Raw genomic sequence first — 55,135 nt, forward strand, 5'->3', positions numbered from 1 at the left:
AACTTGCGGGGCCCCTGAGGCTTGCGCCCCTCCCGAATCTCGAAGTCCATCGCATCCCCTGAGCTGGGGTGTTGCGACGACCACTAGAACGGAAGGCAACTGCCGGGGGCCTCTCACCTGTGCGCGCTCACCGCAGTGTCAGCGCCGCCGCCATCTTGGTCAGCCGGTCGAAGGAGGCCGTACCGGCCACCACCGTCGTGGAGCCGGGGGTGTTCTCCAGGACCAGGGCGTCGTAGCGGCCGCCGGTGTAGCGGGTCCAGGTGCGGTCGCCGATCTTCTCGGTCCGCTTCGTCGCCGAGCCGCCCTGGCTGGCCTGGTCGATGAAGTCGGCACGCTTCTGAGTGGACTGCTCGACCTGCACGTACTGACCCTCGGGATCCTGGAAACCGAGGTGCCAGCGGTCGGAGTTCTCGCCCTGGTAACGCACCGAGGTCGCCTTCCAGGTCCCCGGCAGGCCCTCCGGGGCGGCCACCGGGTAGCTCGCCGCGCGGCGCGCCGTGAGCAGCTCGACCCGGTAGTCGACCCGCTTGATGTCGGGAGCGTGATCGTCGTGCGGGACCAGGAGATAGATGAACCCCGCCGCGAACCCGATGAGGCCCAGGGAGAGAATCATGTCCCGGACCGTCTTCTGCTTACCGTTCGAACCTGCCACGCCCTCTATCGTCGCAGGTGCCCGGGGCGCTCATCCGTGGGGTCCCCTGCTCATTTTGTCTGCCTAACGATAGAGTCGGGGGTACACCCTCATCCGGCCGTCGTCGTATCAGAAAGGTGCGCTCCGATGACCGAGCATCATCACCTCCCGTCCGAGCTGGACGTCCCCTCCGAGGCCCCCGACCGCAACCTCGCCCTGGAACTCGTCCGGGTGACCGAGGCCGCCGCCATGGCCGCCGGCCGCTGGGTCGGGCGCGGCGACAAGATCGGCGCCGACGGTGCCGCGGTGCGCGCCATGCGGACCCTCGTCTCCACCGTGTCGATGAACGGCGTCGTCGTCATCGGCGAGGGCGAGAAGGACGAGGCCCCGATGCTCTTCAACGGGGAGCGCGTGGGCGACGGCACCGGGCCCGAGGTGGACATCGCCGTCGACCCGATCGACGGCACCACCCTGACCGCCAAGGGCATGCCCAACGCCATCGCCGTCCTCGCGGCCACCGAGCGCGGCGCCATGTTCGACCCGTCCGCCGTGTTCTACATGGACAAGCTGGTCACCGGCCCCGAGGCCGCGGACTTCGTCGACATCGACGCACCCGTGGCCGTGAACATCCGGCGGATCGCCAAGGCCAAGCGGTCCGCGCCCGAGGACGTCACGGTCGTCATCCTGGACCGGCCGCGGCACGAGGGCATCATCAAGGAGGTCCGGGAGGCCGGCGCGCGCATCAAGCTGATCTCCGACGGCGATGTGGCCGGCTCGATCCTGGCGCTGCGCGAGGGCACGGGCATCGACCTGCTGCTCGGCATCGGCGGTACGCCTGAGGGCATCATCTCGGCCTGTGCCGTGAAGTGCCTGGGCGGCACCATCCAGGGCAAGCTGTGGCCCAAGGACGACGAGGAGCGTGCGCGGGCGATCGACGCCGGGCACGATCTGGACCGGGTGCTGACCACGGAGGACCTGGTGACCGGGGAGAACGTGTTCTTCGTCGCCACGGGTATCACCGACGGCGAGCTGATGCGCGGGGTCCGCTACCGGTCCGAGACCGCGACCACCGACTCCATCGTGATGCGGTCGAAGTCCGGGACGGTGCGGCGGATCGACTCCGAGCACCGGCTCAGCAAGCTGCGGGCCTACAGCGCGGTCGACTTCGACCGGGCCAAGTAGCACCGAAGAGCAGGGCAAAGGCGGTGGGCGCCCTCGGTGCGGAGAGGGCGCCCACAGTCGTGTCTAACCCGCCATGCGGTTCGTCGTCGCCCCCGCCGTCTTCTTCAGTTCCACCTCGCGCCTGCGGCGCCGCGCCAGGACCACTCGGCGTTCCGCCGCGGTCAGGCCGCCCCAGACGCCGTACGGCTCGGGCTGGAGGAGGGCGTGTTCGCGGCACTCGACCATGACGGGACAGCGCGCGCAGACGCGCTTGGCGGCCTCCTCACGAGACAGACGGGCCGCCGTGGGCTCTTTGGACGGGGCGAAGAAGAGGCCTGCCTCGTCGCGCCGGCACACGGCTTCGGTGTGCCAGGGGGCGTCTTGGTCCCTGTCGCGCGCTGGCACCCGCTGGGCCGGAACGGCGGCTACCTGCAGGGACGAATGCGGCGGTTGCAGCACGGGTCTACTCCTGACGACGGCTTCGCGAGTGAGCGACGATGCAGCAAGGCCTACCCGCTGTGCGCGCGCCTATGCACTGCGTTTCCAACCGCAGGCGCGCGGCGGCTTGTTCACGCCCCCGGCTACCCGCCGCGGCGGGACCGCACCCTTCCGATCACCGGCGGATTCGCGACCGTCAACGGTCCAGGTGTTTGCGCAGCTTCCTGTCGACCTTGTCCTGGACGCGGTCGAGGATGTCCGCCACGCGCCTGCCGCGCTTGGGCCTCGCCTCGACATTGCCGAGTACGGCCCAGCCGTCGACGTAGACCACGGGCGCATCGGAATCGACCGAGTCCAGCGGGCTCACCTCGAAGTTGCCCAGCACGCCGCCGCCCGTGCCGCGCAGCGAGACGTTCTCCGGGACGCGGATCTGTACGTCACCGAAGACCGAGACGGCCTTGATCACCACCTGCTGGTACTCGAAGATCGCCTCGCTCAGGTCGATCTCGACCGAGCCGAAGACCGCGTACGCGTGCAGCCGGCGTCCGGCCCGCCAGCGGCCACGGCGCATGGCGGTGCTGAAGACGGCGACCACGTTGGCGTCGGCCTCGGCCGGGATCGCGCCGGGCGCGGGGCGGGGCGGGGCGGGCGCGTAGGCGGAGGCCGCGGGCCGCTGATGGGCGGCCGGCAGGTCGCGGATGAAGACCTCCAGCTCACCGACCGTCTTGGCGTGCAGCACCCCCTCCACCCGCTCGGCGTGCTCGTCGGCGGTCAGCCGGCCCTCGGCCAGCGCCTCGCGGAGGATGTCGGCGACGCGGTCACGGTCGGCGTCCGAGGCGCGCAGATCGGTCACGCGCGGGGCGGCGTCCTGGGGCTGGGCGTGCTTCTGAAGGTCCACGGCAGCAGCGTACCGAAACGCGATAGATCGCGACTAGGGGGCGGGGGGACCCGGGTGTCCGGGAACTGAGCCTTACCTCACAGGATCCGTGTCGGCGGCAGGTTCTACGCTGGTGGGGCCCGCCAGCGTCGGCGGGCGGCCGTCCGCCAGAGTGAGGAATGGGCTGAGATGCCTGAGTTCGCGTACACCGATCTGCTCCCCCAGGGCGAGGACACCACCCCGTACCGGCTGGTGACCTCGGAGGGTGTGTCCGCCGTCGAGGGACCGGACGGGCGCACGTTCCTCAAGGTGGAGCCGGAGGCGCTGCGCAAGCTGGCCGAGGAGGCCATCCACGACATCCAGCACTATCTGCGCCCGGCCCACCTGGCGCAGCTGCGCCGCATCATCGACGACCCGGAGGCGTCGGGCAACGACAAGTTCGTGGCGCTCGACCTGCTGAAGAACGCGAACATCGCGGCGGCCGGCGTGCTGCCGATGTGCCAGGACACCGGCACGGCGATCGTCATGGGCAAGCGCGGGCAGAATGTCCTCACCGAAGGCGCCGACGAGAAGCACCTGTCGCACGGCATCTACGACGCCTACACCAAGCTCAACCTGCGCTACTCGCAGATGGCTCCGCTCACCATGTGGGAGGAGAAGAACACCGGCTCCAACCTCCCGGCGCAGATCGAGCTGTACGCGACCGACGGCGGCGCCTACAAGTTCCTGTTCATGGCGAAGGGCGGCGGCTCGGCCAACAAGTCCTTCCTGTACCAGGAGACGAAGGCCGTCCTGAACGAGGCCTCCATGATGAAGTTCCTGGAGCAGAAGATCCGTTCGCTCGGCACGGCCGCCTGTCCGCCGTACCACCTGGCGATCGTGGTCGGCGGTACGAGCGCCGAGTACGCGCTGAAGACCGCGAAGTACGCCTCCGCGCACTACCTGGACAACGCCCCCACCGAGGGTTCGCCGCTCGGCCACGGCTTCCGGGACAAGGAGCTGGAGGAGAAGGTCTTCGAGCTGACCCAGAAGATCGGCATCGGCGCGCAGTTCGGCGGCAAGTACTTCTGCCACGACGTCCGGGTGGTCCGCCTCCCCCGGCACGGCGCCTCCTGCCCGGTCGCGATCGCCGTCTCCTGCTCCGCGGACCGCCAGGCCGTCGCCAAGATCACCGCCGAGGGCGTGTTCCTCGAACAGCTGGAGAGGGACCCGGCACGCTTCCTGCCGGAGACGACGGACGAGCACCTGGACGAGTCCGCGGACGTCGTCAGGATCGACCTGAACCAGCCGATGGACACGATCCTCGCCGAGCTGACGAAGTACCCGGTCAAGACCCGGCTGTCCCTGACCGGCCCGCTGGTCGTGGCCCGCGACATCGCGCACGCCAAGATCAAGGAGCGGCTGGACGCGGGCGAGGAGATGCCGCAGTACCTGAAGGACCACCCGGTGTACTACGCGGGCCCGGCGAAGACCCCCGAGGGCTACGCGTCCGGTTCCTTCGGCCCGACGACGGCCGGCCGCATGGACTCCTACGTGGAGCAGTTCCAGGCGGCGGGCGGCTCGAAGGTGATGCTGGCCAAGGGCAACCGCAGCCAGCAGGTCACCGACGCGTGCGACGCCCACGGCGGCTTCTACCTGGGCTCCATCGGCGGCCCCGCCGCCCGTCTCGCCCAGGACTGCATCAAGAAGGTCGAGGTCCTCGAGTACGAGGAGCTGGGCATGGAGGCCGTCTGGAAGATCGAGGTCGAGGACTTCCCGGCGTTCATCGTGGTGGACGACAAGGGCAACGACTTCTTCCAGGATCCTGCCCCGGCGCCGACATTCACCTCGATCCCGGTGCGGGGCCCCGGCCTGGCGTAACGCCGTCGGTGCGACGGGAGCGGGATTTCGCCCCCGCCGCCCCTACCCGTCCCATCCCCAGGGGCTGCCGCCCTTTCGACCCCGCCCAGCGGGCTCTGAAGGGGCCTCGTCCTCAACGCCGGACGGGCTGAGAGGTGCCGTCGGACGAGCGCGTCCGCCGACGATTCATCCGTTCCGGTCGATGATCTGTTCCGCTTTCGCCACAATCCGGGCCCGCTGCGCGTTCTCTTTCTCCAGGGCCGCCCGGTGCTTCGCTATTTCCCGGTCCTGGATTCCGCTCTCGACCTTCTGCCACGTGGAGGTCAGCCGGGTGGATTCCTTGCAGGCATAGTCGGCGGCCGCCGTACGCAGTTCCTCGGCACTCGGCTTCGGCGGCCCCAGATCAGCCTTGGTGAGGGCCTGCAGAGGATCCGTGTAGGAATAACCCCGCTTGGCCATGCAGGCCGACCATTTCGCGGTGACCGCCTTCACCCCGGGATCCTTCATGGATTCCACGAAGCTCCGCCCGCTGATCTGCCGGGCGACCGGGGAGTCCAGCGTGATTTTCCCCATGAGCTTCCCCTGGGCCACCGCGAGACATCCCGCCGGTCCGTCCATGGCGGCTTCCTGCCGGTCCGATATCTTGGGAGCCGCGGCTTTCGTGGTGCCGCCGAGCCAGGCGGGCGAGAGGTGATAGCCGTAGGTCAGCATATCGGCCTTGACGATGGCCCCGTAGCGCCGCCCGACCTTATAGGGGTCGGGGTAACTCTGCCGATCCGCCCCGTTCGCGGGCTGCTCGATCGTCGGAATGTTCCGCTGCCGCAGGCATTCGTTGACCAGAATGATGGTCGCGGTCTTGATTCCCCGCATTTTGTTCGGCGCCATGAGATATTTCTGCACCGGCAGTGGGAGCGGATTGACGTCCTTGCCTGCGGACGACTGGGCGCCTTCGCCGTGCGACGGCCGCTGCGTCTGCTCGGTGGACGCCGCACCCCCGGAGGAATGGCCGGGGGGGTCCGCGGAGCCGGCACAGGCGGAGAGCGCCAGCAGGGCGGCTGCGGCGCAGGCCGTGGTGAGGGTGTTCCTGACGTGTCGCATGCTCCATCGATTCTTCGGTCGCCCTGCGATCCGTGGCGATCCGCGGGCTGCACTACAAAGCCTTACGGCCCCGACCGAGGAAATCGGTCGGGGCCGGCGCATGAATTACGGGCAGCCCGCCTGCAGCGAGGCGTTCTGGTTGTAGGTGTACCAGAGCTGGCCATAGCCGCTGCCGCCCAGGTAGTCGACGTTGCCGCCGTAGTTGCTGTTGTAGTAGATCCACATGGAGCACAGGTCGGCGTGGACCTCGGCCGAGGCGGCGTTGTTCTTCACCGACTGCCCCGCGCCATTGCCGGAGGAGTCGAAGTAGTGACCGGCGAGGTTCGGTATGGCCGCCGTCACATTGACGTTGTTGTCGTCGAAGTAGACGCTGAACTTGGCGCCGGACTCACCCGAGTTGTAGTAAAGGCACACGTGGCTGGAGGCGCACCGGCCGGTGTTCCCCTTGTGGTCCGTAATGTTGCGGCTATCGGCGGACGCGGTGCCCTGTGCCATTCCCACGAAAGTCGCCAGAATTGCGGCGCCAGCGACGATGGCTCTCTTAGACTTCACCGAATATCTCCGTTGTCTGCGCATATTCTCCGCTTGCGAAAGCGCACACTACCGGCCACAACGATCAAGGTCAACGGAATAGGTACGACCACCCACCGAGACCTGTACGACGGCGTTGGAATTCGCTTCAAAACAGGTTAATAGCACCCATTCCCTTTGCGGAATCACTTCCGCCGCTTAAGCTCGGGGCCGTAGCGGAACAGGTTCCTCCGGATTCCGGCCTGACCCGTTCGGGCCCATGACAGGAACATTGCCGCCTCCCCGGTCGCTGTACCCGGCATGAGCGACGAATACCGCATCGAGCACGACTCCATGGGCGAGGTCCGAGTCCCCGCCCACGCCAAGTGGCGGGCACAGACACAGCGTGCCGTCGAGAACTTCCCCGTCTCCGGGCAGCGCATCGAGCGAACTCACATCGAGGCCCTCGCCCGGATCAAGGCGGCCGCGGCGAAGGTGAACGCCGACCTGGGGGTGCTGGACGAGGACGTCGCGCAGGCGATCCAGGACGCGGCCGCCGAGGTCGCCGAGGGGAAGTGGGACGAGCAGTTCCCCGTCGACGTGTTCCAGACCGGGTCCGGGACCTCGTCCAACATGAACACCAACGAAGTCCTCGCCACACTGGCCGGTGAGCGGCTCGGCCGGGACGTGCACCCCAACGACCACGTCAACGCCTCGCAGTCGTCCAACGACGTGTTCCCGTCGTCCCTCCACATCGCCGCGACCGGCGCCGTCACCCACGACCTGATTCCGGCGCTGGAGCACCTCGCGGACTCCCTCACCCGCAAGTCCGAGGAGTTCGCGGACGTCGTGAAGTCCGGGCGGACGCATCTGATGGACGCGACACCGGTGACTTTGGGACAGGAGTTCGGCGGGTACGCGGCCCAAGTGCGGTACGGCGTCGAGCGGCTGCGCGCCTCGCTGCCCCGGCTGGCCGAACTGCCGCTGGGCGGGACGGCCGTCGGGACCGGGATCAACACACCGCCCGGGTTCTCCGCCGCGGTGATCAGGGAGGTCGCGCGGGTCACCGGGCTGCCGCTCACCGAGGCCCGGGACCACTTCGAGGCGCAGGGCGCCCGGGACGGGATCGTGGAGACCAGCGGGCAGCTGAGGACCATCGCCGTCGGGCTGACGAAGATCGCCAACGACCTGCGCTGGATGGCCTCCGGGCCGCGCACCGGACTCGCCGAGATCCGGCTGCCCGACCTGCAGCCCGGCTCGTCGATCATGCCGGGCAAGGTCAACCCGGTGATCCCCGAGGCCGTGCTCATGGTGGCGGCCCAGGTGATCGGCAACGACGCGGCCATCGCCACCGCCGGCGCCTCCGGGAACTTCGAGCTGAACGTGATGCTCCCGGTCATCGGCAAGAACGTGCTGGAGTCGATCCGCCTGCTCGCGGCCGTCTCCCGGCTGCTGGCCGACCGGACCGTCGACGGCATCACCGCCGACCGGGAACGGGCCCGGGAGTACGCCGAGTCGTCGCCCTCCGTGGTGACCCCCCTGAACAAGTACATCGGCTACGAGGAGGCCGCGAAGGTCGCCAAGAGGTCCCTGGCGGAACGGAAGACCATCCGGGAGGTCGTGCTGGAGGGCGGGTACGTGGAGCGCGGCGACCTCACCCTGGAGCAGCTGGACGAAGCGCTGGATGTCCTGCGGATGACGCATCCGTGACAAGTGGCGCCGCGCAGTTGAACCGTGACGCGCACCGCAGCGTCGTATGCCTGCGGCACCTAATATCTGTGCATGACGGACGACGGAGCGGTGAGACGAGTGGCGGCGGAACCTGCGACGCGCTGGACCCCCGGGACCCCGATCCTGTGGCGGTACCGGGAGAACGCCGGTGACGGCTTCCATATCGCCCGTCCCGTCACCGTCGTCCGGGACGACGAAGCGCTGCTCGCGGTATGGATGGCGCCGGGCACCGAGTGTGTGAAGCCGGTGCTGGCCGACGGCACCCCCGTGCACCTGGAACCACTTGAGTCCCGCTACACCAAGCCGCGCGCGGTGCAGCGGGACCGGTGGTTCGGCACGGGCGTGCTGAAGCTGGCCCGGCCCGGCGAGCCCTGGTCGGTGTGGCTGTTCTGGGACCCGGGCTGGCACTTCAAGAACTGGTACGTCAACCTGGAGCGGCCGCTGGCCCGTTGGGCGGGCGGTGTGGACTCCGAGGACTACTACCTGGACATCTCGGTGCACCCGGACCGCAGTTGGCACTGGCGGGACGAGGACGAGTTCGCTCAGGCCCAGCGGGACGGACTGATGGACGAGGCGACCGCGGGGCGGGTGCGGGAGGCCGGCAGGGCCGCGGTGGAGGTGATCGGCGCCTGGGGCCCTCCGTTCTCGGACAGCTGGCAGCACTGGCGCCCGGATCCCTCCTGGGCGGTACCGTCACTCCCCGAGGACTGGGACCGTACGCCCGCGCACGTGTCCTCATGAGACCCTTGATGCGCCCCCGGTCCACAACCGTAGGATCGTCCTCCGCAAGGGGGCGCTACAGCAACTACCGGAGCATGCGCCGGGCTTGACCATACGTCACCGAGGGGCGGCAGGACGTGAGCGAGGGGTACGAGGGCAACACCACGGCCGACCCGGAAGGGTTCGCCGGCGGCACAGGAACAACCTCTGACCACGCGGGAATTCCGTTCCTGGGGCACGTATTCCGGGTATCGGAATTTCGGCGGGACCATCTGCGCGCCCGCCGCGCAGCCCCGGACGGATGGATTCGACACGCGTGACGGAGCAGCCCACCTCCTCCTACGAGCGCCCCCAGCCGGGCGTCGACCCCGCGGAAGCCCGCGGGGCGCTGCTGCGTACCCCGAAGCCGCTCGGGAACCCGGCCTTACCGGCACAGGCCCGGGCGGACGGTCCGCCCTCCGGTCCGGGGACGACCGCGCCCTGCGGCAAGGGGAACAAGGGGAAGGAGCCCCCAGTCAACGGCCCGGAGCACTCCCAGCCCGCAACCGCCGAACCGGACACTCACCGCCCGCGTCCCGCGCCGGAGGTCATTCCGCCGCAGCCGGGCACCGAGCAGGAGAAGGTGCCGGGCGGCCAGGAGCGCCGTACCGGGCGGGGACTGCCGCCGGGGCGGCCGATGCCGATGCGGCGCGACGGGGACCGGCTCAGGTTCGTGGGCGCGGCGACCCGACGGATCGCCCGCGGCATCGATCTGGACGAGATCGTGATGGGGCTGTGCCGCGCCACCGTGCCCACGTTCTCGGACGCGATCCTGGTCTATCTCCGCGACCCGCTGCCGGTCGGTGACGAGCGCCCCACCGGCCCGGTGGTGCTGCGGCTGCGCCGAACCGACCGGATACCGGACGAACGGGACACCGAGGGCGGCCTGCCGCTCCCGCCGTTCCCCGAGCCCGAGCCGGAGCCGTCGGCGCTCTCGGAGCTGTCTTCGCTGACCACCGAGCTGTGCGAAGTGCGCCCCGGCGGTGCCCTGAACGAGGTGCTGCGCGGGGTCCGGCCGGTGTTCGCCGACGCGCCCGCCGCCCGGGCCGCGCTGCCCGAACTGCTCGGCGAGGGCGGCGAGGCGGTCGTACCGGGCGGCCAGCACGCGATCCTCGCGCCGCTGCGCGGCCGGCGCCGGGTGATCGGCGCGGCGCTGTTCCTGCGCCGCCCGGAGCGGCTCGCGTTCGAGGCGGACGACCTGCTGGTGGCCGCACAGCTGGCCACGCACAGCGCGCTCGGCATCGACAAGGCGGTGCTGTACGGCCGGGAGGCCTACATCGCCGACGAGTTGCAGCGCACCATGCTGCCCGAGACCCTGCCCCGTCCCACCGGTGTGCGGCTGGCCTCGCGCTATCTGCCGGCCGCGGAGACCGCGCGGGTGGGCGGCGACTGGTACGACGCGATCCCGCTGCCCGGCAGCAGGGTGGCGCTGGTGGTCGGTGACGTCATGGGGCACTCCATGACCTCGGCGGCGATCATGGGCCAGCTGCGTACGACGGCCCAGACCCTGGCCGGTCTCGACCTGCCCCCGCAGGAGGTGCTGCACCACCTGGACGAGCAGGCGCAGCGCCTGGGCACCGACCGCATGGCGACCTGTCTGTACGCCGTCTACGACCCGGTCACGCATCGCATCACCATCGCCAACGCGGGCCATCCGCCGCCGGTACTGCTGCATCTGGGCGGCCGCGCGGAGGTGCTGCGGGTGCCGCCGGGCGCGCCGATCGGCGTCGGCGGGGTGGACTTCGAGGCGGTCGAGCTGGACGCACCGGCCGGGGCCACGCTGCTGCTGTACACCGACGGCCTGGTGGAGTCCCGGCTGCGGGACGTGTGGACCGGCATAGAGCAACTGCGTGAACGGCTGGCCGCGACCGCCCAGTTGACCGGCCCCGACCATCCGCCGCCGCTGGAGGCGTTGTGTGACGAGGTGCTGGACATGCTCGGCCCGGGCGACCGGGACGACGACATCGCGCTGCTCGCGGCCCGCTTCGACGGGATCGCGCCCAGTGATGTGGCGTACTGGACCCTGGAGCCGGAGAACGCGGCCCCCGGCCAGGCCCGCCGGCTGGCCCGGCGCGCGCTGGCCCGCTGGGACCTGGAGGAGCTGACGGACCCGGTGGAGCTGCTGGTCAGCGAGGTCGTCACGAACGCCGTGCGCTACGCCACCCGCCCGGTCACGCTCCGGCTGCTGCGCACGGACGTGCTGCGCTGCGAGGTCGGCGACGACGTGCCCCAACTGCCGCGCCTGCGCCAGGCCCGGGCCACCGACGAGGGCGGCCGCGGGCTGTACCTGGTCAACAGGCTGGCCCGGCGATGGGGAGCGACCCGGCTGAGCACCGGCAAGGTCGTCTGGTTCGAGCTGAACCGGGCCTGAGCACGCCGAAGGGCGCCCGGGGAATCCCCCGGGCGCCCTCTTTCGTGCGCCGCCTACTGCCCGAAGTTCCCCTCCGGATCAAGCGGGTTGTCCGTGACACCGCCCGTCGGTTGCCCGGTGGTCGGGGTCTGGGTGGGCGGTGTCTGGGTGGGCGGTGTCTGCGTCGGCGTCTGGGAGGGCGTCTGCGAGGGCGTCCTGGACGGGGTCGAGGACGTCGGAGGCCGGCTGCTCGGGGTGTTCGACGGGGTCTGGGACGGCGACTGGCTGAACGTCGGGGTGTCCGTCGGCTCGACGGCCGCGCCCTGGGTGGTGTTCAGGTCGAACTTCGCCTTGTCCGTGACTCCGAAGGTGTACCCGGCCCAGATCTCCGCCGGGTAGGTGCCGCCGTTGACACGGCCGGGGGACGGGAGCAGGCCGGTGGCGCCCACCATCGTCACATGGGCCTTCTTCTTCATGTCCTCGCCGAACAGGCCGACGGAAGTGACCAGGTCGGGTGTGTAGCCGGTGAACCAGGCGGACTTGTTCTCGTCCGACGTACCGGTCTTTCCGGCCACCTGCTGGCCGTTGCGCAGCGGGTTGTTCGCCACGTTCTTCCTGGCCGTACCGTCGTCGACCACACCGGTCAGCACGGAGGTCACCGTGTCCGCGGCCGTGCGGCTGATCACCTGGCCGCCGATCGGGTCCCCCATGGTGACCTGGTGGTCCTTCTGATCGGCCGTCTTCACGATGGACGGCGTGACCTTGTAGCCGTGGTTGTCGAACGTGGCGTAGATCCCGGCCATCTCCAGCGGGCTGGCGCCCATCGAGCCGAGCGTCTGGGCGGGCACCGCCTGCATGCCCTCGGTGTCCATGCCCAGCTGCTTGGCCGTGTCCATGACCTTGGACATGCCGACGTCGACACCCATCTGGGCGAAGACCGAGTTGACGGACTGGTTCATCGCCTTCTGGACGGTGATGGGGCCGTAGTCGACGTGGTCCTCGTTCGGCGGCCCGAAGCCGACCTTGCTGCCGTGGTCGACGACCTGACGGCCGCTGGTGCCGTCGTAGACCGTGTTGGCGTTGACCGGCTTGCCCTCCTGCGTCGTGGCGTTCTGCTCCAGCGCGGCGGCGAGGATGACGGGCTTGAACGTCGAGGCGGGCTGGTAGTCGCGGCGCGTGGCGTTGTTGATGTAGTGCTTGAAGTAGTCCTGACCGCCGTACATGGCGACGATCTTGCCCGTCTTGGGGTCCACGGACACGGCGCCGGCCTGGATGTGGTCGTCGACCTTGCGCTTCTTCGGGTTCAGCTTGCTGGTCAGCTGCGTCTTGACCGCCTTCTCCAGGGCGGTCTGCTTCTTCTTGTCGATGTTCAGGGTGATGGTCCAGCCGCGGTCGACCACCTGGGCCTCCGCGTCGGACCGCTTGATGCCCTCCGTCGCCATCAGGCGCTCCACCAGCTGCTGGTTGGCGAGCTGGACGAGGTAGCCCTTCTGACCCTCTTCACCCGGGGTGCCCTTGGGGTCCTTGGGGTACGGGAACTTCATGGCCTGGCGCTCGGCGGGGTCGAGCCACTTCTGCTCGACCATGTTGTCCAGGACGTAGTTCCAGCGTTGCTGGACCAGCTTCTTGCCCACGGGGCCCGCGACCGCCCAGTCGTACTGGCTGGGCGCCTGGAGCAGCGCGGCGAGGTAGGCACCCTGCTCGACGTCGAGTTTGCTCGCGTCCTTGCCGTAGTAGGCCTGTGCGGCGGCCTGGATGCCGTAGGCGTTGCGGCCGTAGTAGCTGGTGTTGATGTAGCCCGCGAGGATGTCGTCCTTGGACAGCCGCCGGTCCACCTTCAGGGAGATGACCATCTCCTTGAGCTTGCGGGTGACGGTCTGGTCCTGGTTGAGGTAGTAGTTCTTGACGTACTGCTGGGTGATCGTCGACCCGCCCTGGGTCCCCCGGCCGCTGACCGTGTTGAACAGGCCTCGGCCCAGGCCCTTCACGTCGATTCCGGAGTCGTGGTAGAAGCTCTTGTTCTCCGCCGCGACGAAGGTGTGCTGGACGCCCTTGGGCACCTTGGCCAGGTCCACCATCTCGCGGTTGACCGTGCCGACGCGGGCGAGGACCGAGCCGTCGCTGTACTTGTAGACGTTGCTCTGCTTCGAGGCGAGCGGGTTGCCCTCAGGGACGTCGACGTACATGTACAGCGCGATGAAGCTGCCGATGCCCAGCAGACACACGCCGAGGAACGTGCCGAGCATCTTCTTCCAGGTGAAGAGCCGGCGTATTCGGCCCTTGGCGGGCTTGGCCGACCTGGCGGACCTGCCGCCGGTCGCCGTCGTGCCGCCGGTCGCCGTCGCAGCGCCGGTCGCCTGCGAGGCACCGGTCGATGCCACAGGGGTCTGTGAGCGGCGGCGCTTGGGCGCCGCGCGGCGGCCACCGCGCTGTCGCGCTCGTCTCTCTTCCGCTCGTCCCATGGCTCCCTACGCTCCGCTTCCTCTCGGGGTCAGCTCCGAAAACTAACACCCGTCTATATGACAAAGGGCGCCCGATCCGCTCTTTTACGGACGTGACAATGAGCACCCGCTCCAAGGGAACCGACGGATCTGGCTGGCGCAGGGTTGCCTTCAGGCTTAAAGTGATATCACTTAGCTAGAACGAAGATAGGCACCACCAGAACGGGGGACCCATCCATGTCCGCACACGACGCGACCGCGACCGCCGACGTACCCGAGATGCCCACGCCACGCGTGCGGGAGTTCCAGGCGCACAGCATCGGCGGCGGGCTGGCCCTGCTCCTCGGCCTGCTCGGGCTCGCCGCCGCCGTCGCCCTGTTCGCCGCCTCCTCGGCGGTCTCCGCCGCGGGCGCCAAGGCCGGGCTCATCGTCGGCGGTGTCGCCCTCTTCCTCGCCGCCGTCATCGCGATGCGCGGCCTGAACACGGTCGCGCCCGGCGAGGCGCGGGTCGTCCAGCTCTTCGGCCGGTACCGGGGCACGATCCGGCAGGACGGCCTGCGCTGGGTGAACCCCCTCACCTCGCGGACCCGGATCTCCACCCGGGTGCGCAACCACGAGACCGCCGTCCTGAAGGTCAACGACGCCTACGGCAACCCGATCGAACTGGCCTCGGTCGTGGTCTGGAAGGTCCGGGACACCGCCCAGGCGGTGTTCGAGGTGGACGACTACGCCGAGTTCGTCGCCACGCAGACCGAGACGGCCGTCCGGCACATCGCCATCGAGTACCCCTACGACGCCCACGAGGAGGACGGCCTCTCGCTGCGCGGCAACGCCGAGGAGATCACCGAGAAGCTGGCCGTCGAACTCCAGGCCCGCGTGGAGGCGGCCGGTGTGCAGATCATCGAGTCGCGCTTCACGCATCTCGCGTACGCTCCCGAGATCGCCTCGGCGATGCTCCAGCGCCAGCAGGCCGGCGCGGTCGTCGCGGCCCGGCGGCAGATCGTGGACGGCGCGGTCGGCATGGTGGAGGCGGCGCTCGCCCGCATCGCGGAGCGGGACATCGTGGAGCTGGACGAGGAACGGAAGGCGGCGATGGTGTCCAACCTGATGGTGGTGCTGTGCGGGGACCGCGCCCCGCAGCCCGTGCTCAACACCGGGACCCTCTACCAGTGACGGACTCTCCGGGAGAGACCCCGCGGCGCCGGCCGCAGCAGCGCAAGCAGGTGCTGCTGCGGCTGGACCCGTCGGTGTACGAGGCGCTGGCGCGGTGGGCCGGGGACGATCTGCGGTCGGCCAACGCGCAGATCGAGTTCCTGCTGCGCAAGGCGCTGGCCGATGCGGGGCGGCTGCCGAAGAACACCGGCCCGCTGCCGCGCCGGGGCAGGCCCCCTGTTTCGGAACCGTGACAATCGGCCCCCACCTGCGCCTCCCCACCCCCCGCCATGATCTACACACTCCGCGTATACATGGCGCGTATACACCGTGTGTAGAGTGCTCGCATGTCCATCGGTCACACTCTGCTAGGGCTCCTGGAGTCCGGCCCCCGACACGGCTACGACCTGAAGCGGGCCTTTGACGAGAAGTTCGGTCACGACCGGCCGCTGCACTACGGCCAGGTCTACTCGACGATGTCCCGGCTCCTGAAGAACGGGCTCGTGGAGGTCGACGGGATAGAGGCGGGCGGCGGGCCCGAGCGCAAGCGGTACGCCATCACCGACGCCGGCGTCACGGACGTCGAACACTGGCTCGCGTCCCCGGAGAAACCGGAGGAGTACCTCCAGTCGACCCTCTACACCAAGGTCGTCCTCGCGCTGCTGACCGGCCGGAACGCGGCCGACATCCTCGACACCCAGCGCGCCGAACACCTGCGCAGCATGCGGATCCTGACCGACCGCAAGCGCAAGGGCGACCTCGCGGACCAGCTGATCTGCGACCACGCCCTGTTCCACCTGGAGGCCGACCTGCGCTGGCTGGAGCTCACCGCCGCACGCCTCGACAAGCTCCGCGAGGCGGTGTCCCGATGAATCCTCCCCCCGGCTCCCTGCTCACCGCCGAGAATCTGCGCAAGGCCTACGGCCCGACGCTCGCGCTCGACGGCGCCGAGTTCTCCATCCACCCCGGCGAGGTCGTCGCCATCATGGGCCCCTCCGGGTCCGGCAAGTCCACGCTGCTGCACTGCCTCGCCGGTATCGTGCCGCCCGACTCGGGCTCGATCACCTACGCCGGACGCGAGCTGGGCACCATGAGCGACACCCAGCGCAGTGCGCTGCGCCGCAGCGAGTTCGGTTTCGTCTTCCAGTTCGGACAGCTCGTACCTGAGCTGACCTGCGTGGAGAACGTGGCGCTGCCGCTCAGGCTGAACGGCACCTCCCGCAAGGCGGCCGAACAGGCGGCGCTGAGCTGGATGGAGCGCCTGGAGGTCGACAACCTGAAGGGCAAGCGGCCCGGCGAGGTCTCCGGCGGCCAGGGCCAGCGGGTCGCGGTGGCGCGGGCACTGGTCACCGGGCCCCGGGTGCTGTTCGCGGACGAGCCGACCGGCGCGCTGGACTCCCTCAACGGCGAGCGCGTGATGGAGCTGCTCACCGACGCGGCCCGCTCGACCAACGCCGCCGTCGTCCTCGTCACGCACGAGGCGCGGGTGGCCGCCTACTCCGACCGCGAGATCGTCGTACGCGACGGCAAGTCCCGGGACATGGAGCGCGCCATATGAGCGTGCGGCAGTGGTCCAGGGATCTGGCCATGGGCGGCCGGTTCGCCTTCACCGGCGGGCGCGAGGGCTGGGTCAGGGTACTGCTGACGGCGGTCGGTGTCGGGCTCGGCGTGGCCCTGCTGCTGCTGACCACCGCGATCCCGAACGCGCTGGCGGTACGACACCAGCGCGACGAGGCCCGCCTCGACTACACGTACGACCAGAAGCACAGGCCGAAGGCGGCCGACACCCTGGTGATCTCGGACGCCAACACGAGCTATCACGGCTCCGACGTCCGCGGCCGCCTGGTGGAGCCCGAGGGGCCGCGTGCACCGCTCGCACCGGGCGTGTCCGCGTACCCGGCGCCGGGCGACATGGTGGTCTCCCCGGCGCTCAAGCGGCTGCTCGACTCGGGTGACGGAAAGCTGCTGCGCGAGCGGCTGCCGTACCGGGTGGTCGGCACCATCGGCGAGAGCGGGCTCATCGGCTCGCACGAACTCGCCTACTACGCCGGCGCGAAGCACCTGGCACCGCGCATCAACGGCTGGCAGACGGCCCGGATCAGCGAGTTCGGGAATCCGAACCCGACCTCGGACGAGCGGGCGGACCCCGTACTGATCCTGCTGGTGCTGGTCGTGTTCGTGGTCCTGCTGATGCCGGTCGCCGTGTTCATCGCCGCGGCCGTCCGGTTCGGCGGCGAGCGGCGCGACCGCAGGCTGGCCGCACTGCGGCTGGTCGGCTCCGACAGCCGGATGACCCGGCGGATCGCGGCGGGCGAGGCGCTCGCCGGGTCGCTGGTCGGGCTGGTCTTCGGCACGGTCTTCTTCCTGCTCGGCCGTCAGCTCGCGGGCTCGGTCGAGATCCTGGATGTCAGCGTGTTCCCCAGCTATCTCAACCCCACGCCCGCGCTGGCCGTGCTGGTCGCCGTGGCCGTCCCGGCGGCAGCGGTGCTGGTCACCCTGTTCGCGCTGCGCGGGGTGGTCATCGAGCCGCTGGGCGTGGTCCGCACGGCCAAGCCCGCGCGGCGCCGTCTGTGGTGGCGGCTGCTGCTGCCCCTGGGCGGCCTTGCGATGCTCGCCCCGATGATCGGCCAGGGCCGGTCGAACGGCGCCTTCAACGAGTACCTGGTGATCGGCGGCGTCCTGCTGCTGCTCGTCGGCGTGACCGCGCTGATGCCGTGGGCCGTCGAGGCGGTGGTTGCCCGGCTCGGAGCGGGTGGTCTCGCCTGGCAACTGGCGGTACGACGGCTGCAGTTGAGCAGTGGTACGGCAGCCCGCATGGTGAACGGCATCGCGGTCGCGGTGGCCGGTGCGATCGCCCTGCAGATGCTGTTCGCGGGCGTCGAGGGCGACTACACCAAGGTCACCGGCCAGGACGTCAACGAGACGCAGATGCAGGTCCAGCTGTCGCGGGGCAGCGGATTCGCCCCGGCCACCGAGAAGTTCTCCGCCACCAAGGGCGTACGGAGGGCCACCGCGCTGGGCGACCTGCAAGTGGGCGACAGGAGCTGGAACGGCAAGGGGCCCGACACCAGCACGAACGTCACCATCGGTGACTGCGCCGCACTGCGCCGGGTGGCGCGGCTGACCTCCTGCCGCGACGGGGACGTCTTCGTGGCGCGGGGCGGGGACAAGGACATGGACGCCGACACGGCGAAGCTCGCCGAACCGGGCCGCAAGCTCTACTTCGACACCGGCAACGGCTTCTACCAGGGCCGGGACTTCGTCTGGGCCGTGCCGGCCGGCCTGAAGCAGGTCCGCGCGATCAGCGGCCCGAGCGGGAACACGAGCAGCGACCTGCTCATGACGCCTTCCGCCGTGCCCGACCGGATGGCCCCGCTGGTCAGCGGTCAGGTGTATCTGTCGCTCGACGAGTCGGTGCCGGACGTGCACGAGTACGTCCGCAACACGGCAGCCCGGATCGACCCGATGGCGGACACGATCGTGTGGGCGTCCACCGAGCAGTCCACGAAGTTCACCTCCATCCGGACCGGCCTGCTCGCCGGTGCCACCTGCGTCCTGGCACTGATCGGCGCGAGCCTGCTGGTCTCCCAGCTGGAGCAGCTGCGCGAGCGCAAGAAGCTGCTCTCGGCGCTGGTCGCCTTCGGCACCCGGCGGCGCACCCTGAGCCTGTCGGTGCTGTGGCAGACGGCGATCCCGATCGCGCTCGGCCTGCTGCTCGCCTCGCTCGTGGGGCTGACACTGGGCGCCGTGCTGCTGAAGATGGTCGGCGCGACGGTGAGCATCGACTGGCCGGGCGTGCTGACGATGACCGGCATCGGCGCGGGGGTCGTCCTCGCGGTCACCTTGCTCAGCCTGCCCCCGCTGCTGCGGCTGATGCGGCCGGAGGGGTTGCGCACGGAGTAGCCGGCACGGAGCGGCCGGGCCTGCCCGACGCCACGGTCCCGGCAGAACCGGAGGACCGGGGCGGCCGGATCCGGGCTGCACCATGGCGAGGCCCGGCTCCACCAGGATGAGATCCGGCTCCACCAGCACGAGGAGCGGCCGGCCGGAAGCCGCCGCCCGGATCCGGCCCGCACGCCCGGGCCCCGTGCCGCCGATTCACCGGCGGCACGGGGCCGTTCCGTCAGCGGTCCCCGTCGAGCACCCGCGCCGGCAATGACCGCATGGCCTCGCGCAGGGCGGCCGCCAGCTCCTCGTACTCCGCGCCGCGCGCCGCGCCCGCCCGCATCGCCAGGGCGATACGACGGCTCGGTGCGGGGTCCGCGAAGTAGCCGGTGAGGAGCTGGTTGCTGCGGGTCGTCTCCAGCTTGAGGGCGGTGCGCGGGAGCAGCGTGCAGCCGAGGCCGCCCGCGACGAGCTGGACCAGGGTGGAGAGTCCGGCGGCCGTGGTGGAGACCGGCGCGTCCTCGCGCCCGGCCTCCCGGCAGATGTCCAGGGCCTGGTCGCGCAGGCAGTGACCCTCGTCCAGGAGCAGCAGCTTGAGTTCCTTGAGGGCCTCGCGCGGGATGCCCTCGCGGCCGCCGAGCCAGTGGTCCAGCGGAGTGACGAGCACGAAGTCCTCGTCGAAGAGCGGGAGTTCCACGACTCCGGGCACCCCGAGCGGGACGGCAAGCAACAGCAGGTCCAGGCGGCCGGAGTGCAGGCCGTCGATGAGGTTCGCGGTCTGCTCCTCGTGCACCTGCAGGTCGAGGTGCGGGTACCGCTCGTGCACCAGCCGCAGCACGGTGGGCAGCAGATACGGTGCGACGGTCGGGATGACCCCGAGCCGCAGCACCCCGGTGAACGGCGCCCGGACCGCGTCCGCCTCCTCCAGCAGCGCCCCGACCTCGGCCAGCACCGCCTTCGCCCGTACGGCCAGGCGCTCGCCGGCGGGCGAGAGCAGCACCTTGCGGGTCGTACGCTCGAGGAGGGTCACGCCCAGGGTCTCCTCCAGCGCCGAGACCGCGCCGGACAGTGCGGGCTGGCTCATCCCGATGGCGGCCGCCGCGTCACGGAAGTGCAGATACTCGGCGACGGCGGCGAAGGCACGCAGCTGGGCGAGGCTCGGCTGCCTTCGCTTGCCGTTACTGATGGTCACTGATAACTGCCTCCGATCAACAGATCCAAGTGTAGCTATTTCCCTAATCAATGCACCCTGTGCCAACATCAAGTACGTCCAACCCCATGAGAAACACCCTCAAAAGGGGTGTTTCTTCGCTGCAAGGAGAGCGTGTGCTCACTGTCGGTGACAAGTTCCCCGAGTTCGAACTGGCCGCCTGCGTCTCGCTGGAGAAGGGCTCGGAGTTCGAGACGATCAACCACAAGACCTACGAGGGCAAGTGGAAGATCGTTTTCGCCTGGCCCAAGGACTTCACCTTCGTGTGCCCGACCGAGATCGCGGCCTTCGGCAAGCTGAACGACGAGTTCGCCGACCGTGACGCCCAGGTCCTCGGCTTCTCCGGTGACTCCGAGTTCGTGCACCACGCCTGGCGCAAGGACCACGACGACCTGCGCGACCTGCCGTTCCCGATGATGGCCGACTCGAAGCACGAGCTGATGCGCGACCTCGGCATCGAGGGCGAGGACGGCTTCGCCAAGCGCGCCGTCTTCATCGTCGACCAGAACAACGAGATCCAGTTCTCCATGGTGACCGCCGGCTCCGTCGGCCGTAACCCCAAGGAGGTCCTGCGGGTCCTGGACGCCCTGCAGACGGACGAGCTCTGCCCGTGCAACTGGAGCAAGGGCGACGAGACACTGGACCCGGTCGCGCTGCTGGCCGGTGAGTGACTTGTCGCTCGACTCCCTCAAGTCCCGCGTCCCGGACTACGCCAAGGACCTGAAGCTCAACCTGGGCTCGGTCATCGGCAACTCCGACCTGCCGGCGCAGCAGCTGTGGGGCACGGTGCTGGCGACCGCCATCGCCTCCCGTTCCCCGATCGTGCTGCGCGAGCTGGAGCCGGAGGCGAAGGCGAACCTGTCGCCGGAGGCGTACACCGCGGCGAAGTCCGCGGCCGCGATCATGGCGATGAACAACGTCTTCTACCGCACCCGGCACCTGCTGTCCGACCACGAGTACGGCACGCTGCGCGCGGGTCTGCGGATGAACGTCATCGGCAACCCCGGTGTCGACAAGGTCGACTTCGAGCTGTGGTCGTTCGCGGTCTCCGCGATCAACGGCTGCGGCCTGTGCCTGGACTCGCACGAGCAGGTGCTGCGCAAGGCCGGCGTCGACCGTGAGGTGGTCCAGGAGGCGTTCAAGATCGCCTCCGTGGTCCAGGCCGTCGGCGTCACCCTCGACGCCGAGGCCGTTCTCTCCGAGTAGTCCGGCCGCGGCCGTACGGGACCCCGCTCACCCTTCGTGGGCGGGGTCCGCCGCGTTCGCACGGGCTTCCCCGCGGGCCGCGCCCACGGACCCGCCCCCGACCGCGACGACCCCGTCCTCGAGCGCCGGATGAGCAGGACGGGGCACGGCGTTCTCCAGCGAGTACTGGCGCAGATAACCCACCACCGTGTTGGTCACCGCCACCAGCGGTACGGCCACCACGGCGCCGCCGATGCCCGCCACCATGCCGCCGGCCGCCACCGTGAGGACCACCGCGAGCGGGTGGACGCGGACCGCGCGGCCCAGGATGAACGGCTGCAGGACGTGGCCCTCGATCTGCTGGACGGCGAGCACCACGAGCAGGGTCATGACGGCCGTGAAGACGCCCTGCGTCACCAGCGCCACGATCACCGCCAGCGCACCCGAGGCGACCGCACCGACCAGCGGGATGAAGGAGAACAGGAAGATGAAGACGGCCAGCGGGACGGCCATCGGCACGTCCAGGAAGTAGATGCCGATGCCGATGAAGATGGCGTCGATGAGGGCGACCAGGACCGTGCCCCGGACGTAGGCGGTCAGGGTGCGCCAGGCGCGCGGGCCGGCGCCGGCCACGCCCGGGCGGGCGGCGGCGGGCACCAGCTTCAGGAACCACTGCCAGATGCGCTTGCCGTCGTAGAGCAGGAACAGCGTCGAGAAGAACACCAACAGGATGCTGGTCAGGGCCTCGACGATGACCTGAACGCCCTCCAGGCCCGCGGAGGTGATCTGGTCGGCGTTGGCGCCGATCGCCTCGCGGAGGTTCTTGGCGATCTGGTTGATCTGCTTGTCGGTGACGTGGAAGGGGCTCTTCAGCAGCCAGTTGCGCAGATCGTCGATGCCGCTCTGGATCTGGTTGGAGAGGGTGTCGATGTTCTCCATGACCTGCCAGGTCACGAACCAGCCCATCAGGCCCATGACGACGAAGCCGAGGATGGCGGTCATCGCGGTGGCCAGGCCGCGCGGCACCCCGCGGCGCTGCAGCCGGGCGACCGTCGGCTGCAGCAGCGCGGTGATCAGCAGGGCGATGACGAAGGCGAAGACCACCAGCTGTACGGCGCTGATGACCCGCATGAGGACCCAGACGGTGCCGGCGAGGACCAGCAGGCGCCAGCCGGCCTCGGCCGCGACCCGCACGCCCCAGGGCACGGCCTGGGCGGGGTCGGGACGAGGACCTGACGGAACCGCCGCAACGGCCGGACGGGGAGCGGCGGGCGGCTCCACGGGCTCCACGGGCCGGTCCGCGATGGCAGGTTCGGGCGCGGTGTCCTTCTCCACCTCCGCACGGCGCTCGTCCAGGCGCTCGCTCATCTCGGTCAGTCCGGCACCGAGCCGGCCGAGCCACCCTGGCACTCGCGCCATCATCAGTCCTCTTCCCCCGCGTCCCCGGGTGCTCGCCACCACTCCCCCCTGGAGTCGTTCGGGTACGACCGTACAGGGCGAAAGCCCCTCCCCCTAGGACGGGGAGGGGCTGCGCAAGGTTGAGCTGAGGCCGGGGGACCTAGTACCAGTGGTTGGCCTGCCAGAACGACCAGGCCTCACAGGGGCTGCCGTACCGGCTGTTCATGTAGTTGAGGCCCCACTTGATCTGGGTGGCCGGGTTCGTCTGCCAGTCGGCGCCGACGGACGACATCTTGGAGCCCGGCAGGGCCTGGAAGAGACCGTAGGCACCGGAGGAGGCGTTGACCGCCCGGTAGTTCCAGCTGGACTCGTGGTCCACGATGTTGCTGAAACACTGGTACTGGCCGCTCGCCACCATCTGACGCGCCATCGCCTGGATCTGCGCCACGGAGTAGCTGCTCTGCACGGGGAAGCTGGAGGAGTCGCGGGCGCTGTCGCGGCTGGCCGCGGCCTTCGCCTCGACGCGCTCCTTGGCTTCCTTGGCGGCCTGCTCGGCGGCGGCCTTCTTCGCGACCGCGGTCTCGGCGGCGGCCTTGCGGGCCGCTTCCTCGGCGCCCTTCTTGGCGCTCGCGTCCGCGGCGATGGCCTGTGCGTCGGCCTGCTGCGTCAGGGACGCGGTCTGCACCTGGGCCTGCTGACCCGCGGGTATGTCCGCGAGGAGCGTGGTGTCGGCTGCCGTCGCCTCGGCGTCGTTGTTCTGCGCAGTGCTGCCCGAGGCAACACCGACGACGCTTCCGACGGCGGTGACCGCGGTGGCCGAGGCCACTGCGAATCCCCGGACCGAAATCCGGCTCACACGGTTTCCTTCCAGCATCGCCCGCTTCGGTGACCCTGGCGGACGCAATCTTGCCCCTGGCACTGGCCTCCCAACTGCGGGGTCACGGGAGGCACGGGCCCGATGGGCAACTCCCGCGAGGGGAGTGCCGTGTGGTGCTCGGGCGGCATACGACGGCTCTGTGGAGTTGAAGTGGTGCTTCTGTGGTGCCGTACCGCTGGGGGTACAGGTGTGTCGTATGCGGGGCCTGACAGGAGTGAGACTCTGCCGTACCCCGACGCCGGGTGGCAATTCCGAGTTACGTGTGAAAGCTCACACCTTGTTTGCCCCAGGGGATTTCTGGAAACCGCCACACGCGAAGGCGCCGCCCGGCTAGGCTCTCGGCCTTTACCGGACGGCGCCAAGGGGCGTCAGGAGTACGTCAGATGTGCCCGTCCTCCAGCATTTCGGTCACAAGCGCCGCAATCTGGGACCTCTCGGAACGCGTCAGCGTGACGTGCGCGAAGAGCGGATGTCCCTTCAGCTTCTCCACGACGGCGACGACACCGTCGTAGCGCCCTACGCGCAGATTGTCCCGCTGTGCCACGTCATGGGTCAGAACGACCCGCGAATTCGCGCCGATTCGGGACAGAACGGTCAGCAGGACATTCCGTTCCAGCGACTGCGCCTCGTCGACGATCACGAACGCGTCGTGCAGGGAGCGGCCCCGGATGTGGGTCAGGGGCAGGACCTCCAGCATGCCGCGCGCGGTGACCTCCTCGATGACCTCGCGGCTGGTGACCGCGGAGAGCGTGTCGAAGACGGCCTGCGCCCAGGGGCTCATCTTCTCGGCCTCGCTGCCCGGAAGATAGCCCAGCTCCTGCCCGCCCACCGCGTACAGCGGCCGGAAGACCATCACCTTCTGATGCTGGCGGCGCTCCAGGACCGCCTCCAGACCCGCGCAGAGCGCGAGCGCCGACTTGCCGGTGCCGGCCCGGCCGCCCATCGAGACGATCCCGACGTCCGGATCGAGCAGCAGGTCGAGCGCGATGCGCTGCTCGGCGCTGCGGCCCTTGATGCCGAACGCCTCCCGGTCGCCGCGTACCAGCCGGACGTTGCCCTCGGCGCTGATGCGGCCGAGCGCCTTGCCGCGTTCGGACTGGATGGTCAGGCCGGTGTGCACGGGGAGGTCGGAGGCCTCCGGCACGTACACGTGCCCTTCCTCGAAGAGGATGTCCACCTGCTCGCCGGAGAGCGTCAGTTCGGACATTCCGGTCCAGCCGGAGTTCCCCGTGATGGCGAGTTCGGCGCGGTACTCCTCGGCCAGCAGGCCGACGGAGGAGGCCTTGATCCTGAGCGGCAGGTCCTTCGACACGACGGTGACGTCGAACCCCTCGGCCTGCAGATTGCGGGCCACCGCGAGGATGCGGGAGTCGTTGTCCCCCAGGCGGTAGCCGGTGGGCAGCACGCTGGGGTCCGAGTGGTTGAGCTCGACACGGACGGTTCCGCCCAGCTCTCCGATCGGGATGGGGGCGTCGAGGCGGCCATGCTTCACCCGGTAGTCGTCCAGCAGGCGCAGCGCCTGGCGGGCGAAATAGCCGAGTTCGGGATGGTGCCGTTTGGCCTCCAGCTCCGTGACCACCACGATGGGGAGCACCACCTCGTGCTCGTCGAAGCGGGTCAGAGCGTTCGGATCGGCCAGCAGAACGCTGGTGTCGAGAACATACGTGCGCCGATCTGGCTTGTGGCGCTTTGTGCTGGTCACCACGGAAGGACGTACCCCCTCGGATGAGGTCGGGGAGCGACGAAGTGGAGCTGGACCGGTCGTTGGCCCCCGCGTACGGCGGGCCGGAGACCGGACCTCCGCGGCTGCTGCCGTGCAGTGAAGGCACGGTCGGGCTGGTGCAAAGGGCCTCCCGGGCGGACGGCCCCGTGCCGCCCGCTGAGATCCGACGCCCGTGGTTCGGGTGTCGACCTGCTTGGCTTATGCCCTCGAACATGCACCGCCATGCAAAAGCAGCCAATAGCGCGCTGGTGAACTCCTTGTTACTTCCACCCCAACCGGCGTATACGGAACACCCCGCCACACTCGTGGAGCGGCGGGGTGTTCGCAGGTGTCTCAGCCGCCGTAACGGCGGTGGCGCGCCGCGTAGTCGCGCAGCGCACGCAGGAAGTCGACCTTGCGGAAGGCCGGCCAGAAGACCTCACAGAAGTAGTACTCCGAGTGGGCCGTCTGCCAGAGCATGAATCCGGACAACCGCTGCTCGCCGCTGGTGCGGATCACCAGGTCCGGGTCGGGCTGGGCACCGGTGTAGAGGTGACGGCCGACCATGTCGATGTCGACGGACTCGGCGAGGTCCTCCATCGACACACCCTTGTCCTGGGCGTCGAGGAGCATGGAGCGCACGGCGTCGGCGATCTCCTGTCGGCCGCCGTAGCCGATGGCCACGTTGACGACTATCCCGTCGACGTGGGCGGTGGCCTCCTCGGCGTCCTTGAGGGTGCGCTGCATGCCGGCCGGCAGCAGGTCGAGGGTGCCGACGTGATGCACCCGCCAGCGGCCGTCGGCGGCGAGGGTGCGGACGACGTCCTCGATGATGCCGAGGAGGGGGCCCAGCTCATCCTGCGGGCGGTCGAAGTTGTCCGTGGACAGCAGCCACAGGGTGACGACCTCGACATCGGTCTCGGTGCACCAGCCGAGGAACTCCTCGATCTTTTCGGCACCGACCCGGTGGCCGTGGACCGCGGACGAGCCGGCGGCCTTCGCCCAGCGACGGTTGCCGTCCATGATGACGCCGATGTGCTTCGGCACCTGAGCGTGGTCCAGGTGACCTTCCACCCGGCGTGCGTAGAGCCTGACGAGCAGGCTGCGCAGCTTGTCGCGCAGGTTCACGAGAGAGCCCCTCCAATGGCGCGGTTGCGGTCCCCGCGGGGCTTGAGGTTACTCCGACGAGGCTTCGGTGCGTGGTTCGGGTGCGTTGCGGGACGAAAAAACGGGCCGGTCCGTGGGGGGGAGACGGACCGGCCCGAGGGGGGGTTTCCACCATAACCCTTCGTAAGGGATGGTGTGTGCATCGGCGTGGCACAACTACTCTCCGAAATCATCCGGCGACGCCCCGGTGTGCGCGGAACGCTGGATTCAGGGGTGCTTCATGGCTGATTCACAGCTGATTCCCAGGGATTCCGGCCGCATACGGCACGATCAAGAGGGTTTGGGCCATCTCGGGGATCCTTCGGCGAGTTGCCCCGGGGTCCCCCCGATGGGCTACCCCGTCAGCGAACGGTGACTTGACGGTTCCGCTACGTGCCCCCTCGGCATCGCAGCACCGCGCAGCCCCCTCCACTGCGCGGTGCCGCCCGCACAGCTTTGCTGGCGCGAATTACCTTGGTCTGAACTTACGTGAAGGGTGGGGCGGATGTGAACCGTCGTCGATAACGATGTGGAAACCGTGGAGGGAATCTGCTTGAGCCGAGCAGCGGGACATCCCTGCCGCCCGAGGCGTCAGCGGGTCGGTTTCCGGACGTCGAAGAGGTGCCGGGCGCTGTGCGCGACGAAGGGCCCCTGCGTCCGGATCCGCTCGTGCAGGGCACGCAGCCGGGGCTCGTACGCCTCCACGGTGAAGCCGGGAACCATCCAGACCACCTTCCGCAGGAAGTGCACCACGGCCGCGATGTCATGGAACTCCATCCGCAGCCGCTCCGCCCTCAGGTCCACGACCTCCAGACCCGCCCTCTCCGCGTCCTTGTGCTCCCCCTCGGGGTCCCGGCCGCTGCGCACGGCGTCCGGCTGGGGCCCCAGGAAGTACTCGACCAGCTCGAACGCACTGGCGGGCCCGACATGCTGGGCGAAGTACGTACCGCCGGGCAGCAGCACCCGTGCGACCTCGCCCCAGTGCGGACGTACCGGATGGCGGCTGAGCACCAGGTCGAAGGCCTCGTCGGCGAACGGCAGCGGCGCGCCGTCCGGCGCGGCGACCACCAGCGCACCGCGCGGCCGGAGCAGGCCGGTGGCCTTGGCCACGTTCGGCGGCCAGCCCTCCATGGCCGCGACCAGGAGCGGGCGGTCCGGCTCGGCCCGGCCCAGGGCGAAGTCGAGCACCTCGCCGCCCCCGGTCTGGATGTCGAGTGCGGCCTCGGCCCGGGCCAGCCGCTCCCCCGCCGACCGGGCGTACCCCCAGGAGGGCCGCGCCTCGGTGGCCCGCCCCTCGAACCAGGAGAAGTCCCATCCTTCGGTGGGGACGCCTGCACCCTCGGCCACCAGGTCCTCGAAGGAGCGGTTGTCTGCCATGAACCCCATGGTCGCAGGGCGTTGTCGGCGGGGCCTGCTAATTTCCGCGTACATGACGACCACTGCCGCCGGCTACACCGCCGGAGAGAAGGACATCCTGCACGCGAGCCTGAACCGGCACCGGGACGCCGTGCTCTGGAAGCTGGACGGACTGGACGACGAGCAACTGCGCCGGCCCATGACACCGACCGGGACGACCCTGCTCGGCCTGGTCAAGCATCTGGCCTCGGTCGAGTACGGCTGGTTCGTGGAGACGTTCGGACGCGAGCCGGAACCCTTCTGGTTCGACCCGTACAAGAACGAGGACATGCACGTGTCCGCCGACGAGACGACACAGCAGATCATCGCCTTCTACGGCCGCGCCCGCGCCGCCGCCGACCGCACGATCACCGAGCTGCCCCTGGACGCCCCGGGCCGCCCCGTCTGGCGGGACCACTCCGTCTCACTGCGCTGGACCCTCGTCCACATGATCGAGGAGACCGCCCGGCACGCCGGTCATATGGACATCCTGCGGGAGCTGATCGACGGGGGGACGGGGGACCATCGCCCTGCCACGGACACCGGCACGGACTGAGGACCGGGGAACCAAGGAGGCCCCCGGAACAGACGAGCCCGGAACAAGGGTCAAGGACTCACCAGGCCGTACGCCGCCTGGACGTTCGGCGCGTCGAGCAGACCGGCGTCCAGCAGGCGCCGGGCGTCCCGGGCGGCGGGTTCGTCCGGCACCCCGTCGGGCGCTGGGTGCCGGACCGCCCACACGGCCATGAGCAGCTCGCTGAAGCGGGCGAGGGGTCTGAGGGGACCGTCCAGGGGTCCCTCGCGGCGGGCCCAGCGCGCGGCGATGGTGCCGCCGACCCTGGGGACGTGTTCGACTCCGCGCCACAGGTCGTCGGCGGCGGCGTAGACGACGAGCGGGACGTGGGCGTGGATGAGGGCGCTGCTGCACAGGAGGCAGGGTTCGAGGGTGGTGTAGAGACGGTGCCCGGTGTAGCGGCGGCCGGCCCGAAGCCGGGCCAGGGCATTGATCTCGGCGTGCGCGATGGCCGTACCGACCAGCTGCCCGGGTGGTCCGGCGGTCTCCTGGCTGCGGTTGCGCCCGGTGGCGGCGATCCGCCCGTCCTGATCGAGGAGTACGGCGCCGATGGGGCGGCTGCCGGCCCGCAGGGCCTCCCAGGCCAGCTCGAAGGGGAGCCGCCAGGGCTCGGGCAGGGCGGCGCCCTCACCGGTGGCCGGTGCGGTGGCCGTCATGGGTGTTCGCCCGGAGGCTGCCGGAGTGCGAGCACGACGAACTCGTCCTCCCCGTCCCGGTCCGTGCCGACTTGCTCGAAGCCGTGCTTCTCCAGCAGGCGCACGGAGGCGGTGTTGCCCGAGAAGGGGTCCGCGTACAGCGGCCGTACCCGCTCCAGCTGCAGGAAGAGGCCGAGGGCCCGGGTCCCGACGCCACGGGCCCAGTAGGCACGCCCGAGCCAGTAGCCGACGAAGCGCCGACCGTCCTCCGCGGTCCAGGAGACGACGCTCCCGGCCACCTCGCCGTCGACGGCAACAGTCCGCACGAAGGAGTCGGGATCGCCGAGCACACGCTCCCGCCAGTGTCTGAGGAAGGCGTCCCGCGGCCGGGGGGTGAACCTCGACCGCCGGACGGCTTCCGGGTCCTGCTCATAGGCGTGCAGGACGTAGAGGTCGTCGTCCGTGACTTCCCGCAGACTCACATCGCTGTGTTCGTCGGTCATGCCTCGCAGTGTGGCAGCCCCCACTGACAACGCCCCCGGCCTCCCTACGACACCAGGGGCCGGACCTCCTCAGCGGTGAAGCGCACGAACCCCTCCGGGTCGGGCTCGTCGCCCGTCGGCTGCAGGACCACCGTGTCGGCGCCGGCCTCGGCCAGCCGCTGCACCGCCTTGGCCACGGCGCCCGCGTCGCCCGCGACACCTAGATCCGGGGCCGACTCCAGCCCCTCGGCGACGAGTTCGGCGCGCAGCCGGGCGGCGGCGTCCGCACCCGTGGCGGCGAGAAGATAGACGACGATCCTGTGCGGTTCGCCGCGCCCCGCCTCCCGCCGCGCCTCGTCGATGATCCGCCGGGCCTGGCGTACGCCGTCCGGCGAGGTGGAGGCGGTGAGCAGGGTGCCGTCCGCCCTGGCTCCGGAGAGGCGGAGCGAACGGGGTCCGGTCGCCCCGGCCAGCACGTCGACCGGACTCGCCGGCGGCCAGTCGAGGCCGACGCCGTCCAGCTGGACGTACCGTCCGCTCACGGTCAGCCGCTCCCCGCGCAACAGGGCACGCAGGGCGTCGAGATGCTCGCCGAGCAGGGTGAGCGGCGAGGCGGCCCGGGCGCCGACCTGCCCCATCCAGTCCTGCACCCCGTGCCCCACGGTCAGGATGGCCCGGCCGGGGAACATGCGCTCCAGTGCGGCGGCCTCCATCGCGGTGACGGCCACGTTCCTGAGCGGTACGGGGAGCAGCCCGATGCCCACCCGCACCCGCTCGGTCCAGGCGAGAGCGGCGGCGGCCGTGGAAACGCCACCCTCCCGGAAACAGTCCTCCCACAACCACAGCTCCTCCAGCCCGGCCTCGTCCGCGAGCCGGGCCACTGCGCGCAGACGCTCGGGGGGAAGCTGGGGTCGGAATACCGCGCCTAGTCCAGTCATGGGGTCTTCCTAGTGGCTGGTGCCGAGCGAGACAACTCTTTTGCCTCCCAGGGCCTTTCAGGGCTCACCGCCCCCGCCGACGAGACATACGCAGCCCACCCAAGGGGCCGACAAGGTCAAGCCGCCCACTGCACCTCCGGCCGCCCGCTCGCTTCTTCCCCATGCTGGAGCAAGACGTGTCCAGAGGCGGCCGCCAGGCCGATCGGCGTCAGCCGGCGCGGAGTGCAGTGAAGCGGAACGCAACGCCCTTGACTCGTCTCGCGGAAGCACACACTGCGCAGGAATCGAGCGGCCAAACGGCCAGCTCGCCAGCAGGCGTTCACCACATTCTCGTGGCTACGGTCACTGCAGAGCTGGCCTGAGGATGGGAGGTTGACGGGACAGGCAAGAGACATTGTGATCAGAAGGGGCGAACGTGACTCCCCCAAAGGCATTGCTTCGTCACCGGCATGGAGGAAGGATGAGCCCCTCCACGCGTGTTTCCTACTGACCCAGACGCCCTGAAACAGCCCAGTCCGTGTGCTCCTAGCCCGCTTCAGCCGCGGTGTCGGACTTGCTTTGGAAACAATCGGACACGACCGTGGCTTCGATCATGGAAGATCGCCCGCTCTCGGAGGGCTCGATCCACAGCCGGAGGTCGGCGGACATGTGGCCGTCGGGCGAGTTGGCCACGATCTGTGGAAGTTTCGCCCGACTTTTGTCGGGACCGTCCTTGACAATTTTCCACCCCTTGGCGGGAAGTTCTTTTCGTAGACGGTCCATGGCCTTCTTGAGGTCTTCGCCAGGCACACCGTAAATGCTCCACGGATGACGCATGCGATGCACCTTGTCCTCGGAGGCGTAGGACGAACATGGAGCGGCAAAAGCGCCCGACTGGGTCACCTTCCCCTTTGTCGCGATGATGTCGAGAATCTCGCTGGACGCGTGCTCGACGTTTTCCTTGACGACTTGCTCGTCGCGGATTTCAATCTTTTTCTCGTCGCTCACCCGAGAGCACCCTCCCACGAGGACGGCCGCCAGTGTCGCACTTACAGCGATAGCACATGTCTTATTCAAGGGTCACCTTGTCGTATTGTCCAGCGATCACGAGACCTTGATTGCGTAAGCTAGTCGAACCCTCGTCCCAGAAAGCTCCGTGATCTTCCGCATCCGATTCCATGATGTTCGCACCAAAATCGGGATCGGTTGGAATCGTCCAGTCGTCCCCCAAGCCAGCAAGGTACTTCCCACCGACTCGCACCAATTCGTCGTCTCCACCTCCCTTCATGGCCCACACGTGATCGCTTCTGATACCGAGGTCTGCGGCGTGTTTTACCTGCATGCCCGGGCTTCCGGCGGCAATGACGTCGTCCACCGGAAGCGGACCCTCGGGCCAACCACGCGTCTTCGCCGCATCCCCGATGAGTGTGGTGCCGTAACTGTGCCCGATCAGGGTGGTGTGGCCCGGGTTGTTCCCAGACCCTGCCCGATGGGCTGCGAGATTTCCGTCAAGGAAGTGCTGCAGGCCCGGCGTACCTTTCGCTGCCCATTCATCGGACATTGCTTCCGGAAGCAGGCCGCCGCCCTTGTCGAAGGGCTTCGCCTGCAGCGGCGCATCGTAGTCGAACCAAGTCACCGTGGAGACTTTTTGCCCCTGCGCATACCTGCCCGCTTCACGCCACAAGGCTTCTCCGCGTTTCGTGTCCTTCTCGATGTCCTGCAGAAGCGTCCCTGTACCAGGGACGTAAATAGCCGTATGGTCCGCCGTATCTGGATTCCCGTTGGCCAAGATGATTTTACCGTCATGCCCCTTTCCCTCGGGGTCGAATCCGAGTAAATACGCCTCAGGCAGTCCGTCGGTTCCAGTCAGGCCGAAACGCCTCTGAATGGCATCCATTCCCCTGATACGACCCTCCATATCCTGCTTCTCCTTGTTCCACTCCTTCCATTCCTCGGTCTCGACCCGGACACCCTTCACTTCCATCCCAGTGACAGGGCTGATGTAGGGGCGATAGCGTTCGGGTTCCTTCTTCATCCAGGCGTCCAGATTGTCCTGATACTCCCCCCTGCTCTCGGCCAGCACGACACGGTTCGCATCGTCGCGCACAATGGCGGGGAGCCCGTCCATTGCGCCGATGGAGGCAGGGCGCACCGAGATGTAGGCGGCCTTCTCCTCGTCCGTCAGGCTCTTCCACCACTCCGCGTTCGCCTCGGGATCGCCGTCCGTGGGCGGCTTCTTAATCGAGCCGAGGTACTTGTCGGCCCCCTCCAGAACTCCACCGGTATCGTGCTTGACATCAGTCCAGTCCCGGTTGGAGACCACCAAGTCGTCGTCGGCCTTCAGCGCGCGCAGCTTCGGTGCCCACTTCGTGTCTGCGTCCGTGGCTTCCTTCAAGGCGTCGCCGATGTGGTTGGCGAAGTCCTGTGCCTTGCCGAAGTTCGGGTTCGGGTGGATGTTGGCCGCCGTACGCTCCAGCGACGCCGACGTCGGATCCGTCGGACTCGTCCCCGGCGGCATGGTGCCGCCCTCCGGAACCTTTCCGTCGGCTTCTTTACCGCCCGCCGGATAGGTGACCGATCCGTCTGCCCCCGTGGTGCAACCGGCCGCCTTCGCGTCCTCCAGCACCGCCTCCAGCTTCCGCCTCGCCGCCGCCATGTCGAATGCGAAACCGTTGAGCGCGGTACCGGCCAGGGCACACTCGGTTTGGATGTAGTGGAAGTTCTTCGCCAGTTCCCGAAGTTCCCGCAGAGCGGCGTTCGCCGTCTAGCCCTCGAGTTGGTTGCGAATCCCCGCGGCGATCTGGTTCTCGATCGTGTCCTTGACCGAACTGGCCATGCCGCCCATGGCTCTGTAGCCGTCGGCGGCTTCCTCGTATTCGGACGGCTTGAATGCCTTCAGCGTCGCCAGATCCATGACTGTCGATCACCTGTCCTTGACCTGGCCGCCGACCGGCTCGGTGTCCCGGTGCTTGAGCTTGATCTTGTCCAGCTCCGCCGTCGCGTCCGAGTCGAGCATGTGCAGATCGTGCCCCGAACGCTCCAGCAACCCGCCTAACTCACCACAGCGGCCACTCACATCACCGACGTACTTCTTCCAGGAGTCGAATAACTCATACTGCGCGACCGCCGACTGGCAGCCGGCCGTGTCCCCCAGCCCCGTCTGCCCGTCCACCAGCTTCGTCAGCGCCTTGCTGACGTCGTCCTTCAGGCCCTTGATGTCTTCACCGGCCTTCGCCCAGACCTTCTTCTCCGACTTCAACCGGTCCGAGACCGCACCGCCTGAAGCGCCCGAAGCACCGCCCAGATCAGCTGGAAGCTGGTTCAGCCGCATCTGAGTCGAGCCGCGTGCCACCGCATTCGCCTTGAGCTGCTCCCACTCGTCCCAAGCCATCAGTGAGCCTTCCCCCCCTGTGCGTCTCAACGGCCCTTCCTGAGCGTGCCGTTGAGGAGTTACTTACTGGTCGCAACGGACTGTAGCCGTGCGATTCACCGCGGCGACTGAGTACGCCTACTCATGTCCGGGGCGTGACCGGCCGCAACAGCGGCCGCAACAAGGTGAAACCGCGGCATGACGCTGTGGGGGTGACAGCAGAACCACCGTCGCGCACTGGCCAGTCGCAGCGCGATCCCCGTGTCCGGCGGCATAGCACTCTCGCCCGCCGGCCGCTCTGCATTCACGACCGCCTCGCGGGTACGGTCACTGCGGAGGTGGTCCGGGGATGGCGCGCTGGCGGAACGGGTGGGGGACGTTGGTCGTTCATGGGGACGGAGACGGGGCTCCGGTCGGGGTGCCCCTGGAGATCGCGACGTCCTATCGTGCCCGCACGAAGGGCTTGTTGGGCCGTGATGGGATCGACGGGGCCATCCTGCTCTCTCCTGCCAGCAGCGTGCACACCTTCCGTATGCGCTTCGCCATCGACGTCGCCTACCTGGACCGCCGTCTTACCGTCATAGACATACGCACCATGAGGCCGGGCCGGCTGGGCCTGCCCCGGCTCCGTTCCCGGCATGTTGTCGAGGCGGAGGCCGGAGCCATGGTCCGCTGGGGACTGGAGGTGGGGATGAGGGTCGACGTCGAGACACGTTAGCTGCCGATGCCCCTCAGCCCCTGCTTCTTGAGATCAAGGCGGGGAACGCCGAGAACTTGCTGTAGCTGTCGCAAGGCCGGACGGCGATTTCAGCTCCGGGTCGGCGAAGGCCTGAGCCACTCGCGGTATGGCACGGGTCGGCCTGTGGGCGCGTCCAGGAGAATACGGTCGCCGACAGGCCGGCTCAACGACACCGTCACCTTCATACCGAGCATCTCATCCGTGCAGTTGCCGCTCTTGCGGGTCACCGTTGAGCCGGAGCGACAGACGACTGCGCGCTGCAGCCTCAGGCTGTCGGTGACCGGCGTTGTCAGTGGGGCCGCATAGCATCCGGGCATGCGAGCATCTGGGACGTTCACGGTTGCGGAGTTCACCCCGGCGGAGGTTGCGGGGCCGGTGGTCGAGACGGCAGTGCCCGTCGGGGTGGCCACGATGCGGAAGCGGTACGAGGGGGAGATCAGCGGGGTGTCGGCGACCCTGTTCACGGCGGCGTACGACCAGGGCAGCGGGACCGGTACCTATGTCGCCATGGAGTCCTTCGAGGGGGCTCTCCAGGACCGGAGCGGTTCCTTCAACTTCGCCCACTCGGCCACAACCCTGGGGGAAGGCCGCGAGTCCGAGTTCTTCGTGATCGTGCCGGGGAGCGGGACGGGGGCGCTGGCCGGGATCCGAGGGGCCGGTGGCATGGCGATCGACGCGGACGGCACCCATCGGATCTGGTTCGACTACGAGGTGGGTGAGTAGAGGACTCCCTGCTCCCTGCTCCTTTCACTGCTTCTCTGATCACTGCTCCGTGCGCGGGAACGACACCTCGACCCGCCGGTTCTTCTTCCTGCCCGCCTCCGTCGAGTTGTCGGAGATCGGGTACTGCTCGCCGTAGCCGCGTACGTCGAAGGTGACGTTCGGGTCGTTCAAGTCCTGGTCCAGGACCGCCTGTACGGCGTTGGCGCGCTGCTTGGACAGGATGTCGCCGTGGGCGGACGAGCCGAGGTTGTCGGTGAAGCCGAAGACGCGGATCCGGGTCGCGTTCTGCTTCTTGATCTCCTCGGCGATCGTCTCGATGCGGGCCTTGGCCTCCCCGCTGAGCTTGGCGCTGTCCTTGCTGAACAGGACTTCGGCCTGCAGAGCGAAGGTGACGTCGGCGTTCGTGTCCTCCCGGCGCTCGTCCCCGCTCTGATCCTCCACGACCGACTTGATGTCCAGCACCTTGGGCTGCGCGAGGGTGGCGCCTTCGGGGAGCTTGAGGTCCGGGTCGGCGGGGTCGATCTTCACCGGGGCGGTGGCGGAGGGTTCCGTGCCCGGGGGATTGCTGGGGGCTGTGTCGTCGGCGTGGGCGAGGGTGAGGTTGGTGGCGGCGAGGAGGGTTGCGGTGGTGAGGGTGAGGGTGAGAGTCCGGCGGGGTGTGGTGGTCACTTTGGCCTCACCCTGAGATTTTGATGGCGGCGGCCGAGAAGGTCGGCAGTTGGAAATCCACCTCGGAGACGTTCGCCGGAGGTGCCGGGAACTGCATGAAGACCGCCAGGTTCTCTCCGGCCTTGAGCGTCGAGAAGCCGGTGGTGGTCAATGGGCGCCCCTCCGTGTCACGCAGGACGTAGTACCGCTTCTTTCCCTGGGGATCGACCAGCGTGGCACCTCCGAGGGACCTGCCGTTCCTGATGATCTCGGTTTCGTTACCGCTCAGGGCAGAGGGGATGACAGTGCTGTTGGCACCGTCGTTCTTCAAATTGCCATTCACGGTGACGAATCCACCGGAATCACGCTGAGCGGAGGTGATCTGAAGGAGTAGACCGTCCGAGCCCTTCAGTTCGGCCAACGGAGTGTCCGACTGCCCCTCTTGGGCACTCGGGTTCGATCCGCCGGACGCGGAGGCGGACGCCGTATGGTCCGGCTTCTTGGCGTCATCGCCACCGCCACCATCGCAGCTGGCCACGCCGAGGGCCAGACCAGCCACAACAGTCAGCGCGACCATCCCCCTGGTGGCCTTCTCAGTGACCCGAATGCTCATGCCTCTGCTTCCTTCTTTACGTCAGTCAGCCAGGTGGACGTCGAAAAGATCCTCGGGCCTCGGGAGGTCGGCGAGGTCGTCCGGATTCAGGTCCCAGTCCCGGTCCTTGCAGGTAAGTCGCGGCAGCACGTCGTTCCCCGCGTTCTCCCCAGGGAGTTCGAACGTGCAGAGGGGGTCGATCACAGCCCTGGCGGACGCCGTCGAGTGGAAATTCTCGGTCCCGGGAACGACGGACTTGCCGACGGACTTCTGGGTCCTGGCCGTGACCGTGAACGTGAGTGGCTCCGGCGAGTCACACTGTGCGTGGGCGTCGTTCTGCGCTGCGAGTTGATCTGCACGCCAGCACGACGGTCCGAGCGGTACCTTGCCGTCGAAATCGTCCTGCCACTTGGTCGGGTCGAGGACATCCTCCACCCATTTCGCCGAGAGTTGGTCGCGCCTGTTCTGTGCGGCGGCGACCGCGGCAGCATCAGCCGCGGTCTGGGCGCCGCCCCGATTGACCGCGGCCTGGCCGACGGCGAGGTAGGCCAACGCAAGAAAGAGCAGACCCGCCACCACCGTGATGTAGATGGGGAAGGCCTGCCCTGCGTCGCGATACCGGTCGGGGCGGATCAGCCGCCGGTGACTTCGGCGATCTTCGTCGTGATCGCGTCGTAGATGGACTGACCGATGCTCGTGCCCGTGATCGCCAACACGATCGCCACAACCACCGCGATGATGCCGAGGTACTCCACCGCAGTCTGTCCCTTGTCGCTGCGGGCAACTCGGGCCTGCAAATGTGCGACGGTGGTGTTGAACCAGTTGCTCATGGTGGTCCCCTTCGGGCTCGCCTCCGATCGGGGAAACGTATGCCGGGTCACCGCCCCCACGAGAGGGCCCCAGGACCCAACCCCGGACCCAATCCATCTCACGCCACCCCCAACCACTTCGCAGCCGCCTGAGACCTGCTCGTGCTGTGGAGCTTGGCGAAGATGCGGTTGATGTGGTTCTTGACCGTCTTCTCGCTGATGAAGCAGGTCGCGGCGATCTGCTGGTTGGTCATGCCGGATGCGATGAGGTCCATGATCTCCGCCTCCCTGCTGCTCAGTTGGAACCGTGACCGGAACGACTGTCCCACACATGATTGCAGTTGCGAAAGGTTTTGTGGTGGAATTTTCCCTAAGGGAGCGGGAAGTTCCGGTACCATGTGTGCAGGTGCACTTGCCTGAAGGTGTGACAGCAATGCCTTCGCCGCCCCCGGCGTCACATGCGGCCGCCCCTCCCGGACATCTCGTACCGCCCTCACCAGCTGCTCGGTCGTGAACTCCCCGTGCACCAGATATCCCCCCGCCCCCAGCCGCAACGCCTCCTGCACCGTCTCCGTCTCGTGGCTGTAGGTGAGCATCATGACGGGGGCCAGCCGGACCAGGTGGGGCAACGCCGAGATTCCGTCGACGCCGGGCATGCGGACGTCGAGGAGGATGACATCGGGCCGGTGGAGCAGTGCCGCCTCGTACGCCTCGCGGCCGTCCGCCGCCTCGGCCACCACCGTGGTGTCCGCACGGTCGCAGAGGAGGGCTGTGAGGCCCGCCCTGATCACGGGGTTGTCGTCGGCCACCACGAGGCGTAGGGGCGCCGTGGTCGTGGGCGTCGGGAAGTCCTGGCCGGAGTTGGAGTTCCGGTACTGCATCGGGTGCCTCCTCTCAGATTTCCTGGGACGTGACGTCGCTTGCCAAGGCCCGCAGCGGCAGCTCCACCCGGACCTCCGTACCCCGCTCGTGCTCTCCCCGCCCGATCCGGATGCGGGCCCCGGTCGAGGCCGCCCGTTCGACCATGCCCAGCAGGCCGAAGTGCCCGGAGTGACGGAGGTGTTCGAGGGTGGTGCCGGGTGGCAGGCCCCGGCCGTCGTCGTGGATCGTCAGGCGGAGCAGGTCGCCGTCGATGCCCGCGGTCACTTCCACCCGGGTCGCCGACGCGTGGCGATGGGCGTTCTCCAGCGCCTCCGTGGCGATGGCGAGAAGGTCTCGGGCGAGGGGCGGGGGGACGGGTGGGAGGGTGCCGTCACCCATCGGCCGGCACACCGTCCGTAGACCCGTGCGAACAGTGAAGTCCGCTGTGCGTGCTGTCAGTTCGATCCAGAGGTCCCTCGGCACGGCCGAGGCCTCCTCCTGGCGCAGGTCCTCCAGCAGTTCCCGGGACTCCGCCGCCGCCCTGCGGGCCGAGCGGGACACCAGTTCCGCCTGCCGGCGGACGCGGGCCGCGTCGGGGGCGGCTGCGGACGCCGTCGTCGCCAGGCCGTCGGCGGCCAGGGCGACGCCGTACAGGGTCTTGGCCACCGAGTCGTGCATCTCGCGGGCCAGCCGGGCCCGTTCCGCGTGCACCGCCTCCGTCGCCGCGAGGCGGGCCTGCACCGCGGTCAGGGCCTGGGTGGCCGCGCCGAAGCGGAGCATCAGGTTGCGCAGGGTCGAGCCCATCGCGCCGGCGATCACGCACAGACCGGGCAGGAGCAGCGACTCGGCCATGCCCGTCCGGCCGTCGGACTTCAAGGTCGCGTGGACGAGGAGCAGGATCAGGGACTGCAGGGAGGCGAAGCAGGCCGCGCCCCGCCAGCTGTAGACCAGGCCGGCCAGCAGTGGGGTGCAGACGCTGACGTAGGCGAGGGTGGTGTCCGGGCCCGCCGAGACGAGGAGGAGGGAGCCGAAGAGGGTGTCGGCCGCGAGGAGGCTGGGGTGGCGCAGGAGGAGGGGGCCGAAGCGTTCCCAGTCGCGGAAGAGGACGTAGGACACCATGAAGGTGACGACGACCGCGGCGCCGACGAGACGTACGCCCAGCCCCGGGGCCGCGTTGAGCAGGGCGGCCGGGGCGGCCACGACGATCATCGCCAGCCGGAACCCGAAGACCTGCCGGCACATCGCCTGGAGGGCCCGTATCTGAATCTTCTCGGAAGGTTCGGGGAGGGGAGCGCCCACGGCCGCCCCGGACGTCCGGGGGGCACCTGCGGTCGTCCCCGGCATCGCCGCGGTCGTATCCGGCGTCACCGCGGCACTCGCCGGCTGCGCCGAAGCCGTCCCCGGCGTCCCCGGCGTCCCCGGCGTCCCCGGCGTCCCCGGCGTCCCAGCGACGGTCCCCGGCGTCACCGCGGCCGCCCCCGGCTTGGCCGCAGTCCCCTCGTGTTTCCTACCGCCCGTGGTCGACCGTTTCGGGCCCAGGTACGCAAAGAATCCGAGCCATCCCCTCGCCGCCCCCCGCAGGGACAGGTGTCGGCCCAGGTACGCAAAGAACCCGAGCCACCCGCGCGCCGCCCCCCGAAGGGACAAGCGCCTTCCCGGCCCCGCCGCTCCCGTCGCTCCCGTCGCTCCCATCGTCGTCACCCGCCGCTCACTCCCCCGTGAGCGAGCCGAAGTCCACGCCGGAGCCCAGCAGCAGGCCCGCGCCCAGCAGGAGCATCGTCGCCGGGACCATGAACGTGGTGATCATCAACGTGGCCTTGGGGACGGCGCGGGCGGCCTTGCGGCGGGCGTTCTGGGCGTCCGTGCGCCGCATGTCCTTGGCGAGAGCCACCAGCGTGTCCACGATGGGCGCCCCCAGTTCCTCCCCCTGCTGCAGCGCCGTCACGAACATCGCCACCTGCTCGGAGTCGTTCCTGCGCCGGAGTTCCGCGAAGGCCTGGCGGCGGCTCATGCCGAGGTCCATCTGGCGCAGGGTGATCCGGAGTTCGTCCGCCCAGGGGCCCTCGTACTTGGAGGCCACCCGGTCCAGCGCCTGGCGGAAGCCCAGTCCCGCGCTCACCACCACCGCAAGCACGTCCAGGAAGTCGGGCAGCGTCCGCTCGATCACGTCCTTGCGGACACGGATCGCCGACCAGATGCCGACCTCCGTCCAGAACGCCCCGAAGAGCAGCAGGAGGAGGGCCACGAACCACTGCCCCCGCAACAGGAACACCAGGAAGCCCACGCCGCCGAGGGCGCCGTAGACCGCGCGGCGGGCCGCGTAGCGGTCGATGGTCAGGCCGCCGGGGTTGCCCGCGAGGTCGATCCTGCGGCGGTACTTAGCGACCAGCCGGGGGCCCATCAGGCGCAGCACCGCGGGGGCGTAGCGCATACCCATGCGGTCGATCACCGAGTCCACCGCGCCGGTGCGGGTGGCGCCGACCTCCAGGGCGACCGCCAGGTCACCGGGGAGTTTCGCCTCGGCGCGGTACATCCGGATGCCGGCGAAGACGCCCCAGATGCCGAGGCCCATCAGCAGTGCGAGCAGGAATCCCGTCATCAGGCCGCCCCCCTCACACGTCGATCCGGCTCATCCGGCGGATGAGCACGAAGCCGACTGCGTACATGGCGAACGCGATGACCACGCAGGCCTGGCCGACCGTCGAGCCGGTCATCCGTTCCAGGGCGCCGTCCTTGACCCCGTTCATGAGGAACAGGGCGCCGATACCGAGGACGGGTACGGCGTACGACGTCATCGTCACCTGGGAGAGCTGGGTGCGGATCTCGCGCCGGGTCTCCTTGCGTTCCTCCAGGGTCTCGGTGAGGTTCCGCAGGGCCGAGACCACCTGGCCGCCGGCCCGGTTGGAGAGGACCAGGGTGGTGACGAGCACGACCAGTTCGCGGGAGGGGAGCCGGTCGGCGAGTTCTCCGAGCGCGTCGTCCAGGGAGTGGCCGATCGCCAGCTGGTCGGCGACCTTGGCGAGTTCCTCGCCGGCCGGGGCTTCGAGTTCCTCGGCCGCCATGCCGATGGCGGTGCGCAGGGCGAGTCCGGCCTGGGTGGCGTTGGCCAGGATGCGGGCCAGTTCGGGGAGTTGGTTGATGAAGCGCTCGATGCGTTTCTGACGCTGCCAGTTGAGGAACTGGACCGCCGCCCAGATGCCGAGCAGACCGGCGAGCGGGCCGAAGAAGGGGGCCAGGGTGGCCTGGCCGATCAGCCAGAGCGCGGCGACCGCGGCGAGCAGGCAGGCGAAGAACTCGCCCGGGGTGACGTCCAGGCCGGTGGCCGCCAGCTTCAGTTCCAGTTTCCGGCCCAGCGCCGTACGGCGCAGGCGGCGGTCCAGGTCCCGGAAGCGGCGCCGGCGCCCGGAGGCCGCGACGGTGCCCGTGTGGGAGAGGCGGTCGATCAGCGCGGCGCGCTGGGCCCGCCCCGAGGCGTAGGTGTGCACACCGACGACGGCCAGGACGCAGGTCAGCAGGGCGACACCGGTGGTGAGCTGGACGAGCGTGTGGAGTTCCATGGTCCTACCTGGCTTCTCGGGTGGCGAGCTGGTCGGCGGAGTGGGCGACGCCGAAGGCCTGCGGGAGGGGCTGGCCCGCCATGTAGAGGCGGTCGGCGGCACGGCGCGGGAGCGGGAAGTACTCGAAGGCGCCGTGGACGCGACCGTCGGGGGTCATGGGCCGGGCGCTGAAGCGGGCCACGGAAGCCAGCCGGTACGGCTCGCCGCCGTGGCTGTCGAGCAGCGCGATCTCAGTGATGCGGCGGGCGCCGTCGGCGAACCTGGTGAGCTGGACGAGGACGTCGACGGCGCTGTTGATCTGGTCGTGCAGGGCGACGAAGGGCACCTCGACGTCGGACATGGAGGCGAGGGTCTGCAGACGGGTGAGCGCGTCCTCCGCGCTGTTGGCGTGGACCGTGGCGAGGGAGCCGTCGTGGCCCGTGGACATGGCCTGGAGCATGTCGAGGGACTCGCCGCCGCGGACCTCGCCGACCACGATCCGGTCGGGCCGCATGCGCAGCGAGTTGCGGACCAGGTCGCGGATGGTGACCTGGCCCTTGCCCTCGACGTTCGGCGGCCGCGACTCCAGCCGGACCACATGGGTCTGCTGGAGCTGGAGTTCGGCCGAGTCCTCGATGGTGATGATGCGTTCATGGGCCGGGATCAGGCCGGAGAGCGCGTTCAGCAGGGTCGTCTTCCCCGTGCCCGTCGCCCCCGAGACGATGATGTTGAACTTGGCCTGCACCAGTCCGGCCAGCAGGAACACCATGTGCTCGTCGAGCGAGCCGAAGCCGATCAGCTCCTGGAGGGTGAAGGAGCGCGGGAAGCGGCGGATGGTGAGGATGGGGCCGGTCAGCGACAGCGGCGGGATGATGACGTTGACGCGCTCGCCGGAGGGGAGACGGGCGTCCACCATCGGGTTCGACTCGTCCACCCGGCGGTTGACCGTCGACACGATCCGCTCGATGGTCTGCATGAGCTGGTCCGCCGACACGAAGCGGAGCGGCAACTGCTCGACCCGGCCGCCGCGTTCCACAAAGATCGAGTCCGGTCCGTTCACCATGATCTCGGTGATCGACGCGTCTTCCAGGAGCGGCTCCAGGATGCCGAGGCCGAGCGCCTCGTCCACCACGCGGCGGATCAGCTGGGAGCGTTCGACGGTCGACAGCACCGGGCCCTCGCGGCTGATGATGTGCCCGAGCACGCGTTCCAGCCGGGCCCGGCGCTCGGCGGCGGCCAGCGAACTCATCTCCGCGAGGTCGATCTCCTCCAGCAGCTTGGCCCGGTAGGACGCGACCAGATGCCCGTCCTCGCCCCGGCTGCCGTGCTCCTCGGGAGTGTTGATCCGTGCCCGCAGGCTCATGGGGTCGCTTCTCCTCGGTCAGTGGTCGAGGGGCATGGTGGCGGACTTGGTGGCGTCACCGAGATTCCAGACGATCTTGGGGATGCGTACGGTCGCGGTGATGGTGACCGAGTCCTCCCCACCGCCCCCGCCCGGGCCGCATGTCACCTTGAGCCCTCCGCTGACCGCCTGTGCGCACGCCGACTGCGGGTCCTGCCCCAGGGACGCCGCCCGCGCCCCCGCCCGAGCCGCCGTACCGGCCTGCTCGGCGGCATAGGCGACCGCGCCGACCTGGAATCCGGCCAGCCCGACGATCAGCAGGACCGGGATGAACCCGAGGTACTCGATGGCGACCTGGCCCCGGTCGCGTCCACGACGGCAGTACGGCATCTCAGTCCTTCACCTCCTCCACGGCGCCGGCGTGCCCGTGCACCGTGACGGGGAAGTCGATCGAGCCTGGAAAGAGGACGGGGACCTTCAGCGACACATCCGCGGTCACATAGCCGGTCCCGCCGCACTGATCCACCCTGGCACCCCCTCGCCACGCCCCCGACAGGTGCTTCAGCGCGGCCCGCTCGCACGCGCCGAAGCGCTCCCCGCGAGGCGCCGCCGTCCCCGCCCGCACTCCCTCGTCCGCAGCATTCCCCGCAAGCGTGTAGGCGTACCCCACGAGCACGCACTGCCACATGAGCACCAGAGTCAGGACGATCAGCGGGGTCATCCCGAGGAATTCGATGCTGACCTGCCCCCGGTCGTTGCCTCGCAGGCGTCTCATCGGCCGCTCACTCCTTCCGCCGCCGAAGGTTCACGGACCCGCGGTCGCCGCGCAGGCGGCCACCTCCGCGGTGGGACCCCTCGGGTGTCTTCGCCAGCCCCAGCTCCCCGGCCAGCGCCCACAGGGCCTGCTTCACGGTGCTCCTGCTGTCCAGCTCGTGCAGCCGCCCGGCGTCCACAACCCCCTGCAGTTCCTTGAAGTTGGCGGGGACGGTCGTACGCGCCAGTGCCGTTCCGGTGATGCGCTGGACGAGCGCGGGCTGGATCTCGGTGCTGCGGGTGTGCCGGTTGACGACGACGGTCGTCTCCTCGGCCTTGCGGATCTGCAGCCGGTCCCACATGCGCACGGTCCGTTTGGCGGCGCGTACGGCGACCACGTCCGGGGTGGCGACCAGCAGGGCCGTGTCGGCCATCTCCACCGCGGCCGCGTTCGCCGCGCCGAGCTGGGCACCGCAGTCCACCAAGACCACCTCGTACCGGGAGCGCAGGGCGCTGACGATCTGGCGGGCGGCACGGTCGGTGATCTCCTCCCCGCGTTCGCCGTCGGCGGGGGCGAGGAGCAGGGCGAGGCCGGTGTCGTGGCGGAAGACGGCGTCGGCGAGGACACGCGGGGAGATGTCGGTGATGGCGGCGAGGTCCACGACCGAGCGGCGGAACTGGACGTCCAGGTAGGAGGCGATGTCGCCGGTCTGGAGGTCGAGGTCGACGAGGGCGGTGGCGCGGCCGGAGGCCTGGGCGGCGAGCGCGAGCTGGATCGCCGCCAGGGTCGCGCCGACGCCGCCCTTGGCGCCGCTGACCGTGACGACGGTACCGCCGACGCCACCGAGGACGTCGGAGGCGCCGTGGCCCAGATGCCGTCGTACGCCGGTGGACCACTGGGCGACCGCCTGGACCCGGCTGGCGAGTTCCTCGTACGACAGCGGGAGCGCGACCAGGCCGCGGGCACCGGAGTCCATGGCGGCGGCGAACAGGCCGGGGCTCGCGTCGGTGGTGACCAGTATGACCCCGACGGCCGGGAAGCGCAGGGCCACCTCGCGGACCAGCTCCAGGGCCGGAACCGGGCCGATCCGCTCGTGTACGACGACGACCTCGGGCAGTTCGTCCACCGACTCGGCGGCGAGGCGGGCGAGGGCGTCGACCAGCTGGGTGGAGTCAGGGACGGGCGGCTGTGGTTCGGCGTCGGGGAGCTGGCTGAGCAGCGTGGTGAGGGAGCGGACGGCGTCCGGGTCCGCACCGGCCGGGAGGATCCTGGTGGGCATGCGGGCCGCCTCTCACTTGTCCGTCGCGAGTTCGTAGGTGCGGTCCTTGTCCGGGACGCTGGTCTGGCTGCCGGGTGCCACCAGTGCGAGCCGGACCCGCTGGGCGAAGGACTCGGCGTAGGTGACGCGCTGGGCGTCGAGGGTGGACAGCGCGAAGGTGATCGGGACGGCCTCGGTGGGCTGCTGGTTCTTGCTGTTGTCGGGGTCCAGGGCGGTGATCCGGCCGACGTCGAGGACCCGGGCGTTGGTGACGATGATCTTCGACTGGTCCGGGTCGCCCTCCTTCTTGCCTTCGAAGGTGGCATACACGTTGACCCGCGATCCCGGGGTGATCTTGCCGGCGACACCCGTCGCCGCGTCGATCATGATGGCGACCTCCTGCTGGCCCGGCTGGAGGGCGGGCTGGTCGACGACCATGTCGGTCTGCAGCAGGGAGCCGGCGCGCAGCGTGGTCACGGCGATCTTGCCCTGGATCTGGCGGAGGTCGGTGACGGCGTTGCCCGACAGCCACCGCTTCGGCATCTTGATCTTCTCGAACTGGCCCGTGTTCAGCGCGGTGTACGGCTGCACGTCGGACTTGACCCGATAGGCGCTGACCTCGGGCCCGACCTTGGACTGGACGTCGTCGACGACGGAGAGCACACCGGCGAACGCGCCGAGAGCGCACAGGACCGACAGGATCAGGAGTATCACGCCGCGGCGCTGACGGGAGTTCATGAACCGTGCAACCTCATTGGGGGAATCGGTCGAGCGGGATGTGAGTGACGACTGTGCGGGTCAGGCGGGCGTTCGTTGTTCCAGCGCGCGTGGGGCCGGGGGCTCGTACACGGGCGGGGTGGCGGAGCAGAAGACGCACCGGTCGCCGATGACGTCGATCCCGCACCAGTGGCAACTCGACTGCCGCACCGAGGTCACCAGTTGGTACAGGACGGACAGGTCGGCGAGGTAGCTGCAGAACTCGATCATCCGCCCGGTCCCCCACCACCGCGGGGACTCGGCGGGCAACGGGGTCTCGCGCAGGCCGTGCGCGCTCCATGCCTCGGGGAGACCGGCGATCCAGTCGGTCTGCAGCTGCCCCTTGGCGACGAGCAGCCAGGTGCTGAACTCGGGCCCCTTGAGGGTGGCGCCGGGGACGACCTTGACGAGCTGCGGCTCGGGATGGGCGACGACGGCGAACTGGCTGCCCGGGACCCAGGACTTGGCGTGCGCCTTGAGCCCGACCGGCACCCGGTCGAGCCTGGCGACCGAGCCGAGGACGGCACCGGCGTGGATGTAGTGGGTGAGCAGCCGCCCGGCGGAGGCGAGGACGCCCGGGCTCAGATCGCAGGAGGCGAGCTGTCGCAGCTGCCGGGCGAGGACGGCTATGCCGAGCGGGGGCAGCTCGGGCCGGAAGAGGGCGATGCGGTCGCTCTCCAGCAGAGACCGCAGGGTGTACAGGCGCCGTACGACGGGCTCCGGAGTGGCCTGGGAGCACACGACGACCACATACCCGTACTGCTCGGTCAGTGCGTGCAGTTCGGTGAGCGAGTGCTCCAGCGGGCGCTGGTCGAGGTCGCGCAGCACGACGGCCGGCATGGTCCGTTCGTCCTGCGCCGGCAGTGCCATGTCGGCACTGGTCACGGCAATGGCAGTTGGCACGCGCAGCTCCCCGCTCTTCACACCCGTCGGCCCACCGGCGTAACTCCAATGCGCCAGGACGACTTCATTGCGTGACTACCTGAGCACTGTATCCACGCCCCAATGACCGGAGAACAGCGTTTGTGTAGCTCGTGTGGAACTCCCTGGGCGCAAGTCCGGCCAAAACTGGACAGGTTGAGCGCATGACCTTCAGGGCGGCTTGCGGGTGGCCCCCGGACGGTCCTCGGCAGCTCCCTCGGCGGACGAGATGGTTTTGGTCTGGACCTCTTGACAGTGAGATTGGTCTGGACCAACTTGTAGGCCAGCGGTGGCCACCGTTCCTCACCTCTCTCCCCGCAGACTCCCCCACCGGAGGCCCCAGTGGACCGCGTGACAGGTATGCCCAGACGCAGAGGACGACGCATCGCGATGTGGTCCTCCGTCACCGCCCTCGCCCTCTCGGTGGCGGGTCTCGCCGCCACCCCCGCGTCCGCCGCGGACATCAACAACGCCAAGAACGCCGGCTACGAGTCGGGGCTGACCAACTGGACCTGTACGGCGGGCAGCGGTACGACGGTCTCGTCCCCGGTCCACAGCGGCTCCTCGGCCCTCAAGGCGACCCCGGCCGGCCAGGACAACGCGCAGTGCACCCAGTCGGTGGCGGTGAAGCCCAACTCCACGTACACGCTGAGCGCGTGGGTGCAGGGCGGCTACTCCTACCTGGGCGTGACGGGCACGGGCACGACGGACGTCTCGACGTGGACGCCGGACTCCTCCTCCTGGAAGCAGCTGTCGACGACCTTCACCACAGGCGGATCGACGACGTCCGTCACGGTGTACACGCACGGCTGGTACGGCCAGGCCGCCTACTACGCGGACGACGTCTCGGTCTACGGGCCCGACGGGGGCGGGGGCGGCGACCCGGCCCCCACCGTGCCGTCCGCACCCTCCGGCCTTTCGGTCTCCGGTACGACGTCCTCGTCGGTGTCGCTGTCGTGGTCCACGGTGTCCGGCGCGACGGGCTACAACGTCTACCGCAACGGCACGAAGGTGAGCGCGGTGACCGGCACATCGGCCACGGTCACCGGGCTGTCGGCGTCCACGTCGTACTCCTTCCAGGTCACGGCCACGAACTCGGCGGGTGAGTCGGCGAAGTCGGCGACGGTGACGGGCACGACGACGGCATCCGGAGGTGGGGGCGGAGGCGGTGCGCTCCCCAAGCACGCCGTGACGGGCTACTGGCAGAACTTCAACAACGGCGCCACGGTCCAGAAGATCTCGGACGTCCCGTCCGCGTACGACATCATCGCCGTGGCCTTCGCGGACGCGACGTCGACTCCGGGAGGTGTGTCCTTCAACCTGGACTCGGCCGGCCTCGGCGGCTACACGGTCGACCAGTTCAAGGCGGACATCAGGGCGAAGCAGGCGGCCGGCAAGAAGGTCATCGTCTCGATCGGCGGCCAGAACGGCACGGTGTCGATCAACGACTCCACGTCGGCGGCCAACTTCGCGAACTCGGTCTACTCGCTGATGCAGACGTACGGCTTCGACGGCGTCGACATCGACCTGGAGAACGGGCTCAACGCGACGTACATGACGCAGGCGCTGCGGTCGCTGTCGTCGAAGGCGGGATCGTCGCTCGTCATCACGATGGCTCCCCAGACGATCGACATGCAGTCGACGTCGAACTCCTACTTCCAGACGGCCCTGAACATCAAGGACATCCTCACGGTCGTCAACATGCAGTACTACAACAGCGGTTCCATGCTGGGCTGCGACGGCAAGGTGTACAGCCAGGGCTCGGTGGACTTCCTGACGGCCCTCGCCTGCATCCAGCTGGAGGGCGGCCTGTCCCCGTCGCAGGTGGGCCTCGGCCTGCCGGCCTCGACGAGCGGCGCGGGCAGCGGGTACGTGTCGCCGACCGTGGTGAACAACGCGCTGGACTGCCTGGCCAAGGGCACGGGCTGCGGCACGTTCAAGCCGTCGAAGACGTACCCCGATCTGCGGGGCGCGATGACCTGGTCGACGAACTGGGACGCGGCTTCGGGGAACGCGTGGTCCAACTCGGTGGGGGCGCATGTGCACGCGATGCCGTGAGGTGAGCTGTACGAACATCTCGGCGTGAGGACGCCCGGGCCCCCGGTGGGGTCCGGGCGTCGGCGTATGCGGGTTGCGGTGAGGTGAGAAATCAGCCAGGCCTCGTTGCTGTGCCTTGTATCGCGTTGCATCCGGCAATGTGCTGGTGTGATGATCCCGGGCGTGGTGGAACACGGGGGTGGCGCCGACTCGGCGGGGCGGATACGCAGGTCGCGCTCACGGGTGGCGAAGGACGAAGATCAGCCGGGCTGGCTGAGCGCCTTGGAGCGCTGCGGTCTCCAGGTGCTGCGTGCCACCGTGCCGCAGGACGTTCCATCGGTTACGGCCGCTGTCCACGCGGTCACCGGGATCGAGGTCGAGCCGGTCGCGGTCATTCCCGAATCGAGCCCGCATGCCACCGACGAACTCGACCGGCTGTGGCATCACCATGCCGCGAATTGTTCGCTGTACGGCGACGATGGGGAATTCTTCATCCTGCCCCCTGTATCAGGCGGAAGCAGGGTCGGCTGGGTGAGAGTCAGCGATTCTGTTGGCCGGAACCTGCCCTCACGCATGGCGGTGGTTTCCGGATCCCCTGAATTTCTTGCCGTTTCCGCCGATGGCCGCCACATGTGCGCAGCATCGGTGGAGGAATGCGACTACTGGGTCGTGGTGCACGAATTCTAGAGGAAAAGGGAAAAGTCATGTCGTTCGGTCCGCCGCCCGTGGGGTTCGGGTCTGTTGCACCGCCTGTCTGGACTCCGCCGACGGACATCGAGCAGGCCTTGCTCGAAGCCAAATTGCGTGAGGACTGGCCTGCGTACTTCGGGACGCTTGCGCAGAGCAGGCTGTTCTTCGAGATACAGAAGGACAAGGCGGATGCGACGCCCCCTGGCACGTACGCCGTCTTCGGACACGATCCACGTGTCGCCGGCGGGCGGATCTGGGCCGTGTACACCCAGGGCATGCTGCCCGCGCCGGAGCCGCACCGAGTGTTCGAGTGGAACCGCCTCGAGTGGTTCGCCAAGGTCTGGCGACCGACCGATCCGACGATGATCGTCATCAATCCCGGGAGTCCTTGCGAGGCCTTCCTCCCCTCGGCACCACCCCATTCGGCGACTTGGGCGCAGTACGGGGAGCACGCCCCGCCGCGGAAGCGGTCCCTTCAGTTGCACACCCTCCGCGTCGGCGGCCCGCTGCACGGATCCGTCGCACATGGCCTCGCCTGCGGGGCGCTCCTGTGCGTCAACAACGGCTCCTTCTGGAACGCCATGGCCTGGCACGGCACGGGTTATCCGGGTGAGCGGAAACGGCTTCGCGAATGGTGGGGCATCACCACCCGCGAGGAGTGGCAGTACTACCTCCGCGACCTCCTCGCCTGCGAGCAGCACAGCTCGGTCTGGGATTTCGCTCTCGGTCTGCGCCGGACCATCGCCCGGGATTTCGGCGGGCACGTCGACGTCGGGTACTGGCGGCAGTCCGCGGCCAACATCATCCGGGCGAGGTCCGAGGACACCGTCGTGGTCGGCGAGGACGGCGTCACGAAGGCCGAGCCCCGGCCCGAGTCGGAGACCGAGGCTCGTATCGGGGGTGTGCAGCGGCTGATCGGGCGTATCACTCGGTACGAAGCCAGGATGAGAGCCGATGGCGTGCTCGACGAGAACCGGTACGTCTCGTCCCTCGAGGCCTGGGATCTGGGACGCGCCTCGAAGATGGCCCGGTGGGGGCTCGGGGCCCGGTTCGGGACTCTGCGGGAAGCCGAATCCGCCGTGATCCGGGCCGGGCGCGCGGCCGCCCTGGAGTACAAGTCCTGGCAGGACTTCTCCGCCGGCTACATCCTCGGGCGCTGTCTCCACTTCGACGAAGAAGAGTTCGGGGAGTGGTACCAGGACATGGTCGAGGCCCATCGGATCCTGATGTCCGACCCCGGCAGTCCCTGGCTCAACATCCCCTTCCGGTGACCGTCGGGACGGACGGCGAGGATCATCACTCCTCGGCGAACAGTTCCGCCGCATCCGTGGCGTGCACCGCGCGCTGTGCCCAGACTTCGAGCCGGGCCAGGTCCGTACAGGCCTCCACCTGCTCACGGACGGCGTCGGTCACCGCAAGGCCGCGCCATTCGAGGATGCGGAGCACCATCTCACGGCGATCCTCGATACGCCCTTCCTCGCGGCCTTCCTCGCGCCCTTCTTCGCGCACCTGTTCGGCCAGTGGGTGTCGCCAGAAGTACTGGATCGCCGTCATCAATTCCCTCCACATCTGCTTCGCCTGGGGGTCTGCCAGGCATGAGTCGACGAACTGCACGAAGACCGCGGCGCTGTCGGGGTCGATGGTCCGCAGGGCGGATGCCAGCGACTCCAGTATGGCCGGGGCCTGCGGGCCGCGCCCGCGTGTCATCGCCGAGAGCACCGCAAGGGGTACGTCCCGTTCCGCCTGCCGCTCGTCCGCGATCACCGGCACGTTCTCCGGACCCAGCACCAGCGGACGTACCGTCAGCGAATCCCAGCCCGGGAAGCCGAGCCGGATCGGGCTCGACGCCCACTTCGCAGTGGCGCTGCTCTGGGTGATGACGATGAGCACGGGCTCGCAGCGGTACTTCTCGTACAGGTAGGACAGGTAGTAGGGCCAGCTGCCCCGCTTGCGTTCGTCCTTCTTCCCCTGCGACTCGACGACGAGGAGGTAGGTCCCCTGGTCCGTCTCCGCCCTCAGCAATGTGTCCACGCGCCGCTCGACCGGTTCGATCTCCGTGAGGTCGACGTTCAGCGCGGCGATCTCGTGGGGTTCGGGGAACGGCACGTGCAGCACCCGCTGTAACGCCCGGGGCAACAAGGCCGGGTCCTTCTGGAAGATCCGGTGCAGCGCCTCATGCGACGAGCCGACCATCAGCTCTCCTTTCCGTACGACGTGATCAACGAGCTACGCCGCCGCAAGTTCGCACCACACGTACTTGCCCCGGTTCCCGAACCGGGCGGACGGCTGCCAGCCCCAGTAGTCCGCACACGCCACCACCAGACCCAGCCCCCGGCCCGCTTCTTCCAGTTCCCCCGCCTGGTCCAACGGTTGCGGTGGCTCCGGCGGTCCGGGGTCCGTGTCCCACGCCCCGATCCACACCACCCCCTCCGCCGACCGGCGCACCCTCAGCGCGGCCGGCCCCTTCGTGTGCCGTACGGCGTTCGAGATCAGCTCCGCCGCGAGGAGTTCGGCGGTGTCCACCAGCCCGATCAACCCGTGCAGCGTCAGGATCATGCGCAGGGTGCGGCGACAGACGGTGACGGCTCTGAGGTCGTTGGGGATGTAGAGGGTGTAGTCCCAGGGCTCGATTTCGGGCATGCGTCGACTCCGTTCAGGGGGAGGGATTTTCACGCACGGTGGCAGTGCCGCAGCCGTCGCGACAGGACAGAGCGGCGCACTTCCGCTGCGTGTGCGTCGCATCACCGACGGTAAGGCCTAAATTTAGGTCCGCTCAAGCCGCTGCCGTAATCTTGCCCCGAACGAGTCGCATTCCCCCGAGAGTTGAAGACGAGGAGGAAGCCGATGGGGCGTCGCCTACAGCCCACAGCGCGCCAGGTGCGCCTGGGTCTTGAACTGCGGAAACTGCGCGAAGCAGCCGGCCTCAAGGCAACCGAGGCGGCAGGCCTGCTCGGTGTGACCTCGGTCCAGATGAGCCAGACCGAGTCAGGGATCTCAGGTGTCAGCGAGCAGCGCGTGCGCCGCCTGGCCGCGAACTACGCCTGCTCCGACGAGAAGCTGATCGACGCCTTGACGGCCATCGCGACCGACCGCACCCGGGGCTGGTGGGAGGCATACCGCGGCATCCTCCCCGCCGCGTATCAGGACCTGGCCGAGCTGGACCATCACGCAAGGTTCCGCCATGACGTGGCGGTCATCCACGTGCCGGGACTTTTCCAGACGGAGGACTACGCCAGAGCCCTGTTCGCCTACATGAATCCGGAGTTCCCGGCCGACGAGGTGGGACTCCGCGTGGAGCACCGGATGAAACGGAGGGTCGTCGTCGAAGGCCCCGACCCCATCCCGTACGAGACCGTCATCCACGAAGCGGCGCTTCGGATCAACGTGGCCGGGCGCGCCGCGACCCGGGCTCAGCTGACCCGCATCCTGGAGATGTCCGAGGCCGATCACGTCATGGTTCGGGTGATCCCCTTCGCCCTGGACGACTTCGCAGGGGCCGGAAGCACCATGGTGCACTTGGGCGGAGCGGTCCCACGGCTGGATACCGTCGTACGGGACGCACCGCACGGCACGGCCTTCGTCGATTCCGAAGCGCAGCTGGAGCACTTTCGAACGCTCTTCCGTAGGGTTAAGGAAGCAGCGCTGCCTCCGCAGCAGTCACGTGACGTCATCCATCAGTTGGCCAAGGAGCTGTGAGGACCGGCATGATCGCCCCCGCTCTGTGGAAGAAGTCGTCCTTCTCCGGTGGAGGTGAGGGCAACGACTGCGTCGAGATCGCACACCTCGACACCCACATATCCATCCGCGACTCAAAGGCCCCGGCCAGAGCCACCCTCACCTTCCCCACCGCAGCTTTCGCCCCCTTCATCGAAGCCCTGAGGGAGACTCACCCCACCGGGCTGTGAGCCGTTGACGGACACGCATGCGGACTCACGGGCGTGCGCACGTCACCTACCTACGCAAGCGCTTCTAAGATCACGGCCATGGACATACTGGGTTTCCTCGCTCTCGCCCTGGCCGTGCTCGGCTCCATCCTCAGCACGGTGAGCCGGTTCGCGCGGGCCGACCAGCGTCTCGCGCGCGTCGAGCGCAAGCTGGACCTGATCATCGAGCACCTGGACCTCCGGCAGGAGCACCCGCGGATGGACGAGCTGGCTGCGCTCGTACTCGAGGGGAAGAAGATCCAGGCGATCAAGCTGTACCGGGAGACCACGGGCGTCGGTCTGAAGGAGGCCAAGGAGGCCGTTGAACGCCTCGGCTAGGCCGCCGGGACGATCATTCCGGTGACTTCTTACATCTGGCAGAGCTGTGAGCCGAAAAGATGCCTCCCCACCTGAGAGAGACCCTGACCTCCATAGGGGCGTATGAAGGTCCGGGCGCGTTCGGCGCGTTCCTCAGCGCACTCGGCGGATCACTCGCCAGGCTCGCCGTGTTGACGCAGCACGCCGAGGTGACCAGGGACGTTTCGGACCTCGACACGGACCAGCTGAGAAGCGCCCTTCGGACCGCCGTCGAGGACGTGGGGCAGGACGTCTGGGCGGCCTGGCCGGCCGATCGTAGGGCGGTGCGGGTCGCCTACCGGGCCGTACTCGAACGGCTCGACGACCTCTGGTGTCCGAGCGCGGACGACCTGGTGATCATCGACGGTGACGAACTAATCCTCGTCCTGGACCACGAGGAGCGGCTCTTCCTCACGCGGGCCGACGCGACGTTGCAGATCTACTCGGTGCAGGAGCGGGATGCGACGACTGCCACGTGCATCGTGCGGTGTGTGGGTGGTGTCGTGCGCGTCGGGCAGCGGTTCGGTATCGGTCCGGACCGTGGCACACAGGAGGGCGCGCCGCTGATGACTCTTGAGGGGATTCTTCGCTACCAGCGGCCCGTGGACTGTGTGGATCCACCCCACAGTGCCAAGGTCCGCCTGACGGGCGAGGGCGTGGCCCTGTTGGAGAAGGGCTCCGTCATCACCGCTGCCGTGTACGCACCGCCCCGCTGAGGCGGCTGTCCCCGCTTCGCATAGCATGACCAGGTCAGTCAAGTCGCCCCAGACGGCCATAAGTTGAAGAGAGCAAACAATGTCGTTCGGTCCGCCGCCCGCAGGGTTCGGGCCTGCGACGCCGCCCCACTCGACTCCGCCCGTCTCCACCCCACCGGCCTCGACTCCACCCGCCTCGGCCCCACCGGTCTGGACTCCGCCGAGCTCCATCGAGCAGGCCCTCCTCGAAGCCAAGTCGCGCGAGGACTGGCCGGCCTACTTCGAGACGCTCGCGGACAGTCGGCTGTACTTCGAGATACGGCGCGACGGGGCGGATGCCGAACCGGGCCGGATCCATCCCGTCTTCGGACACGATCCCCGGGTCGCCGGCGGGCGGATCTGGGCCGTGTACACGGAGGGGATGCTGCCCGTACCGGACCCGCACCGGGTGTTCGACTGGCAGAGCCTCGGCTGGTTCGCCCAGGTGTGGGCGCCGACCGATCCGGCCATGATCGTGGTCAATCCGGGCAGTCCGTGCGAGGCGTTTCTGCCCTCCGCTCCCCCGCACTCCGCCGCATGGTCGCAGCACAAGGCGGAGGCGGCGCTGAACCGCGTGCGGGTGCGCGCGCTCCGGTTCGGCGGGCCCCTGGAGGGACCCGTCGCTCAGGGACTGGCTTGCGGTGCGCCGCTGGTCGTGCGCTACGGATTCGCCTGGAACGCCATGGCGTATC

Annotated in this window: 58 protein-coding genes (1 of these 58 cut by a window edge); 23 read left to right on the forward strand and 35 right to left on the reverse strand. The window is 69.0% G+C overall.

Going from position 1 to position 55,135, the window contains the following annotated elements:
- Positions 1–127: 127 nt before the first annotated feature.
- Complete coding sequence (locus ACIRU3_RS00005; RefSeq protein WP_404049064.1) at positions 128–652, reverse strand: DUF4245 domain-containing protein; 525 nt, start codon at positions 650–652, stop codon at positions 128–130.
- 126 nt (positions 653–778) lie between these two features.
- Here ACIRU3_RS00005 and glpX point away from each other — a divergent pair, with 126 nt between their 5' ends.
- A complete protein-coding gene (gene glpX / locus ACIRU3_RS00010; protein ID WP_404049067.1) occupies positions 779–1,813 on the forward strand; it encodes a class II fructose-bisphosphatase in 1,035 nt (344 codons plus the stop codon).
- Between the two features lie 63 nt (positions 1,814–1,876).
- Here glpX and ACIRU3_RS00015 read toward each other — a convergent pair whose 3' ends face one another.
- Both ACIRU3_RS00015 and ACIRU3_RS00020 read right to left on the reverse strand, forming a co-directional pair.
- Positions 1,877–2,251, reverse strand: coding sequence for a WhiB family transcriptional regulator (locus ACIRU3_RS00015; protein ID WP_404049070.1), 375 nt, complete (start codon positions 2,249–2,251; stop codon positions 1,877–1,879).
- Between the two features lie 175 nt (positions 2,252–2,426).
- Complete coding sequence (locus ACIRU3_RS00020; protein WP_404049073.1) at positions 2,427–3,128, reverse strand: DUF1707 domain-containing protein; 702 nt, start codon at positions 3,126–3,128, stop codon at positions 2,427–2,429.
- A 168-nt stretch (positions 3,129–3,296) separates the two neighbouring features.
- Here ACIRU3_RS00020 and ACIRU3_RS00025 point away from each other — a divergent pair, with 168 nt between their 5' ends.
- Complete coding sequence (locus ACIRU3_RS00025) at positions 3,297–4,967, forward strand: fumarate hydratase (RefSeq protein ID WP_404049076.1); 1,671 nt, start codon at positions 3,297–3,299, stop codon at positions 4,965–4,967.
- Between the two features lie 165 nt (positions 4,968–5,132).
- Here ACIRU3_RS00025 and ACIRU3_RS00030 read toward each other — a convergent pair whose 3' ends face one another.
- Together ACIRU3_RS00030 and ACIRU3_RS00035 are read right to left on the reverse strand one after the other, a co-directional pair.
- The gene (locus ACIRU3_RS00030) at positions 5,133–6,044 is read right to left on the reverse strand and encodes a hypothetical protein (RefSeq protein ID WP_404049079.1); all 912 of its coding nucleotides are present in this window, start codon (positions 6,042–6,044) and stop codon (positions 5,133–5,135) included.
- A 105-nt stretch (positions 6,045–6,149) separates the two neighbouring features.
- Positions 6,150–6,539, reverse strand: a complete 390-nt coding sequence (locus ACIRU3_RS00035) for a peptidase inhibitor family I36 protein (RefSeq protein WP_404049081.1) — start codon at positions 6,537–6,539, stop codon at positions 6,150–6,152.
- Positions 6,540–6,875: 336 nt separating this feature from the next.
- Between ACIRU3_RS00035 and ACIRU3_RS00040 the strand changes: the two genes are divergently transcribed.
- From ACIRU3_RS00040 to ACIRU3_RS00050, 3 genes are all read left to right on the forward strand, one after another.
- Positions 6,876–8,264, forward strand: a complete 1,389-nt coding sequence (locus ACIRU3_RS00040; RefSeq protein ID WP_404049084.1) for a class II fumarate hydratase — start codon at positions 6,876–6,878, stop codon at positions 8,262–8,264.
- Positions 8,265–8,336: 72 nt separating this feature from the next.
- Complete coding sequence (locus tag ACIRU3_RS00045) at positions 8,337–9,026, forward strand: DUF402 domain-containing protein (protein WP_404049086.1); 690 nt, start codon at positions 8,337–8,339, stop codon at positions 9,024–9,026.
- A 280-nt stretch (positions 9,027–9,306) separates the two neighbouring features.
- Positions 9,307–11,415, forward strand: coding sequence for a SpoIIE family protein phosphatase (locus ACIRU3_RS00050; RefSeq protein WP_404049088.1), 2,109 nt, complete (start codon positions 9,307–9,309; stop codon positions 11,413–11,415).
- 53 nt (positions 11,416–11,468) lie between these two features.
- Here the strand turns inward: ACIRU3_RS00050 and ACIRU3_RS00055 are convergent, their stop codons facing one another.
- Complete coding sequence (locus tag ACIRU3_RS00055) at positions 11,469–13,856, reverse strand: transglycosylase domain-containing protein (protein ID WP_404049090.1); 2,388 nt, start codon at positions 13,854–13,856, stop codon at positions 11,469–11,471.
- Between the two features lie 216 nt (positions 13,857–14,072).
- Here ACIRU3_RS00055 and ACIRU3_RS00060 point away from each other — a divergent pair, with 216 nt between their 5' ends.
- The 5 genes from ACIRU3_RS00060 (at position 14,073) to ACIRU3_RS00080 (ending at position 18,890) form a co-directional block, all read left to right on the forward strand.
- Positions 14,073–15,008 carry an SPFH domain-containing protein gene (locus ACIRU3_RS00060; RefSeq protein ID WP_404049093.1) on the forward strand — a complete coding sequence of 312 codons (936 nt, stop codon included), beginning with the start codon at positions 14,073–14,075 and terminating at the stop codon, positions 15,006–15,008.
- Positions 15,005–15,241 (forward strand): hypothetical protein, encoded by a 237-nt coding sequence (locus ACIRU3_RS00065; protein WP_404049095.1) that lies wholly within the window; start codon positions 15,005–15,007, stop codon positions 15,239–15,241. Before ACIRU3_RS00060 ends, ACIRU3_RS00065 begins: the two co-directional genes overlap by 4 nt.
- Before the next feature lie 93 nt (positions 15,242–15,334).
- Positions 15,335–15,859, forward strand: coding sequence for a PadR family transcriptional regulator (locus ACIRU3_RS00070; RefSeq protein ID WP_404049097.1), 525 nt, complete (start codon positions 15,335–15,337; stop codon positions 15,857–15,859).
- A complete protein-coding gene (locus tag ACIRU3_RS00075; RefSeq protein ID WP_404049100.1) occupies positions 15,856–16,545 on the forward strand; it encodes an ABC transporter ATP-binding protein in 690 nt (229 codons plus the stop codon). Before ACIRU3_RS00070 ends, ACIRU3_RS00075 begins: the two co-directional genes overlap by 4 nt.
- Complete coding sequence (locus ACIRU3_RS00080) at positions 16,542–18,890, forward strand: ABC transporter permease (RefSeq protein WP_404049103.1); 2,349 nt, start codon at positions 16,542–16,544, stop codon at positions 18,888–18,890. Before ACIRU3_RS00075 ends, ACIRU3_RS00080 begins: the two co-directional genes overlap by 4 nt.
- A 220-nt stretch (positions 18,891–19,110) precedes the next feature.
- On the opposite strand, the gene ACIRU3_RS00085 is transcribed toward ACIRU3_RS00080, so the two are convergent.
- Complete coding sequence (locus tag ACIRU3_RS00085; protein ID WP_404049106.1) at positions 19,111–20,064, reverse strand: LysR substrate-binding domain-containing protein; 954 nt, start codon at positions 20,062–20,064, stop codon at positions 19,111–19,113.
- Positions 20,065–20,198: 134 nt separating this feature from the next.
- On the opposite strand from ACIRU3_RS00085, the gene ACIRU3_RS00090 reads away from it, so the two are divergent.
- Both ACIRU3_RS00090 and ACIRU3_RS00095 read left to right on the forward strand, forming a co-directional pair.
- The gene (locus ACIRU3_RS00090) at positions 20,199–20,753 is read left to right on the forward strand and encodes a peroxiredoxin (RefSeq protein WP_404049109.1); all 555 of its coding nucleotides are present in this window, start codon (positions 20,199–20,201) and stop codon (positions 20,751–20,753) included.
- A gap of 1 nt (position 20,754) precedes the next feature.
- On the forward strand, positions 20,755–21,288 hold the full coding sequence (locus tag ACIRU3_RS00095; RefSeq protein ID WP_404050484.1) for an alkyl hydroperoxide reductase: 534 nt from the start codon (positions 20,755–20,757) through the stop codon (positions 21,286–21,288).
- A gap of 27 nt (positions 21,289–21,315) precedes the next feature.
- Here ACIRU3_RS00095 and ACIRU3_RS00100 read toward each other — a convergent pair whose 3' ends face one another.
- The 5 genes from ACIRU3_RS00100 to ACIRU3_RS00120 form a co-directional block, all read right to left on the reverse strand.
- Positions 21,316–22,686 carry an AI-2E family transporter gene (locus tag ACIRU3_RS00100; RefSeq protein WP_404049112.1) on the reverse strand — a complete coding sequence of 457 codons (1,371 nt, stop codon included), beginning with the start codon at positions 22,684–22,686 and terminating at the stop codon, positions 21,316–21,318.
- A gap of 139 nt (positions 22,687–22,825) precedes the next feature.
- A complete protein-coding gene (locus ACIRU3_RS00105) occupies positions 22,826–23,521 on the reverse strand; it encodes a transglycosylase SLT domain-containing protein (protein ID WP_404049115.1) in 696 nt (231 codons plus the stop codon).
- A gap of 400 nt (positions 23,522–23,921) precedes the next feature.
- Complete coding sequence (locus tag ACIRU3_RS00110) at positions 23,922–25,247, reverse strand: PhoH family protein (protein WP_404049118.1); 1,326 nt, start codon at positions 25,245–25,247, stop codon at positions 23,922–23,924.
- 351 nt (positions 25,248–25,598) lie between these two features.
- Positions 25,599–26,372 carry an isoprenyl transferase gene (locus tag ACIRU3_RS00115; protein ID WP_404049120.1) on the reverse strand — a complete coding sequence of 258 codons (774 nt, stop codon included), beginning with the start codon at positions 26,370–26,372 and terminating at the stop codon, positions 25,599–25,601.
- 609 nt (positions 26,373–26,981) lie between these two features.
- Entirely contained in the window at positions 26,982–27,767 is a 786-nt protein-coding gene (locus ACIRU3_RS00120) for a methyltransferase domain-containing protein (protein ID WP_404049123.1), read from the reverse strand.
- Between the two features lie 52 nt (positions 27,768–27,819).
- On the opposite strand from ACIRU3_RS00120, the gene ACIRU3_RS00125 reads away from it, so the two are divergent.
- Positions 27,820–28,341, forward strand: a complete 522-nt coding sequence (locus tag ACIRU3_RS00125; RefSeq protein ID WP_404049125.1) for a DinB family protein — start codon at positions 27,820–27,822, stop codon at positions 28,339–28,341.
- A gap of 50 nt (positions 28,342–28,391) precedes the next feature.
- Here the strand turns inward: ACIRU3_RS00125 and ACIRU3_RS00130 are convergent, their stop codons facing one another.
- The 7 genes from ACIRU3_RS00130 to ACIRU3_RS00160 form a co-directional block, all read right to left on the reverse strand.
- Positions 28,392–29,015, reverse strand: coding sequence for a nucleoside deaminase (locus ACIRU3_RS00130; protein ID WP_404049128.1), 624 nt, complete (start codon positions 29,013–29,015; stop codon positions 28,392–28,394).
- A complete protein-coding gene (locus ACIRU3_RS00135) occupies positions 29,012–29,497 on the reverse strand; it encodes a GNAT family N-acetyltransferase (protein WP_404049131.1) in 486 nt (161 codons plus the stop codon). Before ACIRU3_RS00135 ends, ACIRU3_RS00130 begins: the two co-directional genes overlap by 4 nt.
- 44 nt (positions 29,498–29,541) lie before the next feature.
- Positions 29,542–30,414: an LLM class flavin-dependent oxidoreductase gene (locus ACIRU3_RS00140; protein ID WP_404049133.1), complete on the reverse strand. Its 873-nt coding sequence runs from the start codon at positions 30,412–30,414 to the stop codon at positions 29,542–29,544.
- A gap of 525 nt (positions 30,415–30,939) precedes the next feature.
- Complete coding sequence (locus ACIRU3_RS00145; protein ID WP_404049135.1) at positions 30,940–31,401, reverse strand: hypothetical protein; 462 nt, start codon at positions 31,399–31,401, stop codon at positions 30,940–30,942.
- Positions 31,402–31,462: 61 nt separating this feature from the next.
- Positions 31,463–33,019, reverse strand: a complete 1,557-nt coding sequence (locus tag ACIRU3_RS00150; protein WP_404049138.1) for an alpha/beta hydrolase — start codon at positions 33,017–33,019, stop codon at positions 31,463–31,465.
- 138 nt (positions 33,020–33,157) lie between these two features.
- Positions 33,158–33,307, reverse strand: a complete 150-nt coding sequence (locus ACIRU3_RS00155) for a hypothetical protein (protein WP_404049141.1) — start codon at positions 33,305–33,307, stop codon at positions 33,158–33,160.
- Positions 33,308–33,316: 9 nt separating this feature from the next.
- Entirely contained in the window at positions 33,317–33,784 is a 468-nt protein-coding gene (locus ACIRU3_RS00160) for a hypothetical protein (protein WP_404049143.1), read from the reverse strand.
- 328 nt (positions 33,785–34,112) lie between these two features.
- On the opposite strand from ACIRU3_RS00160, the gene ACIRU3_RS00165 reads away from it, so the two are divergent.
- The gene (locus ACIRU3_RS00165) at positions 34,113–34,481 is read left to right on the forward strand and encodes a DUF192 domain-containing protein (protein ID WP_404049146.1); all 369 of its coding nucleotides are present in this window, start codon (positions 34,113–34,115) and stop codon (positions 34,479–34,481) included.
- A 336-nt stretch (positions 34,482–34,817) separates the two neighbouring features.
- Positions 34,818–35,225 carry a DUF3224 domain-containing protein gene (locus ACIRU3_RS00170; protein ID WP_404049148.1) on the forward strand — a complete coding sequence of 136 codons (408 nt, stop codon included), beginning with the start codon at positions 34,818–34,820 and terminating at the stop codon, positions 35,223–35,225.
- Positions 35,226–35,264: 39 nt separating this feature from the next.
- Here ACIRU3_RS00170 and ACIRU3_RS00175 read toward each other — a convergent pair whose 3' ends face one another.
- The 14 genes from ACIRU3_RS00175 to ACIRU3_RS00240 form a co-directional block, all read right to left on the reverse strand.
- Complete coding sequence (locus tag ACIRU3_RS00175) at positions 35,265–35,894, reverse strand: OmpA family protein (RefSeq protein ID WP_404049151.1); 630 nt, start codon at positions 35,892–35,894, stop codon at positions 35,265–35,267.
- Between the two features lie 7 nt (positions 35,895–35,901).
- Positions 35,902–36,486: a hypothetical protein gene (locus ACIRU3_RS00180; RefSeq protein ID WP_404049154.1), complete on the reverse strand. Its 585-nt coding sequence runs from the start codon at positions 36,484–36,486 to the stop codon at positions 35,902–35,904.
- A gap of 21 nt (positions 36,487–36,507) precedes the next feature.
- Positions 36,508–37,098: a pilus assembly protein TadG-related protein gene (locus ACIRU3_RS00185; protein WP_404050487.1), complete on the reverse strand. Its 591-nt coding sequence runs from the start codon at positions 37,096–37,098 to the stop codon at positions 36,508–36,510.
- Positions 37,098–37,295, reverse strand: a complete 198-nt coding sequence (locus tag ACIRU3_RS00190; RefSeq protein ID WP_404050490.1) for a Flp family type IVb pilin — start codon at positions 37,293–37,295, stop codon at positions 37,098–37,100. Before ACIRU3_RS00190 ends, ACIRU3_RS00185 begins: the two co-directional genes overlap by 1 nt.
- A gap of 98 nt (positions 37,296–37,393) precedes the next feature.
- Positions 37,394–38,155 carry a response regulator gene (locus ACIRU3_RS00195; protein ID WP_404049156.1) on the reverse strand — a complete coding sequence of 254 codons (762 nt, stop codon included), beginning with the start codon at positions 38,153–38,155 and terminating at the stop codon, positions 37,394–37,396.
- 13 nt (positions 38,156–38,168) lie between these two features.
- Positions 38,169–39,377, reverse strand: coding sequence for a sensor histidine kinase (locus ACIRU3_RS00200; protein WP_404050493.1), 1,209 nt, complete (start codon positions 39,375–39,377; stop codon positions 38,169–38,171).
- A 466-nt stretch (positions 39,378–39,843) separates the two neighbouring features.
- A complete protein-coding gene (locus tag ACIRU3_RS00205) occupies positions 39,844–40,734 on the reverse strand; it encodes a DUF5936 domain-containing protein (protein ID WP_404049159.1) in 891 nt (296 codons plus the stop codon).
- Between the two features lie 13 nt (positions 40,735–40,747).
- Positions 40,748–41,692, reverse strand: a complete 945-nt coding sequence (locus ACIRU3_RS00210; RefSeq protein WP_404049161.1) for a type II secretion system F family protein — start codon at positions 41,690–41,692, stop codon at positions 40,748–40,750.
- Positions 41,693–41,696: 4 nt separating this feature from the next.
- On the reverse strand, positions 41,697–43,034 hold the full coding sequence (locus ACIRU3_RS00215; protein WP_404049164.1) for a CpaF family protein: 1,338 nt from the start codon (positions 43,032–43,034) through the stop codon (positions 41,697–41,699).
- An 18-nt stretch (positions 43,035–43,052) separates the two neighbouring features.
- Entirely contained in the window at positions 43,053–43,403 is a 351-nt protein-coding gene (locus ACIRU3_RS00220; RefSeq protein ID WP_404049167.1) for a TadE/TadG family type IV pilus assembly protein, read from the reverse strand.
- 1 nt (position 43,404) lies between these two features.
- Positions 43,405–43,788: a TadE/TadG family type IV pilus assembly protein gene (locus ACIRU3_RS00225; protein WP_404049169.1), complete on the reverse strand. Its 384-nt coding sequence runs from the start codon at positions 43,786–43,788 to the stop codon at positions 43,405–43,407.
- Between the two features lie 7 nt (positions 43,789–43,795).
- Positions 43,796–45,046 (reverse strand): AAA family ATPase, encoded by a 1,251-nt coding sequence (locus tag ACIRU3_RS00230; protein ID WP_404049172.1) that lies wholly within the window; start codon positions 45,044–45,046, stop codon positions 43,796–43,798.
- A 12-nt stretch (positions 45,047–45,058) separates the two neighbouring features.
- Entirely contained in the window at positions 45,059–45,763 is a 705-nt protein-coding gene (gene cpaB / locus ACIRU3_RS00235) for a Flp pilus assembly protein CpaB (protein ID WP_404049175.1), read from the reverse strand.
- Positions 45,764–45,823: 60 nt separating this feature from the next.
- Positions 45,824–46,651 (reverse strand): hypothetical protein, encoded by an 828-nt coding sequence (locus ACIRU3_RS00240; protein WP_404050495.1) that lies wholly within the window; start codon positions 46,649–46,651, stop codon positions 45,824–45,826.
- 411 nt (positions 46,652–47,062) lie between these two features.
- Between ACIRU3_RS00240 and ACIRU3_RS00245 the strand changes: the two genes are divergently transcribed.
- From ACIRU3_RS00245 to ACIRU3_RS00255, 3 genes are all read left to right on the forward strand, one after another.
- Entirely contained in the window at positions 47,063–48,760 is a 1,698-nt protein-coding gene (locus tag ACIRU3_RS00245; protein WP_404049177.1) for a chitinase, read from the forward strand.
- Between the two features lie 222 nt (positions 48,761–48,982).
- Complete coding sequence (locus tag ACIRU3_RS00250; RefSeq protein ID WP_404049179.1) at positions 48,983–49,426, forward strand: hypothetical protein; 444 nt, start codon at positions 48,983–48,985, stop codon at positions 49,424–49,426.
- Between the two features lie 98 nt (positions 49,427–49,524).
- On the forward strand, positions 49,525–50,700 hold the full coding sequence (locus tag ACIRU3_RS00255) for a DUF1266 domain-containing protein (RefSeq protein ID WP_404049182.1): 1,176 nt from the start codon (positions 49,525–49,527) through the stop codon (positions 50,698–50,700).
- 25 nt (positions 50,701–50,725) lie between these two features.
- Here the strand turns inward: ACIRU3_RS00255 and ACIRU3_RS00260 are convergent, their stop codons facing one another.
- Together ACIRU3_RS00260 and ACIRU3_RS00265 are read right to left on the reverse strand one after the other, a co-directional pair.
- Entirely contained in the window at positions 50,726–51,622 is an 897-nt protein-coding gene (locus ACIRU3_RS00260; RefSeq protein ID WP_404049185.1) for a hypothetical protein, read from the reverse strand.
- 33 nt (positions 51,623–51,655) lie between these two features.
- Complete coding sequence (locus ACIRU3_RS00265) at positions 51,656–52,069, reverse strand: ATP-binding protein (protein WP_404049187.1); 414 nt, start codon at positions 52,067–52,069, stop codon at positions 51,656–51,658.
- A gap of 204 nt (positions 52,070–52,273) precedes the next feature.
- Here ACIRU3_RS00265 and ACIRU3_RS00270 point away from each other — a divergent pair, with 204 nt between their 5' ends.
- The 5 genes from ACIRU3_RS00270 to ACIRU3_RS00290 all read left to right on the forward strand — a co-directional run.
- The gene (locus tag ACIRU3_RS00270) at positions 52,274–53,125 is read left to right on the forward strand and encodes a helix-turn-helix domain-containing protein (RefSeq protein WP_404049190.1); all 852 of its coding nucleotides are present in this window, start codon (positions 52,274–52,276) and stop codon (positions 53,123–53,125) included.
- Positions 53,126–53,133: 8 nt separating this feature from the next.
- A complete protein-coding gene (locus ACIRU3_RS00275) occupies positions 53,134–53,334 on the forward strand; it encodes a DUF397 domain-containing protein (RefSeq protein ID WP_404049193.1) in 201 nt (66 codons plus the stop codon).
- A 78-nt stretch (positions 53,335–53,412) separates the two neighbouring features.
- Entirely contained in the window at positions 53,413–53,691 is a 279-nt protein-coding gene (locus tag ACIRU3_RS00280) for a ribosomal protein L7/L12 (RefSeq protein WP_404049196.1), read from the forward strand.
- 170 nt (positions 53,692–53,861) lie between these two features.
- Entirely contained in the window at positions 53,862–54,425 is a 564-nt protein-coding gene (locus ACIRU3_RS00285; protein WP_404049198.1) for a hypothetical protein, read from the forward strand.
- A gap of 79 nt (positions 54,426–54,504) precedes the next feature.
- Positions 54,505–55,135 carry the 5' end (the start) of a DUF1266 domain-containing protein gene (locus tag ACIRU3_RS00290; protein ID WP_404049200.1) on the forward strand. 680 nt of this gene lie beyond the right edge of the window, so 631 of the gene's 1,311 nt are visible here — the first part of the coding sequence; the start codon lies at positions 54,505–54,507; the stop codon falls past the right edge of the window.

It is taken from the genome of Streptomyces sp. NPDC101151 (assembly GCF_044768335.1).
Taxonomy (GTDB): Bacteria; Actinomycetota; Actinomycetes; order Streptomycetales; family Streptomycetaceae; genus Streptomyces.

What these genes read in the sequence shown, in the direction of transcription:
- ACIRU3_RS00155 (WP_404049141.1), bottom strand. Translation starts at nt 33,307, where the DNA reads ATGGATCTGGCGACGCTGAAGGCATTCAAGCCGTCCGAATACGAGGAA.
- ACIRU3_RS00055 (WP_404049090.1), bottom strand. Translation starts at nt 13,856, where the DNA reads ATGGGACGAGCGGAAGAGAGACGAGCGCGACAGCGCGGTGGCCGCCGC.
- ACIRU3_RS00195 (WP_404049156.1), bottom strand. Translation starts at nt 38,155, where the DNA reads ATGCAGTACCGGAACTCCAACTCCGGCCAGGACTTCCCGACGCCCACG.
- ACIRU3_RS00170 (WP_404049148.1), top strand. Translation starts at nt 34,818, where the DNA reads ATGCGAGCATCTGGGACGTTCACGGTTGCGGAGTTCACCCCGGCGGAG.
- ACIRU3_RS00030 (WP_404049079.1), bottom strand. Translation starts at nt 6,044, where the DNA reads ATGCGACACGTCAGGAACACCCTCACCACGGCCTGCGCCGCAGCCGCC.
- ACIRU3_RS00025 (WP_404049076.1), top strand. Translation starts at nt 3,297, where the DNA reads ATGCCTGAGTTCGCGTACACCGATCTGCTCCCCCAGGGCGAGGACACC.
- glpX (WP_404049067.1), top strand. Translation starts at nt 779, where the DNA reads ATGACCGAGCATCATCACCTCCCGTCCGAGCTGGACGTCCCCTCCGAG.
- ACIRU3_RS00075 (WP_404049100.1), top strand. Translation starts at nt 15,856, where the DNA reads ATGAATCCTCCCCCCGGCTCCCTGCTCACCGCCGAGAATCTGCGCAAG.
- ACIRU3_RS00190 (WP_404050490.1), bottom strand. Translation starts at nt 37,295, where the DNA reads ATGAGCAACTGGTTCAACACCACCGTCGCACATTTGCAGGCCCGAGTT.
- ACIRU3_RS00125 (WP_404049125.1), top strand. Translation starts at nt 27,820, where the DNA reads ATGACGACCACTGCCGCCGGCTACACCGCCGGAGAGAAGGACATCCTG.
- cpaB (WP_404049175.1), bottom strand. Translation starts at nt 45,763, where the DNA reads ATGAACTCCCGTCAGCGCCGCGGCGTGATACTCCTGATCCTGTCGGTC.
- ACIRU3_RS00060 (WP_404049093.1), top strand. Translation starts at nt 14,073, where the DNA reads ATGTCCGCACACGACGCGACCGCGACCGCCGACGTACCCGAGATGCCC.
- ACIRU3_RS00100 (WP_404049112.1), bottom strand. Translation starts at nt 22,686, where the DNA reads ATGGCGCGAGTGCCAGGGTGGCTCGGCCGGCTCGGTGCCGGACTGACC.
- ACIRU3_RS00260 (WP_404049185.1), bottom strand. Translation starts at nt 51,622, where the DNA reads ATGGTCGGCTCGTCGCATGAGGCGCTGCACCGGATCTTCCAGAAGGAC.
- ACIRU3_RS00205 (WP_404049159.1), bottom strand. Translation starts at nt 40,734, where the DNA reads ATGACGGGATTCCTGCTCGCACTGCTGATGGGCCTCGGCATCTGGGGC.
- ACIRU3_RS00270 (WP_404049190.1), top strand. Translation starts at nt 52,274, where the DNA reads ATGGGGCGTCGCCTACAGCCCACAGCGCGCCAGGTGCGCCTGGGTCTT.
- ACIRU3_RS00280 (WP_404049196.1), top strand. Translation starts at nt 53,413, where the DNA reads ATGGACATACTGGGTTTCCTCGCTCTCGCCCTGGCCGTGCTCGGCTCC.
- ACIRU3_RS00180 (WP_404049154.1), bottom strand. Translation starts at nt 36,486, where the DNA reads ATGAGCATTCGGGTCACTGAGAAGGCCACCAGGGGGATGGTCGCGCTG.
- ACIRU3_RS00045 (WP_404049086.1), top strand. Translation starts at nt 8,337, where the DNA reads ATGACGGACGACGGAGCGGTGAGACGAGTGGCGGCGGAACCTGCGACG.
- ACIRU3_RS00215 (WP_404049164.1), bottom strand. Translation starts at nt 43,034, where the DNA reads ATGAGCCTGCGGGCACGGATCAACACTCCCGAGGAGCACGGCAGCCGG.
- ACIRU3_RS00135 (WP_404049131.1), bottom strand. Translation starts at nt 29,497, where the DNA reads ATGACCGACGAACACAGCGATGTGAGTCTGCGGGAAGTCACGGACGAC.
- ACIRU3_RS00160 (WP_404049143.1), bottom strand. Translation starts at nt 33,784, where the DNA reads ATGGCTTGGGACGAGTGGGAGCAGCTCAAGGCGAATGCGGTGGCACGC.
- ACIRU3_RS00275 (WP_404049193.1), top strand. Translation starts at nt 53,134, where the DNA reads ATGATCGCCCCCGCTCTGTGGAAGAAGTCGTCCTTCTCCGGTGGAGGT.
- ACIRU3_RS00035 (WP_404049081.1), bottom strand. Translation starts at nt 6,539, where the DNA reads ATGGCACAGGGCACCGCGTCCGCCGATAGCCGCAACATTACGGACCAC.
- ACIRU3_RS00220 (WP_404049167.1), bottom strand. Translation starts at nt 43,403, where the DNA reads ATGCCGTACTGCCGTCGTGGACGCGACCGGGGCCAGGTCGCCATCGAG.
- ACIRU3_RS00210 (WP_404049161.1), bottom strand. Translation starts at nt 41,692, where the DNA reads ATGGAACTCCACACGCTCGTCCAGCTCACCACCGGTGTCGCCCTGCTG.
- ACIRU3_RS00230 (WP_404049172.1), bottom strand. Translation starts at nt 45,046, where the DNA reads ATGCCCACCAGGATCCTCCCGGCCGGTGCGGACCCGGACGCCGTCCGC.
- ACIRU3_RS00225 (WP_404049169.1), bottom strand. Translation starts at nt 43,788, where the DNA reads ATGAGACGCCTGCGAGGCAACGACCGGGGGCAGGTCAGCATCGAATTC.
- ACIRU3_RS00120 (WP_404049123.1), bottom strand. Translation starts at nt 27,767, where the DNA reads ATGGCAGACAACCGCTCCTTCGAGGACCTGGTGGCCGAGGGTGCAGGC.
- ACIRU3_RS00040 (WP_404049084.1), top strand. Translation starts at nt 6,876, where the DNA reads ATGAGCGACGAATACCGCATCGAGCACGACTCCATGGGCGAGGTCCGA.
- ACIRU3_RS00265 (WP_404049187.1), bottom strand. Translation starts at nt 52,069, where the DNA reads ATGCCCGAAATCGAGCCCTGGGACTACACCCTCTACATCCCCAACGAC.
- ACIRU3_RS00130 (WP_404049128.1), bottom strand. Translation starts at nt 29,015, where the DNA reads ATGACGGCCACCGCACCGGCCACCGGTGAGGGCGCCGCCCTGCCCGAG.
- ACIRU3_RS00070 (WP_404049097.1), top strand. Translation starts at nt 15,335, where the DNA reads ATGTCCATCGGTCACACTCTGCTAGGGCTCCTGGAGTCCGGCCCCCGA.
- ACIRU3_RS00080 (WP_404049103.1), top strand. Translation starts at nt 16,542, where the DNA reads ATGAGCGTGCGGCAGTGGTCCAGGGATCTGGCCATGGGCGGCCGGTTC.
- ACIRU3_RS00140 (WP_404049133.1), bottom strand. Translation starts at nt 30,414, where the DNA reads ATGACTGGACTAGGCGCGGTATTCCGACCCCAGCTTCCCCCCGAGCGT.
- ACIRU3_RS00200 (WP_404050493.1), bottom strand. Translation starts at nt 39,377, where the DNA reads ATGTGCCGGCAGGTCTTCGGGTTCCGGCTGGCGATGATCGTCGTGGCC.
- ACIRU3_RS00050 (WP_404049088.1), top strand. Translation starts at nt 9,307, where the DNA reads ATGGATTCGACACGCGTGACGGAGCAGCCCACCTCCTCCTACGAGCGC.
- ACIRU3_RS00240 (WP_404050495.1), bottom strand. Translation starts at nt 46,651, where the DNA reads ATGGCACTGCCGGCGCAGGACGAACGGACCATGCCGGCCGTCGTGCTG.
- ACIRU3_RS00245 (WP_404049177.1), top strand. Translation starts at nt 47,063, where the DNA reads ATGCCCAGACGCAGAGGACGACGCATCGCGATGTGGTCCTCCGTCACC.
- ACIRU3_RS00165 (WP_404049146.1), top strand. Translation starts at nt 34,113, where the DNA reads ATGGCGCGCTGGCGGAACGGGTGGGGGACGTTGGTCGTTCATGGGGAC.